50 protein-coding genes, 1 pseudogene and 1 riboswitch (1 of these 52 running past the window's edge) are annotated in these 50,755 nt (G+C 57.7%); of the genes and pseudogenes, 18 read left to right on the top strand and 33 right to left on the bottom strand.

All coding sequences use genetic code 11. The features are described from left to right. Window positions 1-167 precede the first annotated feature (167 nt). On the bottom strand, window positions 168-470 hold the full coding sequence (locus tag AC2FHW_RS14905) for an SH3 domain-containing protein (protein WP_142637291.1): 303 nt from the start codon (window positions 468-470) through the stop codon (window positions 168-170). Window positions 471-780: 310 nt separating this feature from the next. Here AC2FHW_RS14905 and AC2FHW_RS14900 point away from each other — a divergent pair, with 310 nt between their 5' ends. Beyond that, window positions 781-1,110, top strand: a complete 330-nt coding sequence (locus AC2FHW_RS14900) for an arsenate reductase family protein (RefSeq protein WP_271950531.1) — start codon at window positions 781-783, stop codon at window positions 1,108-1,110. A 137-nt stretch (window positions 1,111-1,247) separates the two neighbouring features. Here AC2FHW_RS14900 and AC2FHW_RS14895 read toward each other — a convergent pair whose 3' ends face one another. Next, window positions 1,248-2,162, bottom strand: coding sequence for an NAD(P)-dependent oxidoreductase (locus AC2FHW_RS14895; protein WP_271950532.1), 915 nt, complete (start codon window positions 2,160-2,162; stop codon window positions 1,248-1,250). 51 nt (window positions 2,163-2,213) lie between these two features. On the opposite strand from AC2FHW_RS14895, the gene AC2FHW_RS14890 reads away from it, so the two are divergent. After that, window positions 2,214-3,131, top strand: a complete 918-nt coding sequence (locus AC2FHW_RS14890) for a LysR substrate-binding domain-containing protein (RefSeq protein WP_271950534.1) — start codon at window positions 2,214-2,216, stop codon at window positions 3,129-3,131. A 141-nt stretch (window positions 3,132-3,272) separates the two neighbouring features. On the opposite strand, the pseudogene AC2FHW_RS14885 reads toward AC2FHW_RS14890, so the two are convergent. The 4 genes and pseudogenes from AC2FHW_RS14885 to AC2FHW_RS14870 form a co-directional block, all read right to left on the bottom strand. Beyond that, window positions 3,273-3,879: pseudogene (locus AC2FHW_RS14885) on the bottom strand (tyrosine-type recombinase/integrase); the annotation flags it as partial. Window positions 3,880-4,167: 288 nt separating this feature from the next. Next, window positions 4,168-4,566 (bottom strand): (deoxy)nucleoside triphosphate pyrophosphohydrolase, encoded by a 399-nt coding sequence (locus AC2FHW_RS14880; protein WP_142637315.1) that lies wholly within the window; start codon window positions 4,564-4,566, stop codon window positions 4,168-4,170. Beyond that, window positions 4,563-5,789 carry a bifunctional glutamate N-acetyltransferase/amino-acid acetyltransferase ArgJ gene (argJ, locus tag AC2FHW_RS14875; protein ID WP_271950536.1) on the bottom strand — a complete coding sequence of 409 codons (1,227 nt, stop codon included), beginning with the start codon at window positions 5,787-5,789 and terminating at the stop codon, window positions 4,563-4,565. The genes AC2FHW_RS14880 and argJ overlap by 4 nt, the downstream gene beginning before the upstream one ends. 4 nt (window positions 5,790-5,793) lie before the next feature. Beyond that, entirely contained in the window at window positions 5,794-6,642 is an 849-nt protein-coding gene (locus AC2FHW_RS14870) for a peptidylprolyl isomerase (RefSeq protein WP_142637319.1), read from the bottom strand. A 176-nt stretch (window positions 6,643-6,818) separates the two neighbouring features. Between AC2FHW_RS14870 and secA the strand changes: the two genes are divergently transcribed. The 3 genes from secA to AC2FHW_RS14855 all read left to right on the top strand — a co-directional run bounded on the left by secA (window position 6,819) and on the right by AC2FHW_RS14855 (window position 12,145). Beyond that, window positions 6,819-9,536, top strand: a complete 2,718-nt coding sequence (gene secA, locus AC2FHW_RS14865; protein ID WP_496750890.1) for a preprotein translocase subunit SecA — start codon at window positions 6,819-6,821, stop codon at window positions 9,534-9,536. Between the two features lie 100 nt (window positions 9,537-9,636). Next, entirely contained in the window at window positions 9,637-10,563 is a 927-nt protein-coding gene (locus AC2FHW_RS14860; protein ID WP_496822144.1) for a hypothetical protein, read from the top strand. A gap of 25 nt (window positions 10,564-10,588) precedes the next feature. Then, a complete protein-coding gene (locus AC2FHW_RS14855; protein WP_496822143.1) occupies window positions 10,589-12,145 on the top strand; it encodes a phosphate ABC transporter substrate-binding/OmpA family protein in 1,557 nt (518 codons plus the stop codon). 3 nt (window positions 12,146-12,148) lie between these two features. Here the strand turns inward: AC2FHW_RS14855 and radC are convergent, their stop codons facing one another. The 13 genes from radC to dnaK form a co-directional block, all read right to left on the bottom strand. Further along, window positions 12,149-12,904 (bottom strand): RadC family protein, encoded by a 756-nt coding sequence (gene radC / locus AC2FHW_RS14850; RefSeq protein ID WP_271950544.1) that lies wholly within the window; start codon window positions 12,902-12,904, stop codon window positions 12,149-12,151. Between the two features lie 35 nt (window positions 12,905-12,939). After that, complete coding sequence (locus AC2FHW_RS14845; protein WP_271950546.1) at window positions 12,940-13,674, bottom strand: ABC transporter permease; 735 nt, start codon at window positions 13,672-13,674, stop codon at window positions 12,940-12,942. After that, window positions 13,671-14,399, bottom strand: coding sequence for an ABC transporter ATP-binding protein (locus tag AC2FHW_RS14840; protein WP_496692625.1), 729 nt, complete (start codon window positions 14,397-14,399; stop codon window positions 13,671-13,673). Before AC2FHW_RS14840 ends, AC2FHW_RS14845 begins: the two co-directional genes overlap by 4 nt. Beyond that, complete coding sequence (gene tenA / locus AC2FHW_RS14835) at window positions 14,396-15,070, bottom strand: thiaminase II (RefSeq protein WP_281973410.1); 675 nt, start codon at window positions 15,068-15,070, stop codon at window positions 14,396-14,398. The genes AC2FHW_RS14840 and tenA overlap by 4 nt, the downstream gene beginning before the upstream one ends. Next, window positions 15,067-16,002, bottom strand: coding sequence for an ABC transporter substrate-binding protein (locus AC2FHW_RS14830; protein WP_142637333.1), 936 nt, complete (start codon window positions 16,000-16,002; stop codon window positions 15,067-15,069). The genes tenA and AC2FHW_RS14830 overlap by 4 nt, the downstream gene beginning before the upstream one ends. A 19-nt stretch (window positions 16,003-16,021) precedes the next feature. Then, window positions 16,022-16,987 carry a ThiF family adenylyltransferase gene (locus AC2FHW_RS14825; protein ID WP_271950553.1) on the bottom strand — a complete coding sequence of 322 codons (966 nt, stop codon included), beginning with the start codon at window positions 16,985-16,987 and terminating at the stop codon, window positions 16,022-16,024. Beyond that, complete coding sequence (locus tag AC2FHW_RS14820) at window positions 16,984-17,580, bottom strand: thiamine phosphate synthase (protein WP_281973407.1); 597 nt, start codon at window positions 17,578-17,580, stop codon at window positions 16,984-16,986. Before AC2FHW_RS14820 ends, AC2FHW_RS14825 begins: the two co-directional genes overlap by 4 nt. Further along, a complete protein-coding gene (locus AC2FHW_RS14815; RefSeq protein ID WP_271950558.1) occupies window positions 17,577-18,341 on the bottom strand; it encodes a thiazole synthase in 765 nt (254 codons plus the stop codon). The genes AC2FHW_RS14820 and AC2FHW_RS14815 overlap by 4 nt, the downstream gene beginning before the upstream one ends. A 2-nt stretch (window positions 18,342-18,343) precedes the next feature. After that, complete coding sequence (gene thiS / locus AC2FHW_RS14810) at window positions 18,344-18,538, bottom strand: sulfur carrier protein ThiS (RefSeq protein ID WP_142637341.1); 195 nt, start codon at window positions 18,536-18,538, stop codon at window positions 18,344-18,346. Then, window positions 18,522-19,499 carry an FAD-dependent oxidoreductase gene (locus tag AC2FHW_RS14805; RefSeq protein WP_271950703.1) on the bottom strand — a complete coding sequence of 326 codons (978 nt, stop codon included), beginning with the start codon at window positions 19,497-19,499 and terminating at the stop codon, window positions 18,522-18,524. The genes thiS and AC2FHW_RS14805 overlap by 17 nt, the downstream gene beginning before the upstream one ends. Then, window positions 19,496-20,299 carry a bifunctional hydroxymethylpyrimidine kinase/phosphomethylpyrimidine kinase gene (thiD, locus tag AC2FHW_RS14800; RefSeq protein ID WP_271950561.1) on the bottom strand — a complete coding sequence of 268 codons (804 nt, stop codon included), beginning with the start codon at window positions 20,297-20,299 and terminating at the stop codon, window positions 19,496-19,498. The genes AC2FHW_RS14805 and thiD overlap by 4 nt, the downstream gene beginning before the upstream one ends. 47 nt (window positions 20,300-20,346) lie before the next feature. Then, a riboswitch (TPP riboswitch) is annotated at window positions 20,347-20,453 on the bottom strand. Window positions 20,454-20,618: 165 nt separating this feature from the next. Then, on the bottom strand, window positions 20,619-21,767 hold the full coding sequence (gene dnaJ / locus AC2FHW_RS14795; protein ID WP_142637347.1) for a molecular chaperone DnaJ: 1,149 nt from the start codon (window positions 21,765-21,767) through the stop codon (window positions 20,619-20,621). 74 nt (window positions 21,768-21,841) lie between these two features. Beyond that, on the bottom strand, window positions 21,842-23,749 hold the full coding sequence (gene dnaK / locus AC2FHW_RS14790; RefSeq protein ID WP_271950564.1) for a molecular chaperone DnaK: 1,908 nt from the start codon (window positions 23,747-23,749) through the stop codon (window positions 21,842-21,844). Between the two features lie 211 nt (window positions 23,750-23,960). Between dnaK and AC2FHW_RS14785 the strand changes: the two genes are divergently transcribed. After that, window positions 23,961-24,563 carry an alpha-ketoglutarate-dependent dioxygenase AlkB family protein gene (locus tag AC2FHW_RS14785; RefSeq protein WP_142637351.1) on the top strand — a complete coding sequence of 201 codons (603 nt, stop codon included), beginning with the start codon at window positions 23,961-23,963 and terminating at the stop codon, window positions 24,561-24,563. Here the strand turns inward: AC2FHW_RS14785 and AC2FHW_RS14780 are convergent. Next, entirely contained in the window at window positions 24,560-25,381 is an 822-nt protein-coding gene (locus tag AC2FHW_RS14780; protein ID WP_496692621.1) for an ABC transporter permease, read from the bottom strand. The two genes, AC2FHW_RS14785 and AC2FHW_RS14780, sit on opposite strands and share 4 nt — an antisense overlap. 122 nt (window positions 25,382-25,503) lie before the next feature. On the opposite strand from AC2FHW_RS14780, the gene cysQ reads away from it, so the two are divergent. The 7 genes from cysQ to AC2FHW_RS14745 all read left to right on the top strand — a co-directional run bounded on the left by cysQ (window position 25,504) and on the right by AC2FHW_RS14745 (window position 33,469). Continuing rightward, window positions 25,504-26,301, top strand: a complete 798-nt coding sequence (cysQ, locus tag AC2FHW_RS14775; RefSeq protein WP_496822141.1) for a 3'(2'),5'-bisphosphate nucleotidase CysQ — start codon at window positions 25,504-25,506, stop codon at window positions 26,299-26,301. Further along, window positions 26,301-27,101 (top strand): 3-deoxy-manno-octulosonate cytidylyltransferase family protein, encoded by an 801-nt coding sequence (locus AC2FHW_RS14770; RefSeq protein WP_496822140.1) that lies wholly within the window; start codon window positions 26,301-26,303, stop codon window positions 27,099-27,101. Before cysQ ends, AC2FHW_RS14770 begins: the two co-directional genes overlap by 1 nt. A gap of 48 nt (window positions 27,102-27,149) precedes the next feature. After that, on the top strand, window positions 27,150-28,133 hold the full coding sequence (galE, locus tag AC2FHW_RS14765) for a UDP-glucose 4-epimerase GalE (RefSeq protein ID WP_496743392.1): 984 nt from the start codon (window positions 27,150-27,152) through the stop codon (window positions 28,131-28,133). A gap of 19 nt (window positions 28,134-28,152) precedes the next feature. Beyond that, window positions 28,153-29,187 (top strand): glycosyltransferase family 2 protein, encoded by a 1,035-nt coding sequence (locus AC2FHW_RS14760; RefSeq protein WP_496822148.1) that lies wholly within the window; start codon window positions 28,153-28,155, stop codon window positions 29,185-29,187. A 146-nt stretch (window positions 29,188-29,333) separates the two neighbouring features. Continuing rightward, window positions 29,334-30,320 carry a glycosyltransferase family 2 protein gene (locus tag AC2FHW_RS14755; RefSeq protein ID WP_496692617.1) on the top strand — a complete coding sequence of 329 codons (987 nt, stop codon included), beginning with the start codon at window positions 29,334-29,336 and terminating at the stop codon, window positions 30,318-30,320. Next, entirely contained in the window at window positions 30,317-32,017 is a 1,701-nt protein-coding gene (locus AC2FHW_RS14750; RefSeq protein ID WP_496822137.1) for a DUF5927 domain-containing protein, read from the top strand. The genes AC2FHW_RS14755 and AC2FHW_RS14750 overlap by 4 nt, the downstream gene beginning before the upstream one ends. A gap of 6 nt (window positions 32,018-32,023) precedes the next feature. Then, window positions 32,024-33,469, top strand: a complete 1,446-nt coding sequence (locus AC2FHW_RS14745; protein ID WP_282027497.1) for a nodulation protein NodH — start codon at window positions 32,024-32,026, stop codon at window positions 33,467-33,469. Here AC2FHW_RS14745 and AC2FHW_RS14740 read toward each other — a convergent pair. The 8 genes from AC2FHW_RS14740 to hslO form a co-directional block, all read right to left on the bottom strand. Continuing rightward, entirely contained in the window at window positions 33,453-33,971 is a 519-nt protein-coding gene (locus AC2FHW_RS14740) for a L,D-transpeptidase family protein (protein WP_142637369.1), read from the bottom strand. The two genes, AC2FHW_RS14745 and AC2FHW_RS14740, sit on opposite strands and share 17 nt — an antisense overlap. Before the next feature lie 58 nt (window positions 33,972-34,029). Continuing rightward, window positions 34,030-34,815, bottom strand: coding sequence for an ion transporter (locus AC2FHW_RS14735; RefSeq protein ID WP_271950705.1), 786 nt, complete (start codon window positions 34,813-34,815; stop codon window positions 34,030-34,032). Window positions 34,816-34,835: 20 nt separating this feature from the next. Further along, on the bottom strand, window positions 34,836-36,065 hold the full coding sequence (locus tag AC2FHW_RS14730; RefSeq protein ID WP_271950581.1) for a class I SAM-dependent RNA methyltransferase: 1,230 nt from the start codon (window positions 36,063-36,065) through the stop codon (window positions 34,836-34,838). Between the two features lie 38 nt (window positions 36,066-36,103). Continuing rightward, window positions 36,104-37,936 (bottom strand): ABC transporter ATP-binding protein, encoded by a 1,833-nt coding sequence (locus AC2FHW_RS14725; RefSeq protein WP_496822135.1) that lies wholly within the window; start codon window positions 37,934-37,936, stop codon window positions 36,104-36,106. Further along, on the bottom strand, window positions 37,933-39,771 hold the full coding sequence (locus AC2FHW_RS14720) for an ABC transporter ATP-binding protein (protein WP_496822133.1): 1,839 nt from the start codon (window positions 39,769-39,771) through the stop codon (window positions 37,933-37,935). The genes AC2FHW_RS14725 and AC2FHW_RS14720 overlap by 4 nt, the downstream gene beginning before the upstream one ends. A 190-nt stretch (window positions 39,772-39,961) precedes the next feature. Continuing rightward, entirely contained in the window at window positions 39,962-41,113 is a 1,152-nt protein-coding gene (locus AC2FHW_RS14715; protein ID WP_416383934.1) for a CCA tRNA nucleotidyltransferase, read from the bottom strand. After that, entirely contained in the window at window positions 41,113-41,718 is a 606-nt protein-coding gene (locus AC2FHW_RS14710; protein WP_496692611.1) for a CoA pyrophosphatase, read from the bottom strand. Before AC2FHW_RS14710 ends, AC2FHW_RS14715 begins: the two co-directional genes overlap by 1 nt. Continuing rightward, entirely contained in the window at window positions 41,702-42,679 is a 978-nt protein-coding gene (hslO, locus tag AC2FHW_RS14705) for an Hsp33 family molecular chaperone HslO (RefSeq protein WP_496822131.1), read from the bottom strand. Before hslO ends, AC2FHW_RS14710 begins: the two co-directional genes overlap by 17 nt. A 76-nt stretch (window positions 42,680-42,755) precedes the next feature. On the opposite strand from hslO, the gene AC2FHW_RS14700 reads away from it, so the two are divergent. Beyond that, entirely contained in the window at window positions 42,756-43,199 is a 444-nt protein-coding gene (locus tag AC2FHW_RS14700) for an NUDIX hydrolase (RefSeq protein ID WP_271950593.1), read from the top strand. Here AC2FHW_RS14700 and AC2FHW_RS14695 read toward each other — a convergent pair. Beyond that, window positions 43,196-44,467: a PP2C family protein-serine/threonine phosphatase gene (locus AC2FHW_RS14695; protein ID WP_496690215.1), complete on the bottom strand. Its 1,272-nt coding sequence runs from the start codon at window positions 44,465-44,467 to the stop codon at window positions 43,196-43,198. The two genes, AC2FHW_RS14700 and AC2FHW_RS14695, sit on opposite strands and share 4 nt — an antisense overlap. A gap of 156 nt (window positions 44,468-44,623) precedes the next feature. On the opposite strand from AC2FHW_RS14695, the gene AC2FHW_RS14690 reads away from it, so the two are divergent. Further along, a complete protein-coding gene (locus AC2FHW_RS14690; RefSeq protein WP_496702884.1) occupies window positions 44,624-44,947 on the top strand; it encodes an Hpt domain-containing protein in 324 nt (107 codons plus the stop codon). 125 nt (window positions 44,948-45,072) lie between these two features. On the opposite strand, the gene ilvA is transcribed toward AC2FHW_RS14690, so the two are convergent. Together ilvA and AC2FHW_RS14680 are read right to left on the bottom strand one after the other, a co-directional pair. Continuing rightward, on the bottom strand, window positions 45,073-46,299 hold the full coding sequence (gene ilvA, locus AC2FHW_RS14685; RefSeq protein WP_142637386.1) for a threonine ammonia-lyase IlvA: 1,227 nt from the start codon (window positions 46,297-46,299) through the stop codon (window positions 45,073-45,075). A gap of 57 nt (window positions 46,300-46,356) precedes the next feature. Next, window positions 46,357-47,082 carry a hypothetical protein gene (locus AC2FHW_RS14680; protein WP_281973390.1) on the bottom strand — a complete coding sequence of 242 codons (726 nt, stop codon included), beginning with the start codon at window positions 47,080-47,082 and terminating at the stop codon, window positions 46,357-46,359. A 177-nt stretch (window positions 47,083-47,259) separates the two neighbouring features. Between AC2FHW_RS14680 and AC2FHW_RS14675 the strand changes: the two genes are divergently transcribed. The 3 genes from AC2FHW_RS14675 to msrA all read left to right on the top strand — a co-directional run bounded on the left by AC2FHW_RS14675 (window position 47,260) and on the right by msrA (window position 49,683). After that, window positions 47,260-48,486 carry an argininosuccinate synthase gene (locus tag AC2FHW_RS14675; protein WP_142637390.1) on the top strand — a complete coding sequence of 409 codons (1,227 nt, stop codon included), beginning with the start codon at window positions 47,260-47,262 and terminating at the stop codon, window positions 48,484-48,486. Between the two features lie 147 nt (window positions 48,487-48,633). After that, window positions 48,634-48,915: an SCP2 sterol-binding domain-containing protein gene (locus AC2FHW_RS14670; RefSeq protein ID WP_271950602.1), complete on the top strand. Its 282-nt coding sequence runs from the start codon at window positions 48,634-48,636 to the stop codon at window positions 48,913-48,915. Between the two features lie 96 nt (window positions 48,916-49,011). Continuing rightward, complete coding sequence (gene msrA, locus AC2FHW_RS14665) at window positions 49,012-49,683, top strand: peptide-methionine (S)-S-oxide reductase MsrA (protein WP_496678658.1); 672 nt, start codon at window positions 49,012-49,014, stop codon at window positions 49,681-49,683. Here msrA and AC2FHW_RS14660 read toward each other — a convergent pair. After that, the gene (locus AC2FHW_RS14660) at window positions 49,680-50,549 is read right to left on the bottom strand and encodes a ribokinase (RefSeq protein ID WP_271950604.1); all 870 of its coding nucleotides are present in this window, start codon (window positions 50,547-50,549) and stop codon (window positions 49,680-49,682) included. The genes msrA and AC2FHW_RS14660 overlap by 4 nt on opposite strands. A 3-nt stretch (window positions 50,550-50,552) precedes the next feature. Then, window positions 50,553-50,755 carry the 3' end of an NADP-dependent malic enzyme gene (locus tag AC2FHW_RS14655; protein ID WP_142637398.1) on the bottom strand. 2,053 nt of this gene lie beyond the right edge of the window, so only the last 203 of its 2,256 coding nucleotides appear in the window; the start codon falls outside the window, past its right edge; its stop codon occupies window positions 50,553-50,555.

The following is a 50,755-nucleotide window of genomic DNA, read 5'->3' as shown; positions in this document are numbered from 1 at the left end:
ATACCCCTGAAACTCACGGGTATGAATCACGCAGGCGGGATGACGGCAACCAAATTAATAGGTCCAGAACCTAAGCCCATGTTGAACGATGCCAATTGAACAGAAAGGGCAATTTCCATCGACATTTCATGGTCGCTGTTAACATGGCAATGCTGATCTCCATTGTATCAAATTTTTCGCAAATATGCCCAGGAGACATACCCTTTGAGCCCACGCGCACGCACCAAAGAAACGCGGCACCAACGAGTGCCACCGGTTTGCTCGCAACTGTGAACACGTAAGGCGGTTCCATTTGGCAGACCAACAATCACATTGTAGCCTGTTCCGGGTCCACCACGCATTTTCAGCATGTCACCGTCTTCGACGCCAAAAACCTCGTATCGTCCGAGTGAGGCGGCCGTTGCTGGTGCAGCGTATATTGTGGCCCCCAGGAACATTGCCGCTACGGGTAAGAAGATTGCACTGCGCATCGCGTTATCCTGCTTGTTGCCTCATCTACAATCGTAGCGATTCAGCTCACCAAGAGGAATAACCCTAAGACAGGAATGCGCAAATTGGCCAAAGTCTGGTGGCTATGACTGCCACGCCCGGTTCGAAGGGCCGCAACGCAGTATCTCGATTGTCAGGCGATTTACTGGAATGGGTTGATCCAGAAACCTCAAGGAACGACGAACAATGTTCGTAGCGTGGGATACATGTGGGCAGCTATGCCAGATCAAATGGTTGCGTTGGAGGGGTTGATGCGTGAGGTTGCGAGATGGCTGCAAAAGAGACCGCGACATGATGATCTATGGATTGAACACCTGCGCGATTTGCCAGAAGGCCCGAAAGGCGTTGGAGGCAGAAGGCAAGGAAGTCACTTTCCGCGATGTCAGGGCGGAACCTCTGACCGAAGCGGAGCTGGCTGAGCTGATTGCAGAATTCGGGGACTTGCTGGTGGACCGAAAATCGAACGATTACCGAGCGCTTAATGACTGGCTAAAAAATTCGGAAGTAGAGGCACAGATTTCGGCCCAACCCAAGGTAATGGCGCGCCCGGTAATACGCGATCGGGATGTGTTGTATCTTGGCTGGGATGAGACGATTCAAGCCGCTTTGCTACAGAGCTGAGTTTTTAAAAAAATGCATAATTAGCTTAACGAAACCCGCTGAAATGCTGCACAGGGCCGAATGCCCGCTCTCGGAGTGCCGTTCGGTAGATCGTGGTAGCTGCAGAACGTCTGCAATGGGCGGAGAGCCTTTTTGCATCAGGCATCGGTCATATGCTGGACCAGTGAGGTCAGCTGTCTGTCGCCATGGCCATCGTCCCAAGCCGTCTTGGTTCGGTCATGCATCAACCGGATGAAATCAGCGGGAGCCTTAAGTGAGAGATAGGTCTTCAACGCATCCTCTTGCGCCATCGCGTAAACCTTCAGAGAGGCTTCTGCATTGTCGTAGTCCTCGGTCGGAACGGTTCTGGCAAAGAGATCATGGTAGTCCTTGACCAATTTGATCGTGGCAGGAAGTTGGTCGGCATAAACTTGCATCGGGATGCCCGCTTTCTGACAAACAAGTGCACCGTATATCATTCCGAACATAAACCCCTGCCGAACCGTGAAGAGGCCGGCGAAGAGCGCGGCAAGCGCCGCTGGCTTCTCTCCAACATGGGCGGACTTTCCACCCAAGTTTCCGATGACGCTGCCATAACGGTCCCAGGTACCGGCACTGCCGACCGTCAGGATTGTGGTTTCGTCACCGCCAATGCCAGAAGGGTAGGCATTGATCATGCCAAGCATGTAGCCAGCCCCCTGTTTCTCCAGGATGGCGACCAGTCTATCGGCATCCGAGGTATCGCCTGTGCTCATGTCGCAGATAGTCTTACCCTCTAGCGAAAGACTCAGCCCGTTGACTAGTTCAACTGTTTCCGTGTGGCTCTTGATACAAATGATGACAAAATCAGACGCCGCGATGGCATCATTCGGTGAGGAGCAGATGGTGGCGCCAACCTCAGCGAAAACCTCTGCCTTTTCCGGCGTGCGGTTCCAAACGCTGACATCGTGACCTGACTTGAGCAGGCAATGCGCCAGCGCTGACCCCATGTTGCCCAGTCCCAATACAGCAAGTTTCATGATCTTAGCCTCCTGTGTCCGCCAATGAGTTCCAGCACCAGCATGCGCCGGCATGGGGAGATGACATAGTTGTAAATTTTTCTATATTGTTAGATGGTCTAACTTATGGATTGGCGCACGCTTCCCTCGTTGACATCTCTCAGAGCTTTCGCCGCCGCCGCCGAGTTTCAAAATCTGACCCGGGCGGCAGAGGCACTGAACGTGACCCATTCCGCAGTCAGCCAGCAAATCCGCGGGCTAGAACAACAACTCGGCACCCGGCTTATCACTCGTACCCGGCACGGTATTTCTCTGACATCGCAAGGCGAATTCCTGTCGGCTGGTTTGCTTGAAGCCTTCGCTGAAATGGCCTCTGTGACCGAGAGGGTGACGAGTGCAGAGTCGGTTCGACCGTTGGTGGTCAGCGCGACTCCGATGTTTTCAAGCGCGTTCCTCATGGCGCGGCTGTCGACGTTCATTGATGAATTCCCCAATATCGAATTGAGGATCGATTCAACGATCCAGGCTGTCGATCTCAAGCCGGGCGGAATTGATATGGCCGTCCGATACGGAACAGGTCGCTGGTCAGGGCTTGTCTCGCAGATGCTGCTACCTGGTTGTCTGACGGTCGTCGCGTCCCGCGAACTGATCGGAAACAGGGTGCTCAAAAACCCTGTAGAATTGCTTGATTTCACACTTCTTCAGGAACAGGCGTCGGTCGAGTTTGATCTGTGGCTGGAAAAGGCTGGCATCCCGCCCGAAGCGGAACGGAAAGTGATCCGCATGCCGGGCAACATGCTGTTGGATGGCATCCGCCGAGGTGACGGTATCGGGGCGACAGTACCGGCCTTTGTCTCTGACGAGTTGAAGTCAGGACAACTCGTGGCGCTGTTTGATGATCCAATACCACGGATCGGCTATTACCTTGTCACGCTGTCTGGTCCGGTTCGGCCAGTGGCAAAACTGTTCATACAGTGGCTTTCAAAATCAATTACCGAATATGAGAAAAGCCTGTTCCGATGGCCGCCCGCTCACCTGTTGTAGACGATAAAGAGCACCGGTTAGAGTCAAATAGGGTCTGGCTTACAAGGTAACGACCCGACAATGCTGCGCTACGACTGAAGGTCCGCTCTGTGGATGCCGCACCGCTGCGTTAATGGCAGGGGCGAAGGTCCGGTGTGGCGTATGCCTAGATTTACCAAGAAGCGCTTTGGCTTTTTCGGTGGCTTGCAAATCTACGTCCAACCCTAGCGCCGCAGCGTGCCTTAGAGCGATGCTGAGGCGATTAATGGCTTTCCGGGCAGTTCTCCCCCTTTGGAGTGCCAAATGGGCCTCAGAGCGTCTCTTATGTCGATCTGATCGATATCTGAGCCGGGGATCTACCCAGTTTGGGTAAGACATGTAGTTCTAGAGGAGAAAACCAGCGCCCAGCTTTACCGTCGCCTTTGAGTTCGGCCTTCCGACTTTCGAACGCGTCCAATGCGACATCCGCCAAACAATGTAAATTGCGTTCAGCCTCACGCCGTTGTTTTTCGCGTTCTTTGATTGGATCAAGACCCTTCCGGGCAAAGGCGCGCCACTGTTCCGCGTGTTCTCTTGGTTCTTTGAGCGATACATCTGCAATGGACCCAAGGCCCATTTCACGCCTGCGACCGTGTACCGTGATCCTGAGGAACCATTGCCCGCCGTCATCTTGGCGCTTGTGTAACCACAATCCGGCACCATCGTTGTGCTTACCGGGGCCTGCTGCCTTCACCGCTGCGGCCGAAAGTTTACGGATAGGCCGCGCCATCCGTCCACCCTTCTATCCACCTTATTGTCTGCGGTATCCTGCTATATCCTGACACATAACGGAATAGCTAAAGTCTTAGGGTGTTGGTTTTTATAAGAAAGTAGAATGTCGTGGGGTATGGTGGTGTAAGGTCTAAATGCATCTCCTGGGCACCAAACTCCAAACATCTCCCTACTTTTCAAGCGATTGCGCTCGTGCGTTTTTCCGTTTCTTGCCTGCGCCTAAGCGCTGCAATAGGTTTAAATCGCGCGCTGAATTCCAGCGTCCGGACAAGATCGAACCGGGACCCTAAAGCCAATCCCGCAAAATCGGGATCAACGGCACATCTGCCGCAGGCATCGGGTAACTGCGCAGATCATTCGCACGCACCCATTTCAGCGCCTGTCCTTCCTTCGATTGTGGAATGCCCTCCCATTTGCGGCAGGCAAACAGCGGCATCAGCAGGTGAAAATCATCATAGCTGTGGCTGGCGAAGGTCAGCGGCGCAAGGCAGGAGGACCATGTGTTGATGCCCAGTTCTTCGTACAGTTCGCGGATCAGGGCGACCTCGGGCGTTTCGCCGGGTTCGATCTTGCCGCCGGGAAACTCCCAAAGTCCAGCCATGGATTTGCCTTCGGGGCGCTGCGCCAGCAGCACCCGGCCCTCAATGTCTATCAGGGCGACCGCAGAAACCAGAACTGTTTTCACGACCGGTAATCCGCGTTGATCTCGATATAGCCATGGGTCAGGTCGCAGGTCCAAACGGTGGATTTACCCGCGCCCAGCCCCAGATCGACGCCGATTACAAGGTCCTGAGCTTTCATGTATTCGGCGGCGTCTTCCTCGCGGTAATCGGGACTGACCCAGCCTTTTTCGGCCACAAGGATGTCTCCGAAAGAAATGCTCAGCAGGTCACGGTCGGCAGCTGCACCCGATTTTCCGATGGCCATGACGACGCGGCCCCAATTCGGGTCTTCGCCCGCAATGGCGGTTTTTATCAGTGGTGAATTGGCAATCGCCAATCCATGCACCTTGGCGTCGGCATCGGTGACGGCCCCGGTCACACGAATTTCTACGAATTTCGTGGCGCCCTCGCCATCGCGTACCACTTGTTGGGCAAGGTCCAGCATCACGGTTTCCAAAGCCTCGGCAAAGGCGGCATTGTCTGTCGCATCCACCCCCGAAGCCCCAGTAGCACACAGGAGCAGGCTGTCCGAGGTCGAAGTGTCGCTGTCGACAGTGATGCAGTTGAAAGTGCGGTCAGTCTGCGTACCCAGCATCTGCTGCAACGCGGATTGCTCGACCTGGGCGTCGGTGAAGATATAAACCAGCATCGTCGCCATATCAGGCGCGATCATGCCAGAACCCTTGGAAATCCCCGCAATAGAGACTGTTTTTCCATCAATCTCGACCTGCGCCGAAGCTCCTTTCGGAAAGGTATCCGTGGTCATGATGGCCCGCGCTGCATCTTCGATTACGTGGCGACTGAGGCCGGATTTCAGGGCCTCAAGCTGCGCCACGATGCGGCCATGCGGCAAGGGTTCACCGATCACACCAGTTGACGAGGTAAAAACCCGTTCGACCGGCACGCCTGTGGTCTTGGACACTGCTTGCGTCACCTCGGCAACCGAGCTTTGGCCATAATGCCCGGTAAATGCATTGGCATTGCCCGAATTCACAAGGATCGCCGCCGGCCCGTCACTTGGCCCGCCGATCTTTTCCTGACAATCCAGCACGGGTGCCGCGCGTGTGGCCGAGCGGGTAAAGACCCCAGCCACTGAAGTGCCTGGATCAAGGACCGCCAGCATCACATCGGTGCGGCCTTGATAGCGTACGCCGGCTTCGACGGTCGCAAAGCGCACACCGTCAATCGCGGGCAATTCGGGAAACGCCGCCGGGGCCAGCGGAGAGACTTTGGTGATCGAGGCCACGGGGTTACTCCTGAATCAGGTCCAACTGACGCACGATGCCCGGGGTCACATCTTCGAGCGCAGGACGTTCGATCTGTGCAGCCTGAGTCAATTCGCCGATACGGGCCTGAATAGCTTCACTTTGCAGATCCTGTGCCAGCTCGTCGCGTACCGCATCAAGTGCGGGCGCTTCGGATTTGCGCTTGTCATTCAGAATGATCACGTGCCAGCCAAACTGTGTCTGCACCGGGTCCGACACCTGATCCTTCTCAAGCGCGACAACGGCGGTTTCAAACTCGGGAACCATCTGCCCCTTGCCGAACCAACCCAGCACCCCGCCATTCGGGCCGGAAGGACCGGTTGATTTTTCTTTGGCCAGCTCGGCAAAGTCGGCGCCATCATCCAACTGAGCCTTAAGGTCTTTGGCCTCATCCTCGGTCTCGACCAGAATATGGCTGGCATTAAACTCATCTTCGCCTTCAAACTCGGCAAAGCGCGCATCATAGGCGGTCTGAATGGTTTCTGCCGTTACAACTTCGTCGATCAGGGCATTTACGGTCTGAACCGCCAGCAACGACCGCGTCTCGTTCTCGATGGCCAAGGCGTTCAGATTGCTCAGCCCTTCTTGCTCCTGGCCCAGCAACTGCTGCTGAATCAGCTGCTCGATGATGAAATCATACAGAACATCATCTTCGACCTGCTGGTAGTTGGGGGGCAGTGTCGCAACTGTTGCGATCACATGCGCCAGAGTGATTTCTTCGCCGTTTACGCGGGCGACCACCGTGCTGGCATCGGGCTTGGTTTCGGCGGCCAATGGCAGCGCCATCACCGTTGCAAGGGCCAGCGATGGCAGAAAAGTGAGGCCTTTGGGCATGGAATCATCCTATTTCTTTGCCACGGCAGGGCGCAGCGTTGACACTCTGGAACCTGCCGCTTACATCGCTTTGAAGCCTTGGACAGGGCCGCCTTTCACCCCCCGTATCTATGGGTTGCGCGCAAGGTGGGCAAGCCTGTCAAAACCAAGACAAGAACAGATCCGCTGGAGTGAACATGCTGGGACTCGGAACGCTCGCCAAAAAGGTGTTCGGAACACCGAACGACCGCAAGATCAAGGCGACCCGCCCCCTGATCGAACAGATCAACGCGCTGGAACCCGAGTTCGAGAATCTGTCGGATGACGGCCTGATCGCAAAGACCGCCGAGCTGCGCAAACGTGCGTTGGAAGGCGAAAGCCTGGATGATCTGCTGCCCGAGGCGTTTGCCAACGTACGCGAAGGGGCAAAACGCGCGCTGGGCCTGCGTGCCTTTGATGTGCAGTTGATGGGCGGCGCCTTCCTGCATCAGGGCAATATTTCCGAGATGAAAACGGGTGAAGGCAAGACATTGGTTGCGACCCTCCCCGCCTATCTGAACGCGCTGACCGGTAAAGGCGTGCATGTGGTCACAGTGAACGAATACCTGGCCAAGCGCGACTCGGAATGGATGGGCAAGGTGTTTGCCGCCGTGGGCATGACCACCGGTGTCATCTGGTCAGGGCAGCCCGATGCCGAGAAAAAGGCTGCTTATGCCTGTGACGTGACCTATGCCACCAACAATGAGCTGGGTTTTGATTATCTGCGCGATAATATGAAGGCGGAACTGGATCAAATTTACCAGAAACACCACAATTTCGCGATCGTGGATGAGGTCGACTCGATCCTGATTGACGAGGCGCGGACGCCGCTGGTCATTTCGGGGCCCTCCGAGGACCGGTCGGACCTGTATACCGCGATTGATGCGCTAATCCCATCATTGGGAGAAGATCACTTCACGCTGGACGAAAAGTCCCGGAACGTGACCTTCACGGATGAAGGTAACGAGTTTCTGGAGCAACAGTTGATTGCCAACGGCCTGATCCCAGAAGACCATTCGCTGTATGATCCTGAAAGCACCACAGTCGTTCACCACGTGAACCAGGGCTTGCGCGCGCATAAGCTGTTTACACGTGACAAAGATTACATCGTGCGGGACGGCAATGTCGTTCTGATTGATGAGTTCACCGGTCGCATGATGCCAGGTCGTCGCCTGTCGGAAGGTCTTCATCAGGCCATCGAAGCCAAGGAAAACGTGCAGATCCAGCCCGAAAACGTAACATTGGCCAGCGTGACGTTCCAAAACTACTTCCGCCTGTATGACAAGCTGGGCGGCATGACCGGCACCGCGCTGACCGAGGCTGAGGAATTTGCCGAAATCTACGGTCTGGGCGTTGTCGAAGTACCAACCAACAAACCGATCGCGCGTCTGGATGAGGACGATCAGGTCTTTCGTACCGCGGCCGAAAAATACGGCGCCATGATCGATGAGACAAAGGAAGCCCAGAAAAACGGACAACCGGTCCTTCTGGGCACCACGTCCATCGAAAAGTCCGAATTGCTCAGCCAGATGCTCACCAAAGAGGGTATCCAGCACAATGTTCTGAATGCCCGCCAACACGAGCAAGAGGCGCAGATCGTTGCCGATGCGGGCCGATATGGCGCAGTAACCATCGCCACCAACATGGCCGGTCGCGGTACTGATATTCAGCTGGGCGGCAATGTGGAAATGAAGGTTCTGCAGGCGCTGGCCGAAAACCCCGAGGCAGATCCGGCCGAGCTGCGTGCCGCGGAAGAAGCCCGCCATGCTGAAGAAAAAGAAAAGGTCCTGGCTGCCGGTGGGCTGTATGTCATGGCGTCCGAACGGCACGAGAGCCGCCGTATCGACAACCAGCTGCGGGGCCGGTCCGGCCGTCAGGGTGATCCGGGCCGCACCGTGTTTTACCTCAGCCTCGAAGACGACCTAATGCGCATCTTCGGCTCGGAACGGTTGGACAAGGTTCTGACCACGCTGGGCATGAAAGAAGGTGAGGCCATCGTCCACCCTTGGGTGAACAAATCGCTGGAGCGGGCGCAATCCAAGGTCGAAGGTCGCAACTTTGACATGCGCAAGAACGTCCTGAAATTCGACGATGTGATGAACGACCAGCGTAAGGTGGTATTCAGCCAACGGCGCGAAATCATGTCCGCCGACGATCTGTCCGAAATCGTATCAGACATGCGTGAACAGGTGATCGACGATCTGATCGACGAATATATGCCGCCGAAATCCTATGCTGATCAGTGGGATACCGAGGGTTTGCACGCAGCGGTCAAGGAAAAATTGACCATTGACGCCCCGGTTCAGGATTGGGCCGCTGAGGAAGGCGTGGATGACGAGCAGGTGCGCGAACGGCTGATCAACGCCGCTGACGAGATGATGGCGCAAAAAGTGGCCGCGTTCGGCCCCGAGAACATGCGCAACATCGAAAAGCAGGTCTTGCTGAACACGATCGACAGCAAATGGCGCGAACATCTGCTGACGCTGGAACATCTGCGCTCGGTCGTGGGCTTCCGCGGCTATGCCCAGCGCGACCCGCTGAACGAATACAAGAACGAAAGCTTCCAGCTGTTCGAATCCATGCTGGATTCGTTGCGCGAAACCGTGACCCAGCAGCTGTCCCGCGTGCGACCGCTGACCGAAGAGGAGCAGCGCGAAATGCTGACCCAGATGCAAGCGCAGCAGGCACGCGCGCAGCAGGCGGTAGATCAGGCCGCTGGTCACGCCGAAGCGGTGGCCGAGGCCGAAGCCTCGGGTGATGCGCGGCCTGGATTTGTCGAAGACGACCCGGCAACTTGGGGAAACCCGTCGCGCAACGACAAGTGCCCCTGCGGTTCAGGCAAGAAGTTTAAGCATTGCCATGGCCGGTTGACCTAACGTCACCACAATCGAGACACAATGAGTCCGCCTCACGGCCACATATTAGCCGTGATTCAACTGCAGGGTGCGAATCGCTCCTTCAACTGGGGAGGGTGTCTTGTTTGTAATTAAGAACTACGTAACCACTGGCGGCACCGTTGCTTGTGCATTGGCCATTGGCTACCTCATGCAGAACGCTCCCCCCGCGCAACCGCGAGGGGAGCGGGCTTCTGTTGATGTGGCATCAGTTACAGATCAGGCTTCAATCATCCCTGGGTTAAGCGAAGTCGTTCTGACCTCATCTGCGCCGGTTCACGGAACAAGCGAAGAGACCGGGTCCGACAACCGTTTTATCGAATCCAGTCGATCAGAACCTGTCAATCCCGTTGACTGCACCCTCAGTGCGCGGGCTACTGCCGTTCCCGGTGCTGCCGCCCGGCTGGTCGTCAACGCCCCCTGCCACAGTAATGAATCCGTGGAAATTCACCATAGCGGTATGACAGTCACACAGCGCACCGACGCAGTAGGGCGCATGGACATGACAATCCCGGCCCTGTCAGAATATGCGATCTTTCTGATCTCGTTTGAAGACCAGCATGGAACAGTCGCAACTACCCATATCGCTGACATTGCCAATTACGAACGCATTGCCCTGCAATGGCAGGGTGAAACTGACCTGCAAATTCATGCGCTGGAATTCGGGGCCAGCTATGGCGGCAATGGCCATGTCTCGGCCGAGACACCGACCGAAGGCGCCGGACAGGTAGTGCGTCTGGGCAATACCGGAACCGGGGACATGAAAAACATCGAAATCTATTCGTTCCCTGCCGGTCTTTCCAACCAAAACGGATCGATAGAAATCACAGTCGAAACCGAGGTGACTTCAGAAAATTGCGGGCGCGACCTGAACATCCAGTCGCTTGAATTGCGGGATGATCGGTTGAGATCAAAAGAAAGGACGCTGAGTTTTCCTGAATGCTCCCGCACCGGAGAGTTTCTGGTGTTGAATAATCTCTTCCAAGACCTGACAATCGCCGCAAACTAAATCCGCAGGCAGGCTCGGGCATCTTATGACATTCTTTCGTGTGGCAGCGGCTGCACTGGCTTCCGTTACAATCGCGTCGGGCGCACAGGCGCAAGACATCTCGCTTAGATCGCATGACGGCAAGGTCGAAGTCACCGGTGACCTGCTGGGATTTGACGGCGAGTTCTATCGTGTGGCAACACAATTCGGCACGCTGACAGTTGATGGGTCCGGTGTGACCTGTACCGGACCTGCCTGCCCAAGCCTGACCGATTTTGTGGCTGAAATCCGATTTGCCGGATCTTCGGTCATGGCGGAAAAGGTTCTACCAGCGCTGATTGTTGGCTTCGCACAGCAGCAAGGGTTGTCGGCGACCCCAAACAGGCTGACCGCCAACACATTTTCTTACGAACTGCACCAACCCGGGAGGGCAGCACCGCTGGGTCGGTTCTTCTTTGACGCAGGGAACACTGAGCGCGGATTTAGGGCGCAGGCAGAAAACCAGGCTGATATTGTTCTGGCGTTGCGCGAAATCCGACCCGAAGAGGAGCAAGCCGCACAAGCGGTAGGCCTTGGCGATTTGACCCGAACCCGCCGGGCCCGCGTCATCGCGCTTGACGCTTTGGTACCAATCGTTGCCAACTCGAACCCGTTACAGCAAATCTCGCTTGCGGAATTAACCCGGGTGTTTTCGGGCGAGATTACGAGTTGGGCCGAGTTGGGCGGACCCGATGCGCCAATTTCACTGCACCTTCCGGAAGCCGGTTCGGGTCTGGCCCAGAATGTCGAAGACAGGCTTCTGGGACCCTCCGGCACAGCCCTTTCCGAGGCGGCCATTCGGCATAACCGCAGTACTGATCTGGTGCGTTCCGTTGCCGCGGATCCCTTTTCAATAGGTGTCGCAAGCCAAGCCGAAGCCAGCACCGCGCGTGCCCTGCCTTTGACCGGCGGATGCGGTCATGCGCTGGCGGCAACTCGGCAGTCAATCAAGACCGAAGATTATCCGCTGACCTCGCCTATGTTTCTATACCTGCCGGACCGGCGATTGCCGCGTTTTGCACGCCAATTCCTGGCCTACACCCAGGGAGCCGAGGCGCAGATGGCAATACGCGAGGCTGGCTTTGTCGATCAAACCCCCGAGACTATGGGTCTTGGGGTGCAAGGGGATCGACTTGCCAATGCGATCGCGTCGGGCGGATCAGAAGTTGGTTTGGAGGAACTTCAGCGGCTGGTCGAGATTTTCAGACCCATGTCCCGCCTGTCACTGTCCTTCCGGTTCGAGCCCGGTTCCTCGCGCCCGGATGCGCAGTCACGGTCCAATATCCGACATCTTGCCCTTCTTTTGGAATCCGGGACCCTCGATGCCCGAAAGCTTAGGTTTGTCGGCTTCAGCGATGGCGAAGGGGCAGCGTCAACCAATGCGCGGATCGCATTGTTGCGGGCAAAAACCGTTCGCAATGCCGTATTGGCCGAGATTGAAACCGCTATCGGGGACAGCGTCGAAATCACGGTCGACGCCTTTGGCGAGGCCATGCCCATGGCCTGCGACGACACGGAATGGGGCCGCAAGGTCAACCGCCGGGTCGAGGTCTGGGTTCAATAGCAGCTACAGATAACCCTCGGACCTAAAGCTCAGCTCGTTCGACTTTCCAATGATCAGATGGTCATGCAGCGTCAGGCCCAGTGCCAGGCAGGCATCCTGAATTCGGTTGGTCATGTCGATATCCGATTGCGACGGGGTCGGGTCACCTGACGGATGGTTATGCACAAGTATCAACGCCGAGGCATTCAGCTCCAGCGCCCGTTTGGCAACCTCACGCGGATAGACAGGGACATGATCCACCGTGCCCTTGGCCTGTTCCTCATCAGCGATCAGCACGTTTTTGCGATCCAGATAGAACACACGGAATTGTTCGGTCTCACGATGGGCCATGGTGGTGTGGCAATAGTCCAGCAATGCGTCCCATCCGGAAATCACATGTCGCCTCATCACCCGTGCGCGGGCCATGCGATGGGCGCAGGCCTCAAGGATTTTCAGATCGGTGATCACGCTATCCCCGACGCCTTTGATTTGGCGCAGCCGTTCCTCGGGCGCGGTCAGCACCCGATTGAAATCGCCGAACGTTTCCATCAGCGCACGCGCCAGCGGTTTCACATCCTGCCGGGGGATTGAACGGAACAGGACCAGTTCCAACAGCTCATAATCCGGCATGGCGGCGGACCCGCCAGACAGGAACCGTTCGCGCAGCCGCTTGCGATGATCTTTGATGTAGGAGGGTAACCGACCCGTCGGCAGCGGCTGCGCGGGGGCTTCGTCTGTATCGAATAGCATTGGGGCTTCGGAAAAGGCGTCCTGTGTCATGCTCTCAGCCTGACGCAGAATCGGTTTCCAGATGGTTAACGCACCTCACCTGCCATGCGGGCAGTGGCGCGGCGGACAACCATATGCAACACGATGGAAAACACTCCCAAGGTCAGCATCGCGGCGAACATCAGATCGGTCTTTGCACGGCCATTGGCCAACAGCATCAAATATCCCAACCCTTGCGACGAGCCGACCCATTCACCAATCACCGCCCCGATCGGCGCATAGACGGCGGCCAGCCTCATCCCCGACGCCAGCGAGGGCATCGCCGCCGGAATGCGGATATACCACAGCACTGCACGCGGACTGGCCTGCATCGTGCGCGCAAGGTCCAGATAGCCCTGCGGCGTCCGCATCAGCCCATCGAAGAAAGACGAGGTGATCGGGAAATAGATGATCAGCACCGCCATCGCGACCTTGGACCAGAGGCCATAGCCCAGCCAAAGCGTCAGCAACGGGGCCAGCGCAAAAACCGGCAGAGCCTGCGTGAACACCAGCATCGGCTGTACCAGCACGCGCGCCGCCCGCGAATTGGCCAGTTGCAGCGCAGTGACCACACCCAGAACCGTCCCAAAGGCCAATCCAATCACCACTTCGACCGCAGTGATCCAAGTGTGTTCGGCGATCAGCCAACGGTTCTGCCACCAAGTCTCGGCCACCACGGCGGGGCTTGGCAGGATGAACTTAGGCAAGCCGGTCGTCCAGACAATCCCCTGCCAGATGGCAATCGCGAACACGGTGGCTGCAAGGGCTGAGAGATATTTCATGCGACCGCCTCGCGCAGCAAGCGCAACAGCGCACCTTGCGTCTCAAGCGTCTCAAGGTCGTCCACATGGCGCGGGGCAGGTGCATGCGGCGGCTCACAGGGGGTCAGGCCCTGCTGTGTCATCACCATGATGGACTGGCCCAGCCGGGCGGCCTCACCCGGGTCATGTGTCACCAGCAAAACGGTCCGGCCCTGCAACGCCTCGACCGCCAAGTCCTGCATATCGGCCCGAGTGCGGGCATCCAGCGCCGAGAACGGCTCATCCAGCAGAACAATCGGGCGATCCTCCATGAGCGTGCGGGCTAAAGCGACGCGTTGGCGTTGGCCGCCCGACAGTTCGGCGGGTTTCTTGGTCATATGATCCTGCAATCGCATGCGCTGAATCAGACGGTTGCGCCGCTCCAGATCGACCGACTTGCCCCGAAGCCGCGCACCTAACGAGACATTCTGTGCGACCGTTGCCCAGGGCAGCAGCAGATCATCCTGCGCCATATAGGCCACGCGGTCCTGCATCGGAGCACCATCGCCGGCGGTGATCTGCCCGGTGAACACGGCACCTGTATCAAGCCCGGCAATCAGACGTAGAATTGTGGTTTTACCGACGCCCGATCCGCCCAGCAGGCAAGTCCACTGCCCGGCCCCAAGGGTCAGGGTGAGCGGCGCGAACAGGGTCGTTCCGTCAATCGTGGCCGTACCTTTGATGCTCAGATCGGGCGCCGGGGTCATGGGGTCAGGCCCATTTGCCAGAAGTTGACTTCTAGCTCGGTTGCCGTGCGGAAGGTCTGGCACAGGCGATCCCAGCGCGGCGAGGCTGCAAAGTCCTCACCAATACGCCGTGTTAGAGCCTGATCGAACAGTTCTCCGACCGCTTCGCACGCGCCTTGGTAGTCGTCACTGGCATAGGTATTGATCCAGTCACGATAGACCTCGGAAGTTGCCTCGGAGGCCAACCGCGTCCCGATTTCGCCATAGCCCATCACACAGGGGGCCAGAGCCGCCAGCAGGTCCAGCAAATCACCGCTATACCCGGCCTCAAGCACAAAGCGTGTATAGGCCAGGTTTTCGGCGCGTTCAGGGGTTGCGAACAGCTCCTCATGGGAAATCCCAGCCGCCTCACAGATACCGATATGCAGCTGCATTTCCTCGGCGACTAACGCATTTACTGTGGCCACAGCCGTCAGCATTTCCGAATGAATCTCGGACTTAACAACCGCCAGTGCCCAGGCGCGGGAAAAATGGATCAGGAACACATAGTCCTGTCGCAGGTAATGCAGGAACGCCGTGCGCGGCAGCGTTCCGTCTTTCATCCCTTCCACAAAGGTGTGGCGAGTGTAATCCCGCCACGGCCCCTGCGCGGCATCCCGCATCAATGCGAAAGCTTTGCCGTAATTGCTCATTGCGCGGTCACATCGATGGCAATGTCGCTGACCGGGTTCAGGCTGTCGATCATGCCGCTGTTCTTCAGGAACTCCTCGAACCGCGCATAGCGACCCGCATCAAACGCCGCCGGACGCAGCGCGAACCGGGGAAGCGTGTCGACCCAGGCACGGGCATTCAGCTCATCCTTCAGCTCGGTCGAGGTGGCCGCGAAGATTTCCCAGCTTTTTTCCGGGTTGTTGACGATATACTGGGTCGCTTTCTCGGTCGCGGCCAAGAAACGGGCGATTTTGTCGGCATCCATCGTATCGGGATTGGCGACATAAATCAGCTCGTCATAGGGTGGGATGCCTTCCTCTTCGATATAGAAACAGCGACCCGCGACACCTTCGATATCCATCTGGTTCAGCTCAAAATTCCGGAACGCCCCGATAACTGCATCCACCTGACCGGTCATCAGCGACGGCGACAGCGAGAAGTTGACGTTGACCATCTCAATCTCATCCAGACCGATATCATGCTGACCCAGAAGGGTTGTCAGGATCGCCTCTTCGACACCGGCGACCGAGAAACCGATTTTCTTGCCCCGCAGATCGGCCAGCGACTTGATCGGGCCATCATCCAGCACCAGCAGGCAGTTCAGCGGGGTGGCAACCAGCGTGCCGACCCGTTTCAGCGGCAAGCCCTCATGGATTTGCAGATGCAGCTGAGGCTGGTAGGACACTGCCAGATCGGCCTGACCAGCGGCCACCAGACGCGGCGGCGCGGAGGGGTCCGCGGGCGGAATGATTTCAACCTCAAGCCCCTGGTCGGCGAAATAGCCGTTTTCCTGTGCGACGATAATTGGACCATGGTCAGGGTTCACAAACCAATCCAACAAGACGGTCATCTTATCCTCGGCCCAGGCCGGCGCGGCAGCCAGCAGGGCGATTGCAGCGATCAGTTTCTTCATGTTTCGCGGTTCCTTCTGTTCACGAGGTTGAAGCCGCGACAAGAACAATCTCGCCCGGCCAATTCGGTTGAATTCGTTCGGCAGCGCGCCAGGCGCGCAATCCGGTAGCACAGCACAATGCCAGTCTTTTGCCCTTATTAGGGTCGATATCGCTCAGATCATCCGGCGATATCCGTTGCGCGTCAGGATGTACCGGGCGCGGGGATTCCTCGGGGCTGCGCAGCTCGATGATATGGTCATCTGTCGTCAGCTGCCCGGCCGAGAGAAACCGGAAACAGCTGTTCGGTTCGGGCGCATCGTCAAAGCGGAAGGCCGTGCTGCGGAGTGTCCGACCATCATACTGAACCATCTGACCCAGCACCGAGGGCGTCAGCCCAAGGATCAGGTTCAGCGCCATCTGCGCCTGCATCGCGCCAATCGTTCCGACGACCGGGCCCAGAACACCAGCGGTGGCGCAGCTTGCCCCGCTGTCCGGCGCGTCGGGAAACAGCGCGCGCAATGACGGCGCGCCGCCGCAGAAACCGCCGACATAGCCCGACAGCCCAAGCACCGAGGCGCTGATCAGCGGCTTGCCCTGCGCCAAGCAAGTGTCCGAGAGGATATAGCTGGCCGCATAGCTGTCTGCGCAATCCAAGATCACATCCGCCTGAGCAACCAAGTTGCCAGCATTTTCGCTTGTTAGAGCCTGTTTTTTGCCGCTGACGTCTATGTCCCCATTGATCGCCTTGCACCGTGCCGCCGCACGCTCGGCCTTGGGGTGTCCGCAATCCGTCTCAGAAAACAAGGTCTGCCGATGCAGGTTGGACAGCTCAACCTGATCCCTATCCAGGATCGTGATCTGGCCGACCCCTGCCCCAGCCAGCAATGGCAGGACAGGGGCAGCCAACCCGCCTGCCCCTACCACCAAGACACGCGCCGAGGACAGTCGGCCCTGCCCTTTTGCCCCAACCTCTGGCAACAGCGTCTGACGGGCATATCGGCTCATCTGGTGACCTCGATCCACTGGCGCAAGCGCGCCTCGGGGTCGGTATTCAGGGTGATATCGGTCACAACCGAGACGATATCCGCACCCGCCTGCAAGACACCCGGCGCACGTTCGACGCTCATCCCGCCAATGCCAACCAGCGGCGTATCTCCAACACGCGCCTTCCATTCGGTCACGCGGGGCAGGCCCTGCTGATGCCATTTCATCTTTTTCAGGATCGTGGGATAGACCGGACCCAGCGCCACATAGTCGGGGTCCATGGCCAGCACGCGCTCTAACTCATCATCATCATGGGTGGACACGCCCAGTTTCAAACCCGCCTTGCGGATGGCAATCAAATCGGCCTCGTCCAGATCCTCTTGCCCCAAATGCACCCAGTCACAGCCGGCGTCGATGGCCGCCTGCCAATAGTCATTGACCACCAGAACTGTCCCATTTGCGCGGCACAGGTCACGCGACTTGGCAATCTGGTCACGCACCACATCCATGGGCTGGTCCTTGACCCTCAGCTGTACCAGCTTGATGCCCAGCGGTAGCATCCGGCGCAGCCAGTCCGAATGATCGAAGATCGGATAAAACCGGTCGAGTGTCATGACAGAAACGCCTTTCCGATAACCGGGGTCGATGGCTCGGCCATATCGCGCGCCTCAATCGGGTCGGCCTGATGGGCCAGTTGCCCGGCCTCGATCGCGCGGGCCATTGCGCGGGCCATCAAAACGGGGTCCCCGGCGCGGGCCACAGCAGTGTTCAGAAGAACGGCGTCATAACCCAGCTCCATCGCGTGGGCAGCGTGGCTGGGCAGGCCGATACCGGCGTCAATCACCAAAGGCACATCCGGGAATTCTGCCCGCATCGCACGCAGGGCATATTCATTGTTCAGCCCCCGCCCTGACCCGATCGGCGCGCCCCATGGCATCAGCACCTCACACCCGGCGGCAAGCAGCCGTTCGCCAACAATCAGATCGTCGGTCGTATAGGGAAAGACCTGCAACCCGTCGCTGGTCAGAATGCGCGCGGCTTCGACCAGCTGGAACACATCCGGCTGCAGGCTGTCGGTATGGCCGATCAGTTCCAGCTTGATCCACTTGGTATCAAAGACCTCACGCGCCATTTGGGCGGTGGTTACCGCCTCTTTGACCGTATGGCATCCGGCGGTGTTGGGCAGCACCAACACGCCCAGATCGCGGATCATCTGCCAGAATGTCTGCCCTGCACCGGATTCACGGCGAAGCGAGACCGTGGCAACACCCGCCCCGCTTTCGCGAAAGGCCTTCTCCAGAATAGCCGGGCTGGGATATTGCGCCGTGCCCAGCATCAGCGGGTTGGCCAATGTGGTTCCGTAAAAGGATTTCATCCTCAGCCCCCCTGCATCGGCGCGACGATTTCGATCCGATCCCCTTCAACCAAAGCATGGGCAACACGCAGCCCCGAGGGCACGAAATCTTCGTTCACCGCAGTGGCGACACGGCCCGAATAGCCGCATTCCATTAGCAATTCCGATAGGGTCTCGGCCCGCACCTCGCGCGGCTCGCCATTAAGCACGATCTTCATCAACCATCTCCGAATGTTTGTGTTCAAGTGCCAGATCGGCAACGCCTTGGGCCAGCGCCGGTGCCAGCAGGTACCCGTGGCGGTACAGCCCGTTGGCGTAAATCGTGCTGCCCCGACGCCGGATCCGAGGCAGATTGTCGGGAAAGGCCGGGCGCAGATCGACGCCGATCTCTAGCACCTCGGCTTCGCCAAAAGCGGGGTTCAACGCATAGGCCGCGCTGAGCAGTTCCAGCATCGAGCGCGCGGTGATGCGGGTTTTATCCTCGGATTCAATCATCGTCGCGCCCAGCATGTAGATGCCATCGCCACGCGGCACGATGTAAAGCGGCATCCGGGGATGCAACAGGCGCACGGGCCGGGTCAGCGTCACATCAGGGCAGCGGATCACCAGCATCTCACCCTTTACGCCCCGAAGATCAGACAAGGCGTCCCGCGCCTGAAGACCACGGCAGTCAATCGCGTTCTCCAACCCAGCAGGGGCGGGTTCGCGATGAAAGGCAACGCCCCGCGCGATAAGATTGTCGAAGACATCCTGCAGCGCCATGCGTGGGTCTATATGGGCTTCGTCCTTGAAATACAGACCGTTGCCGAAACCATGTAGATCAGGCTCTAATGCGGCTAATTCCTGCTGATCTACCTCATGATGCCCCTGCGTTCGACGACCAAATCGACGCAAATCCGGCAAGTCGCGCGCACCGCAAACGACCAAAGTACCGCGCAGATGAACCTTGGTCCGGGTCGCCCACCAGTCAAAAGCACCCTGCCCCAGGCGCAAGACCGGCTCTTCGGCATTTTCGAACTCGCACCACGGGGCCAGCATTCCCCCGGCCCACCAAGAACAGCCATGCGGACCCGGCAGGCCGGCGGGGTCAAAGACCTGCACCCGTGCGCCGCGATGGGCCAATTCGGACGCAACAGCCAAACCGGCCACGCCTGCCCCTATGACAGACCAGATCGTCACGCCGACCAGACCCGATGGAAATGATGCACCGGACCATGGCCCTGACCCACGCACAGCCCATCAGCCTGGGCGATAGCGCCTTGCAAATAAGCATGTGCCTCTGCCACGGAATCCCGCAAGCTCAGACCTTTGGCCAACCCGGCGGAAATTGACGAGGACAATGTACACCCAGTCCCGTGGGTGTTCTTTGTGTTCCGGCGCTGCGCTGTGAATTCATCCACCAATCCCGAACCGTCGACCAACAGATCATGACATATCTCGCCCTGACCATGCCCACCTTTCATCAAAACAGACGCGGTCCCCTTTGCGCAAAGGGCCTGTCCCTGAACCACCATTTCATCCGGAGACTGCGCTTCGGACTGTCCAAGCAGGCGCGCAGCCTCGGGCAAATTGGGCGTCAGAACAGTCGCGCGTGGTATCAGAAGGTCCATGAGGGTCTGGATTGCGTCACCCGCCAGCAATGCATCCCCGGATTTCGCTATCATGACAGGGTCCAAAACTATGGGCCCGGCATAGCCCGACAGGGCATCTGCAACGGTCTCGATAATCTCGGGGGTTGCCAGCATGCCGATCTTGATCGCCCCGACATCCAGATCGTTCAGCACGGCGTCGATTTGCGCGCGGATCACACTCAGAGGAATGCCATGAACGGCTGTCACGGCCAGGGTGTTTTGCGCAGTCACCGCCGAAATAACGCTGGCCCCATAAACGCCCAGCGCAGACATCGCCTTGAGGTCCGCCTGAATTCCGGCCCCGCCTCCGCTGTCGGACCCTGCAATGGTCAAGGCAATAGCTGCCATGTCGTTGCTCCATCTTCTAGGGGCAACAACGGAGGATGGAAAACGTCTGTATTCATAAGACCGTTCCCTCCGCCGGAATTGCCCGGATCAGGTTCGATGGGTTGATGCAGCTGCACCTCTCAGCCTTGCGAACAAGGCACCCCAACGGTTGCGCGGACCATCTCAGGAGCGGCGACAATAATCAAGCGGAGATTTGCGAGGCTCTGCCTCGCGCTCCGAGGTATTTTTAGCCCGATGAAGAGCGGATCACCTGCTTCATCTGGCCCTAAATACCTCGGGGGAGTCGCGGGGGCAGCGCCCCCTTTTTTGGGAAAAGACTTCAGCCCTTCATCCCGTCCCAGAAGGATTTGACGGAGGAGAAAAAGCTGTTGGATTCCGGGTGATTGTCTTCACCCAGGTCGTCGAACTCGCGCAGCAGCTCTTTCTGGCGGCTGGTGAGGTTTACCGGAGTTTCCACGGCCAGCTCAATGAACATATCTCCAACACCGCCGCCGCGCAGGGCTGGCATGCCCTTGCCGCGCAGGCGCATCTGGCGACCCGATTGGCTGCCCGCTGGAATCTGCACACGCCCGCGGCCACCGTCGATGGTCGGAACTTCGATCGAACCACCAAGCGCGGCTTTGGCCATGCTGACCGGCACGCGGCAATAGAGGTTCACGCTGTCACGCTCGAACAGCCTGTGATCTGAGACCTCTACAAAGATGTATAGATCACCCGGAGGGCCACCGCGCATTCCAGCCTCGCCTTCACCGGCCAGACGAATGCGCGTGCCGGTTTCGACACCGGCTGGAATGTTAACGGACAAAGCGCGTTCTTTTTCAACACGGCCCGCACCCTGACAGGATTTGCAGGGGTTCTTGACGATTTGACCCAGGCCCGAACAGGTCGGACAGCTGCGTTCTACTGTGAAAAAGCCTTGTTGCGCACGCACCTTGCCCATACCCGAACAGGTCGGACAGGTTGTGGGCTCAACACCGCCTTCAGCCCCAGATCCGTCGCAGGACGAACAGGCAACCGCTGCCGGGACATTGATGGTTTTCTGCTGACCTGAATACGCCTCTTCCAGCGAGACGCGCAGGTTATAGCGCAGATCCGAACCGCGTGCGGCACGACGTCCACCGCCCCCGCCCCGTTGGCCGCCCATGAAATCGCCGAACAGGTCGTCGAACACATCCGAAAATGCACTGGAAAAGTCGCCCTGACCAAAGCCAGCGCCAGGTCGGCCACCGCCGCCCATGCCATTTTCGAATGCAGCATGACCGAACCTGTCATAAGCCGCCTTGCGTTCAGCATCTTTCAGGACGTCATAGGCCTCGTTCGCTTCTTTGAACTGTGCCTCTGACTCCGGATTGTCCTTGTTGCGGTCGGGATGTAATTCTTTGGCCTTCTTGCGAAAGCCTTTCTTGATCTCGTCCGCTGATGCACCCTTGGATACGCCGAGCACATCGTAATAGTCGCGTTTTGACATCAGTATTTCCTTCTGCCTCAACGTAATCGGGCCGGCCCGGTGACCGGACCGGCCCGAATTGGCCCGGTTACCCGTTAGCTACGCTTGTCGTTGTCCAGATCTTCGAACTCGGCATCGACGATGTCATCCTCGCCCGGTGCAGCATCCGCAGCGGCAGGTTCATCTTCGCCGTCTTCAGCTTGCGCTTTGTAGATGGCTTCGCCCAGCTTCATGGCCGCTTCGGTAACGTTCTGGATGCCCGACTTGATCTTGTCGGCATTCTCGGTTTCCAGCTCGTCTTTCAGCGCGGCAATCGCCAGCTCGATGGCTTCGATGGTTGTTGGATCAACCTTGTCGGCATGTTCTTCCATCGACTTTTCTGTCGAGTGGATCAGGCTTTCCGCCTGGTTCTTTGCGTCGACCAGCTCGCGGCGTTCCTTGTCGGCCTCCGCGTTCTCTTCGGCGTCCTTGACCATCTTTTCGATGTCCTCGTCGGACAGGCCGCCCGATGCCTGGATGGTGATCTTCTGCTCTTTGCCAGTGCCTTTGTCCTTGGCCGAAACCGAGACGATGCCGTTGGCGTCAATGTCAAAAGTCACCTCGATCTGCGGCATGCCGCGCGGTGCTGGCGGGATATCTTCGAGGTTGAACTGACCCAGGATCTTGTTGTCCGCAGCCATTTCACGTTCCCCTTGGAAACAGCGAATGGTCACGGCGTTCTGGTTGTCTTCGGCGGTCGAGAAGACCTGAGACTTTTTCGTCGGGATCGTGGTGTTGCGGTCGATCAGTCGGGTGAACACGCCACCCAGCGTTTCGATACCCAGCGACAGCGGTGTCACGTCCAGCAGAACAACGTCTTTGACGTCACCCTGCAGAACACCGGCCTGAATGGCGGCGCCCATGGCAACCACTTCGTCCGGATTCACACCTTTGTGCGGCTCTTTACCGAAGAACTTAGTGACCTCTTCGATTACTTTCGGCATCCGGGTCATACCACCGACCAGAACAACCTCATCCACGTCGCCAGCCGACAGGCCTGCGTCTTTCAGAGCAGCCTGGCAGGGCTTCATCGACTTCTTGATCAGATCACCAACCAGCGATTCCAGCTTGGCACGGGTCAGCTTCATGACCATGTGCAGCGGCTGGCCGTTGGCGCCCATCGAGATGAACGGCTGGTTGATCTCGGTTTGTGAGGTCGAGGACAGTTCGATCTTGGCTTTTTCCGCAGCTTCTTTCAGACGCTGCAGCGCCATCTTGTCCTGGGACAGATCGACACCGTGTTCCTTTTTGAACTCATCCGCCAGGTAGTTGACGATGCGCATGTCAAAGTCTTCACCACCCAGGAAGGTGTCGCCATTGGTCGATTTAACCTCGAACAACCCGTCGTCGATTTCCAGAATGGTTACGTCGAAGGTACCGCCACCAAGGTCATAAACCGCGATGGTTTGGGTTTCTTCCTTGTCCAGACCATAGGCCAGAGCGGCAGCTGTCGGCTCGTTGATGATCCGCAACACTTCCAGGCCGGCGATTTTACCGGCATCTTTGGTCGCCTGACGCTGTGCGTCGTTGAAATAGGCCGGAACGGTGATAACGGCTTGTGTGACTTCCTCACCCAAGTAGCTTTCAGCGGTTTCCTTCATCTTGCCCAGAGTGAAGGCCGAAATCTGGCTTGGGGAGTACTTTTCACCGCGGGCTTCGACCCACGCGTCGCCATTGCCGCCATCAACGATGGCGTATGGTACCATTTTCTTGTCTTTTTCGACTTCGGCATCATCCACACGACGACCGATCAGGCGTTTGACGCCAAAAACCGTGTTGTCAGGGTTGGTGACCGCCTGGCGTTTCGCAGGCTGACCGACCAGTCGCTCATCTTCGGTGAAGGCGACGATCGAGGGCGTGGTCCGCGCCCCTTCGGCGTTTTCGATGACCTTCGGCTGCGAGCCGTCCATGATGGCAACGCACGAGTTGGTGGTGCCGAGGTCAATCCCGATTACTTTTCCCATATGTTCAATCCCTTTCTCTTCAAGGCGATGTCCCGAGGCCCGACCCGTTATGGCATCTGGCCCCGATCTGATTTGCGCAATGGTCCTACACCATCGCGCGTCCCGGCGTATATAAGGACGGGAACAGGGGCCTGCAAGCATTCACAAATGCAGGTTTTCAGGAATCTGCAGCCTTTTTAGCAAGGTTTTGGCAAGGATTGAGGAATCTGGAATGGCGCGGCTGCTTTTACGCGGTTTTGAAATCAGGAAAGCTTACCTTGACGGAGCTGCCCAGGCACAGCTGATCACGCTGTTGCGTCCGATTCTGAAATCAGCACCTTTGTTCCGCCCGACCACCCCTTCGGGCAAGGAAATGTCTGTTCGCATGACCTCGGCCGGGGCGCTGGGTTGGGTCACTGACAAGAACGGGTACAGGTACCAGCCGCACCATCCAAAGGGTATGGAATGGCCCGCCATTCCAGACTGCATTCTGGATATCTGGCGCGATCTTGCCAGCCCCGAACGTGACCCCGACTGTTGCTTGGTCAACTACTATGGCGAAGGGGCGCGAATGGGCCTGCATCAGGATAAGGACGAGGCCGATTTTTCCTGGCCGGTCCTTTCGATCTCATTAGGTGACGACGCGTTGTTCCGCATTGGCAACACGACCCGAGGGGGCAAAACGGAATCGATCTGGCTTGGCTCGGGCGATGTTGTTGTGATGGGCGGACCCGCGCGCCTAACCTATCACGGGGTAGATCGCATTCGTTTCGGGTCTTCAAAACTGTTGCCAAAGGGCGGGCGGATCAACCTGACCTTGCGCGTGGCGGGTTAACGGCGTGCGCTCCAGCTTTGCGACACATGCTGACGGGTAAAGAAAATTCCAAGCAAGCCGATCAACAACAGAGCCAACCCGACCCAGACAGGATATTCCCAGTTGGTATTGCGCGGATAGTAATTCCGAAAAACGAAACCCCGACACTGGTCGATAATGTGAAACAACGGATTCCAGGCGAACATGGTCAACATGAACCCGCCCAGCGCATTGCCGACGAACATTTTTCCGGAGAACACCATATTCAGGCGCCGGTAAATTGTGCTCATGATCGTGGCAGTGGTCGGAAACCAGGGCTTGATCGCCATGAACACCACGCCGACCGCACAGCCCGTGAACCAGGCCAGCATCAGCATGGCAAAGGCGCCACCGGGCTCCTGAATTTCCAGCGGAGCAACCGATACGCTGTAGACAAACAGGATGATAACGATTGTCAAAACCTGAGTATACAGCGACCCGAAAGCAGCAGCCATAAGCACGACCATCATGTTCATCGGCGAATGCAGCATCATCGGGTTATTACCCGTGTCCACTCCGGAAACCGAACCGACGGCTTTAATGTGCGTCAGAAACAGGAAAACCCCAGACAGCAGATACAGAATGAACTCACCCCGGATTTTGGCAACGCGCGCGCCAAGAAGGGACATGATTACGTAAAACACACTCACCAGCACCAGAACCTGGAAAATATTGATAAGCACCGAAAGCACAGCATTGCTGTGTTGAGATCGGACATTCCGGACCACGGCGTGAAACACCAGTTCCGCCGTCGTAAACGCACCGCCTATAAGCGACCGGTTTCGCTTGTAATAAAACACCCGAAGCGTCTTTCCTGTATTATTGCCTGCAATCTGGCACGAAATTCTTGCCGTTCCGTAACCAGCACAGCATAAGGCCGTCAGGTTATTCGATCAACAAATCACAGGAACGGAGCTTTTTTGTGACCTATGATGCCCTCATCCCCGTCATCCGACGTCTGGCCCTGGAAGCGGGCGATACGATCATGGACATCTATAACTCGGATGGGTTTGACGTGAAGGTCAAATCCGATGCCAGCCCCGTGACCGAAGCAGATGAGGCCGCCGATGCGCTGATCTCGGTCGGTCTGCGCGCGGCGTTCCCCAATATCCTGCTGGTGACTGAGGAACAGGCCGCCTCGCATTCTGAAAAAGGCGATACGTTCCTGATCGTTGATCCGCTGGATGGCACCAAAGAGTTCATCAACCGGCGCGGCGATTTCACCGTTAATATCGCGCTGGTCGAAAACGGCACCCCAACGCGTGGCGTGGTTTATGCGCCAGCCCGCGGCCGGATGTTCTATACTTTGGCCGACGGGCAATCGGTCGAGGAAACCGGCGCGTTGGACAAGGATCAACCCGGCGCCGTGACTCCGATTTCGGTCTCTGACCCAGACAATTCCGCGCTTTTGGTCGTGGCCTCGAAGTCACATCGTGACCAGGCGACCGACGATTACATCAACAAATATCAAGTGCAGGACAGCAAAAGCGCGGGCTCGTCGCTGAAATTCTGCCTGATTGCGACGGGCGAGGCAGATATCTATCCCCGCGTTGGCCGCACGATGGAATGGGATACCGCAGCAGGTCACGCCGTGCTGACAGGTGCGGGCGGCAAAGTTGTCCGGTTCGACAATCATGCGCCGCTGACCTATGGCAAGGACGGCTATGCAAACCCGTTCTTTATCGCCTACGCTCCGGGTGTAGACCTGAAGGAGGCCTGATGTCCGTTCTGATCGCCATTCCCGCCCGCTACGCCTCGACCCGCTATCCGGGCAAACCTCTGGTGCCGCTCACCGGGGCCAGTGGCAATGCAATGACTCTGATCGAGCGGTCATGGCGCGCGGCCAGTTCGGTCTCGGGCGTGGACCGCGTTGTGGTTGCCACCGATGACGACCGCATTCGCGAGGTGGCCGAAGGGTTCGGGGCCGAGGTTGTGATGACCTCGGAAACCTGTGGCAATGGCACCGAACGCTGCGCCGAAGCGCATGATGTGCTGGGGGCAAGCTATGACATCGTGGTGAACCTGCAGGGCGATGCACCGCTGACCCCGCATTGGTTCGTCGAAGATCTGATCACCGGACTGCGTGCCGCACCCAAGGCCAGGGTGGCCACTCCGGTTCTGCGCTGCGACGGAGATGCACTCAACAGCCTGCTGAATGACCGCAAACACGGGCGCGTCGGTGGAACAACCGCCGTTTTCGCCGCTGATCACGGCGCGATGTATTTCTCGAAAGAGGTCGTGCCCTTTACTTCACAGACTTATGCGGGTGGGGAGGAAACGCCGGTGTTTCACCATGTCGGCGTCTATGCCTACCGCCCTGACGCGCTGGCGGCTTATCCGTCCTGGCCTGTCGGTCCATTAGAGCAACTGGAAGGGCTGGAACAGCTGCGTTTCATGGAAAACGGGCGTAAGGTTCTGTGTGTTGAGGTCGAATCCAAAGGCCGCCAGTTCTGGGAACTAAACAATCCGCAGGACGTTCCCAAACTTGAAGAGATGATGGCCGCGATGGGGCTGGACTGAGTGCCGCAGGCTGTCGCACCCTGAAAAACCGGAATAACGGGATCTGATATGACACATATCCTTGTAACCGGCGGTGCCGGATATATCGGATCCCATGCCTGCAAGGCGCTGGCGCTGGCCGGGTACACACCTGTCACCTATGACAACCTGATCACCGGTTGGCAGGACGCGGTCAAATTTGGCCCGTTCGCACAGGGTGATCTGCTGGACCGGGCGCGGTTGGATGAGGTTTTTGCCAAGTATCAGCCCGCTGCCGTGATGCATTTCGCCGCGCTCAGCCAGGTGGGTGAGGCGATGTCCGAACCCGGAAGATATTGGGCGAACAATGTCACCGGTTCGCTGACCCTGATCGAGGCCGCCGTGGCGGCTGGATGTCTGGATTTCGTGTTTTCGTCGACCTGCGCCACCTATGGTGAACATGACAATGTGGTCCTCGACGAAAACACCCCGCAAAATCCACTGAACGCTTACGGCGCCTCCAAACGCGCGATCGAGGATATCCTGCGTGATTTCCAGGCCGCTCACGGGATGAACCACGTGATTTTTCGCTACTTCAACGTGGCTGGCGCCGATCCGGACGGAGAGGTAGGCGAATTCCACCGCCCCGAGACCCATCTGGTTCCGCTGATGTTGGATGCGATTGACGGCAAGCGCGACGGGCTGACTGTGTTCGGAACCGACTATGACACGGCTGATGGCACCTGTATCCGCGATTACGTGCATGTCTGCGATCTGGTTGACGCGCATGTTCTGGGGCTGCGCTGGCTGGAACAGGGCAAAGGCAGTCGCGTTTTCAATCTGGGCACCGGGTCCGGCTTTTCGGTGATGGAGGTGATCGAACAGTCGAAATCCGTCACCAATCGCGCGGTGCCCTATACAATCGGTCCACGCCGCGCCGGAGATTGCACCAAGCTGGTTTCGGGCTCGGACCGGGCCGGGCAAGAACTGGGCTGGTCCCCCAAAAGGTCCGTGTTAGAGACGATGATTGCCGATGCCTGGCGCTGGCATCAGAACGGGCATTACGACAGATGAGGGCCGCGTGAGCGATACCATGCCGCCAATCGGATGGGTGCAACGCTATCGCTTGCGCCTGAAACGCAGGCGGCTGTTGTGGCGATCCTTTCGCAGCCGCCATCAGTTAACCCAACTGGTCGACCGAACCGACCAGATACGCCCGGGTGCGATACTGGTCTTTACCACCCTGCGAAATGAAATCACGCGCCTGCCCTGGTATTTCCATCACTACCGGTCGCTGGGCGTTGATCATTTTCTGATCGTGGACAACGGCAGCGTTGATGGCTCGGTCGCATATCTGAAAGATCAACCGGATGTATCCCTGTGGCAAACCGATGCCAGCTATCGCGCCTCACGATACGGGCTGGATTGGCTGACCTGGCTACAGATGCGATTTGGTCACGGCCATTGGACTTTGATGGTGGATGCGGATGAGTTGCTTATCTATCCCGAATGGGACAGCCATCCGCTGCAGGATTTGACCCAACAGCTAGAGGCACAGGGGCGCGACGCTTTCGGAGCCTTGATGTTGGACCTGTACCCCAAAGAACAGCTCGGCACACAGCCCTATGACCCCGGGACCGACCCGACCGAAGTTTTGGGCTGGTTTGATCCAGGCCCGTTGCGCGCCAAACGGCAATCGCCGCTGGGCAATCTCTGGGTTCAGGGCGGTGCACGGGAGCGCGTGTTTTTTGCTGACCGGCCCGAGCGGTCACCAACTTTGAACAAAATACCGCTGGTACGCTGGTCGCGGCACTATGCTTACGTGAACTCCTGCCATTCCGCCCTGCCCCGAGGTTTGAACGCCACATATGACGGACCGGGGAGCCACGGCCCTTCAGGCGTGTTACTGCACACAAAGTTCCTGCCCGAGGTGGTCATCAAATCAAGAATCGAGAAAACCCGAGCGCAGCATTTTCACGACCCGGCGGAGTTCGACAGCTATTATGACGGCATAATTAACCGCCCGATCATGTGGGATCCACAATCGGTGGAATATATCGGATGGCGCCAACTGTGTGAGCTTGGCTTGATGGGCAAAACTGACTGGAAAAACAACGTTTCGGACTAACTACTTTTAAATGCGTTGCTTCATTAGATGGTAAAGTGGCATAAAATGGCATTCGCCCGGCTCCACTCTGGCTTGTTCAGGCCCCGGGTATGCTCGCGTATAAACAAAGGTTGGGCAGTCGCGTGAGCCTGTTGGATTCATACCGAATGAGATTGCGGCGCAAGCGCCGCCTGTTGCGTTGCGTTCGCAAACGGCGCGAATTAGAAGCGGTTTCCGACAAAACCAACGCCATTCAACCCGGTGACATCCTGTTGATGAGCGTGGTGCGAAACGAAAAAATCCGCCTGCCCTATTTTCTGGAATATTACCGAAAACTTGGCGTTGATCGCTTTTTGTTTGTGGACAACAACAGCGACGACGGCACCCGCAAGTTTCTGAGTAGTCAGCCGGACGTATCGGTCTGGCAGTCCAACGGCAGCTATAAGCGGGCCACATATGGCACTGATTGGTCGAACTATCTGCTGCGCAAATACGCCGATGGGCACTGGGTTCTGACGGTCGATCCGGATGAGTTCTTCATCTATCCGTTCTGCGACACGCGGCCCATTCGTGCCCTGACCGACTGGCTTGATGGCTGTGCCGTCCGCAGTTTCGGCACCATGCTGATCGACATGTACCCGCAGGGCCCGGTAGATGCCGAACCCTATCGTGAAGGGCAAGACCCCTTCGAAATTGCCCGTTGGTTCGATGCCGGGAATTATGTGATCAGCAAAAACCCTGAATACGGGAATCTCTGGATACAGGGTGGGCCGCGCGCCCGTGTCTTTTTCCGCCAGGCTCCGGAAAAGGCGCCTGCGTTGAACAAGATACCGCTGGTCAAGTGGGACCGTCGGTATGTCTATGTCAGTTCGACCCATTCGCTGCTGCCACGCGGGCTGAACCAAGTCTATGACGATTGGGGTGGCGAAAAAACCAGCGGGGCGTTGCTGCATGCCAAGCTGATCAACACCTTGGGCGACAAGGCACATGAAGAGATGGAGCGGCGTCAGCACTATCGCGGGTCCGGCGAATATCGCGCCTATGCCGAAGGGCTGAACGACCGTCCGGTGTTTTGGTGCGACTGGTCCGAGGCTTATATAAACTGGCGACAGCTTGAGATTCTTGGCCTCATGTCGAAAGGGAACTGGGCATGAGCAGCCTTGGCGTCATCATGCTGGTGCATGCCGCGCTTCCAAGGGCGCAACAGGTCGCGCGCCATTGGGCGGCATCCGGCTGCCCGGTGGTGATCCATGTCGACCGCAAGGTTGCGGACACTGTTTTTGATGACTTTGTAGCCTCCTGTGCGGACGAACCTCTGATCCGGTTCTCGGAGCGCCACACCTGCAACTGGGGCGGTTGGGGCATTGTTGCAGCCTCGCAATCAGCGGCTGAACTGATGCTGAAGGCCTTTCCCGATGTACACCATATCTTTCTGGCCTCGGGCGCCTGCCTGCCGCTACGGCCCGTCGATGAGCTGGTCACATATCTAGCGGAACGGCCCCGTGTCGACTTTATCGAAAGCGCGACAACAGCTGATGTAAGCTGGACGATTGGCGGACTGGATCAGGAACGATTTACGCTGAGATTTCCGTTCTCGTGGCGTAAACAGCGCAAATTGTTCGACGCTTACGTAAAGCTACAGCGGACCATCGGAATCCGACGGTCGATACCCGAAGGTCTGGTGCCACATATGGGCAGTCAATGGTGGTGCCTGACCCGTCAAACGCTGTCGGCCATTCTGCAAGATCCCAAACGCAAAACATATGACCGCTATTTCCGGCGCGTCTGGATTCCCGACGAAAGCTATTTTCAGACCCTAACCCGGCTTTATTCAACACATATCGAAAGTCGCTCCCTGACGCTGTCCAAATTTGATTATCAAGGTCGCCCGCATATCTTTTATGACGATCATCTTCAGCTATTGCGACGGTCGGACTGTTTTGTAGCACGCAAGATCTGGCCCCAGGCCAATCGGCTTTATCAGGCGTTTCTGACCAACCAGGCACAGGCGATGAAGCCTACAGAACCCAACCCGGGCAAGATCGACCGGTTATTCTCGAAAGCGGTCGAGCGCAGGACCCGAGGCCGGGATGGCCTGTATATGCAAAGCCGCTTTCCCCGCCACGGCAGCGAAAACGGACTGACGTCGTTCCCCTATTCGGTATTCCAGGGGTTTACCGAACTGTTCGCAGATTTCGAGCCCTGGCTATCGGAAGCCACCGGAACAAAGGTCCACGGTCACCTCTTCGGTCCCGAACGTGCGGAATTCGCCGGCGGAGCGCCTTTGGTCAACGGCGCACTAAGCGATTGTGCCAGCCTGCGGGACTATAATCCTACGGCGTTTTTGTCGAACTTGATCTGGAATACTCGGGGCGAGAAGCAGTGCTTTCAATTTGGCCCCACGGATACGCAGGACATCAACTGGTTTCTGGCGCGCGACAGAAATGCGCAGATTTCCGTTGTCACAGGCGCCTGGGCCATTCCACTGTTCCGTTCGAATGGAAATTTCGCGGATATCCGTAACGAAGCCGCCCGCCTGCAACAAATCGAGACCAAACAGCTTGAGGTTTTAACTTCGGTCTGGACCAAGGCCAAAGTGCGCACCTGGTCGCTGGCCGAGTTTGTGGAATCTCCGATGGAGCCTCTGCAATCAATTCTGGAAGAAACCGGATCCCAGAATCCCAGCCACCTGACCCAAGCCCCTACAATGGTCGACCTGTCCGGGTTCGGGAAGTTCCTGCAAAACCTGAAGAACCAGGGTATGCACCCTTATCTTATGGGAGATTTTCCAGCCGATGACATTTTTGGCCGGCAACTCAGGCCTTATCGAAAACCATATCTGGTGCAATAGCGTTTCATGTCATCCAAATTCGACTATTTCGTAATACTTGCCGCCATGCGGACCGGATCGAACCTGCTTGAGGCAAATCTGAACGCATTGGAAGGTGTCTCCAGCCATGGTGAGGCCTTCAATCCTCATTTCATTGGCAGGCTAAAGGGGGACAGCCTGCTGGGCGTCACTCTCGAAGAACGCGACAATGACCCTAAAACCCTGCTGAACGCCATCCGATCAGCTGACGGTGAAATGAACGGGTTTCGCTTTTTCCAGGGCCACGATCCGCGTGTGTTAGAGCCTGTTTTGGATGACCCGAGTTGCGCCAAGATCATTCTGACGCGCAACCCTCTGGACAGCTATATCTCATTGAAGATCGCGCGCGAGACCAAGCAATGGCAGCTGAAAAACGTCAAACGGCGGCGCACCGAGCAGATCGCCTTCAACCCTCGTGAGTTCGAAACCTATCTGGACCAGCAACAGGCCTTTCAACTGACTTTGCTGCATCATCTTCAGGCCAGCGGGCAAACCGCCTTTTTCATCGCTTACGACGATCTGAACCGGCTCGAAAGCCTGAACGGCCTGGCGGCCTGGCTTGGGGTATCGGGCCGGTTGACCACGATCGACGACACGCTCAAACCCCAGAACCCTGAGCCGGCCTTGTCCAAGGTGACAAACCCTGATGAGACCGAACAGGCCTTGTCGCGCATCGACAGCTTCAGCCTGCACAGAACTCCGAATTTTGAACCCCGGCGTGGCGCGGCCGTTGCGACCTATGTCGCCACGCCGAAAACCCCGTTAATGTATCTGCCCGTGCGGAGCGGCATCGAAGGGGTTGTGAAGCAATGGATGGCTGCGCTTGATTCAATCAGTGCGGATGACCTGATCACTGATCAAAACCGCAAAAAGACCCGCCAGTGGTTACAGGATCATCCGGGGCATCGCAAATTCACCGTGGTGCGGCACCCGCTGGTACGCGCACATTCGGCCTTTTGTTCCTATATCCTCAGCACCGAGCCCGGCGCCTATCTGAAAATCCGCAATATGCTGCGCAACCGGTTCAAGCTTCCGATCCCCGGACAGTTACGCGCTGAAAACTACCCCATCGAGCAGCATTATGAGGCATTCTCGGCTTTTCTGACCTTCCTGCGGCAAAACCTGGCGGGACAAACCCCTGTGCGCGTTGACGGCGTTTGGTGCAGTCAGGCGCAGGTGTTGGAGGGCGTAGTCGGTTTTGCCCTGCCGGATCTAATCCTGCGCGAGGAAGAAATTGCAACTGCCCTGCCGAATCTGGCGCGGCGGCTGGGTCATGACAGCCCGCCCGCGCCCGGCAATACCAGACCAGATATCCCGTTTTCACTGAGCGATATCTATGACACCAAACTTGAGGCGCTGGCGGCCGAAACCTACCAGCGCGACTATATGCAATTCGGGTTTGACGTCTGGAAGCCGGCTACGGGCGCAGCGTAATCACTGTGCCGCGATTCACCATCGCATAGATCTCTTCGATCTCTTCATTCTTGACAGCGATGCACCCTGCCGTCCAATCCGATTGCTTCTTGGCTCGCTTTTTCTCGGACCGGGTTTTCGGCTCGCCGTGGATGAAAATGTCACCGCCCGGATCAACGCCCGCAGCCTTGGCCTCTGCGATATCCTTCGAATCCGGATAGGAAATCCCCAGCGACAGGTGATAGCGGCTTTTGGGATTGCGCCGGTCGATCAGATAGGTGCCTTCTGGCGTGCGGCCGTCGCCGCGTTTTGTTTTGGTGCCATTGGGGGCAAAGCCAAGATCGACCTTATATTCCTTGAGGACATGTTCATTGTGCAGAAGATAAAGCTTCCGCGCGCTTTTGTTGATGACCATAGAGGTCACCTCGGGGCCATCATAGGCCAGAAATCTGGGGTTGGCCGAGGCGCAGGCCGAAAGACCCAGCGTAGCCACAGCACCCATTCCAAATGCTCGACGATCCATGTTTAATGCCTGCTTCTGCTTTTTTTTGTGATTATGCCAGAAATCCAGAAAACTGAAATCACTTTTTGCTGTTCGACTGCTCAAGCAAACGGCGTTCGATGGATTCCAGCCTTTCCAGCACCTCATCACGATAGGCATCGGTTTTCACCTCATCCTCGGCGTGATGGGCATCCTGCATTGAATTCACAATCAGACCAACCAACAGGTTCACCACTGCAAATGTCGTAACCATGATGAATGGCACAAAGAATATCCACGCATAGGGATAAACCTCCATCACCGGGCGCACGATGCCCATGGACCAGCTTTCCAGCGTCATGATCTGGAACAACGTATAGGCCGACAGGCCCAAATCGCCAAACCAGTCCGGGAATGTGCCCGAGAACAGCTTGGTCGAGATTACCGCGCCGATGTAAAACAGAATCGCCATCAGCAGGAAAACGCTGGCCATACCCGGCAAGGCCGAGATGAAACCCTCGACCACCCGGCGCAGCCGTGGTGCGACCGAGATCACCCGCAAGACCCGCAGGATCCGCAAGGCCCGCAGCACCGACAGACCGCCGGCGCTTGGGATCAGAGCGATGCCAACAACGATGAAGTCAAACAGGTTCCAACCATTGGTAAAGAACCGGCGCCCTGTGGCGACCAGTTTCATCGCAATCTCGGCCACGAAAATCGTTAGGCAAAGGCTGTCCAACACCACGATCAAGGGACCCGCGGCCTCCATCAGCGTCGGTGAGGTTTCCATGCCGAGCAGGATGGCGTTGAAGATGATGACACCTGTGATGAACCGACCGAAGGTCGGGTTTTCAGTGATATCATGCAGGCGCTGGGCAAGCCCCATTCTGAAACTCTCCTGTTTGGTCATGATGCGGGGTTCAGTGCAAACCGCGCGGCAAGTTCCGTGTGTGACGACCATCGAAATTGGTCCACCACCTGTACCCATTCAAGGGTATAGCCTGCGTTAATCAGGTTTTTTGCATCCCGCGCAAAGGTCACGGGGTTGCATGAGACATAGGCGATGACCGGGGGCAGCGCTTGCGCCAGCTCGGCCACCTGCGCCTCGGCCCCGGCGCGGGGCGGGTCCAGGACAACCGCGTCAAAGTTCTTCAGCTCATCAGGCATCAATGGGCGGCGGTACAGGTCGCGCGCCTCGGTCGTGACCCGTTTCAGACCTTGCGCGCGACGCCAGCCTTGATCCAGAGCGGTGGTCATCAGGGCCTCACCCTCAACCGCGTGTACTTCGGCGTCCTCGGCCAGTGGCAATGAGAATGTCCCGCAACCCGCAAACAGGTCCACAACCCGCTTGGCGCCCTTGGTTGCCTGCAGAACTGCCTGTAATAGAGCCTGTTCTCCGTCCTTCGTGGCCTGCAGGAATGCCCCTGGAGGCGGCACGACAGCCGCCACGCCAAATCGCTGAATCGGGGCGTGACGCGAGGCGATCACCTCGCCATCCCAGCTGAGCCGCGCAAGCCCATGTGCCTCGGTCGCCTGTGCCAGGGCCAGTTCCAATGGACCGTCCAGCGGTTTGCCGCCTTTGACGGCGACATCCAAACCGCCATCAGAAAGGGTCAGCGTGACCGCCAGCGCCCCTTTGCGGCTACCACCCAAAACGGCAAGCGCCTCGGCCACGGGGACGGCTGCAATCAGGGCCGGATCAAGCAGATGACAATCAGAGATTTCGGTAATCGTGTCTGAGGCACGGCCATGAAACCCGGCCATAGTGCCTTTTTTGGTCCGTCGAACCGCAATCGTAGCCCGTCGCCGTGATCGTTCCGGCGAGGTATGGATCGGCCGCATCGGGGCATCGAGCCCCTGCGCGGCCAGCGCGTTGCGCACGACCTCAACCTTCCAATCAGCAACGAAATCATCCGCGGCATGCTGTAGCTGACATCCGCCGCAGGCTTTGTAGTGCCGGCACGGTGCTTTGACCCGCTGGTCCGAGGGGGTCTCGACCCGAATGTCGCTCAGCACTTGACCAACCAATATCCCGCTGACCACCTCCCCCGGCAAGGTGCGGGGGGCGTAGATCGGTCCAGCGGCGATGCCGTCGCCCTGATGACCAAGGCGTAAAATGCTGTAATGCTGCGTCATGAGGGCCTGATAGCTGGGCTTTACCCACAACAAAACCCTTATTCGGCGGCGGCGGCCTGAATAAACCCGCCCGATTGGCGATCCCAGAACCGGGCATAAAGCCCGCCCTGCTCCAGCAAGTCGTCATGGCTTCCCATTTCAACGATCTGCCCTTGATCCAGAACGACAATCCGGTCCATCTCGCTTAGCGTCGACAGCCGATGTGCAATCGCCAATACCGTTTTGCCCTGCATCACCCGATGCAACGCGGTCTGGATCGAGGCTTCGACCTCGGAATCCAAGGCCGAGGTCGCCTCATCCAGCACCAGAATCGGCGCGTTTTTCAGGATGGCGCGTGCAAGCGCAATCCGCTGCCGCTGACCGCCGCTCAGTTTGACGCCGCGCTCGCCCAGATGCGCATCATAGCCCTTGCGACCATGGGCATCCCGCAGGCCAAGGATAAATTCATGCGCCTCGGCCTTTTGCGCCGCGGCGATCATATCGTCTTCCAAGGCATCAGGGCGGCCATATAGGATATTCTCGCGCGCCGAGCGGTTGAACATCGCAGTTTCCTGCGTGACCATTCCGATTTGACTGCGCAGACTGTCCTGCGTCACCTGTGACACATCCTGCCCATCAATCCGAATTGCGCCGTTTTCCCCTTCATAGAGCCTGAGTAGAAGCGAAACGAGCGTAGATTTCCCCGCACCCGATGCCCCGACGATACCCAGCTTTTCGCCAGGATGTACGGTCATGTGCACGTCGGTCACGCCGCCGATGTCACCGCCATAAGCAAAGCTGACATGGTTAAACTCGATCTGACCTTCTGGCACGCTCAGCCTAGCTGCCCCTGCCGCATCCTCGACCCGGTCACGCTTGGCAAGCGTCTTCATGCCATTCTCGATCTCACCAACATTGGCATAAAGCCCCATCAGCGTGAAACTGACCCAGCCTGTCATCTGCGAAATTCGCACGGACATCGCGCCCGCCGCAACGATATCACCAGCGCTGGCCATCCCGGACCGCCACAGCAGCAAGGTCACCCCCAGCAGCAGCACGGGCAACACCCCGGCCAGAACCATCAGTATGAACCTAAAACTGGCGGAGAGCTTGCCAAAGGCCAGCATCTTGTGGCGCAGATCGACCATCGAGTTTCGGGCCGCCTGATCCTCGAACTCGGAATGGGCGAACAGCTTGACGGTTTTGATATTGGTGATCGTGTCGACCACCTGCCCCGACACCATCGCCCGCGCCCCGGCCCGCGCCGCTGAGCGTGCCCGGATGCGTGGCAAATACCAGCGGATCAGCAGGAAATACACCGCCAACCAGGCGGCGAAGGGCAGCATGACCAGCAGATGAATAGACCCTAACAAAAGCAAAGTCCCTGCCAAAGACGCCAGCGCAAATACCATTGCGCTTATCGTCTCGGACACGACCGAGGCCATCGCGTTCGAAGTTTGCATCTGTTTCTGAGCGATCCGCCCGGCAAAATCGTCGTCGAAATAGGTCACAGACTGACCCAAAGTCCACCGGTTCAGCTTGGCCAGAACCAGGGGCGGGATATTGGGCATGACAATATAGTTGTTGGAAAAGGCCGAAAGACCAAACAGCGCCGGTCGCAGCAGCATGAAAAATGCGGCGACCCCTCCAATTATCCAAAGATTGTCCGCCGTCAGAACCCCATCCGGCCGGCTTTCATTTGCCATGTCGATCACCAGACCCAGCATCCAGGCGGTTCCGGCCTCCATCGCCCCGGCAGAGGCCGAAAACACGGAGGCGACAAGGATCATCGGCCAAGCTCCGGACAGGCACCAGCGAATGAACGCCCCCAGCCTTTGCGGCGGGGGCGTTTCGGTGGGTTTGAACGGATCTATGAGATCGGCAAGTTTCACTCAGCTGCCTCCGTGTTCAGGAAGCCCCCAGATTGCCGTGCCCAGAACTGGGCGTAAAGCCCGCCCTGTGACAGCAATTCGGAATGGGTGCCCTGCTCGACGATCCGGCCGCCATCCATCACTAGGATGCGATCCATTTGGGCAATGGTGCTGAGGCGGTGGGCAATCGCGATCACGGATTTGCCCTGCATCATGCCATAGAGCGTTTCCTGAATCGATGCTTCGACCTCGGAATCCAGCGCCGAGGTCGCCTCATCCAGCAACAGGATCGGCGCGTCCTTCAGGATCACCCGCGCCAGCGTCACCCGCTGCCGCTGACCACCTGACAACTTCACGCCCCGCTCGCCCACATGCGCATCATAGCCGGTACGCCCCTTCGGGTCCTGCAGGTCAAGGATGAACTCATGCGCCTCGGCCTGTTTGGCCGCGGCAATCATCTGCTCTTCGGAAGCCTCGGGGCGGCCATAGAGGATATTGTCGCGCACCGAGCGGTGCAGCAACGCGCTGTCCTGTTGCACCATACCGATATGGAAGCGCAAGCTGTCCTGAGTGACCCGGGCAATGTCCTGATCGTCGATCAAAATGGCCCCCTGCTCCACATCGTAGAACCGAAGTAGGAGCTTAACTAGGGTCGACTTACCAGCTCCCGACCGTCCGATCAGACCGATCTTTTCGCCCGGCTCGATGGTCAGGTTGATATGGTCCAGCCCGCCGGTCTTGCGACCGTAATGATGCGACAGATCACGAACCTCGATCTTGCCGTTGGACAGATGCAGGGGTTTGGCCTGCGGCGCATCCAACAGGTCGATCGGCTGAGCGATCGTCTCCATACCTTCGGCAACGACACCAAGCTGGCGGAAAAAACTGGTCAGCGCCCACATGATCCATCCGGTCATCGCGTTCAGGCGCAGGGTCAGGGCTGTGGCCGCCGCGACCACACCGACCGTAGCACTGCCCTGCATCCACAGAGCAATCGCCCAGCCAACCACACCAACGATCAGCAACCCATTCAATGCAACCAGAACCGCATCCATGATGGTGAAAATCCGCATCTCAGCCTGAAAGGTACGGCGGGTTTCCTCGATCGCTTCGCGCGCATAATCCAGTTCCTGTGCCCCATGGGCAAACATCTTTACGGAATGGATATTGGTATAGCTATCCACAACCCGGCCCGTTACGGCCGAGCGCGCGTCTGAGGCCGCCTTCGAAGCCGGCCCCACCCGCTGCACCGTCCAATGCACCAGAAACCCATACAGCACGAGCCAGATCAACAACGGCAACAGCAGCCGGGCATCAGCCGTCATCAACAAAATAGCTGCGCCGATCAGGTATGCCAGCGAGAAGGAAATCGCATCAAACACCTGAAACACGGCCTCACCCGCAGCGGGCGGCGTCTGCATGATCCGGTTGGCAATGCGGCCTGCAAAATCATTCTCGAACCAGCCCACCGATTGCCGCAACACGTGCTTATGCGCGCGCCAACGGATCAGAGTGCCAAAATTCGGCAGGATCGTGTTGTTCAGCAACAGCACGTCAACGACATGCAGCATGGGTCGCAGCAGCAGCACAAAAAGCGCCACCAGGATCAGTTCCGTACTATGGGTCTGCCAAACTTCGTCCGGCGGGGCGGACAGCAAGTCAACAACGCGACCCATATAATAGATCAGACCGACCTCAACCGCGGCCACCACGACCGAAATCAATCCGGCCCAGAAGAACACCCGCATAAAAGGGCGGGAATAGTTCAACATAAAGGGCCACAGCCGTGTCGGCGGCGTGTCGGTTTCTTCGTAGTCGACAAAAGGGTCGACTAGATTTTCGAAATAGCGAAACATAGAGAGTGCTCCGATTGAGCAGAAAACAAGTCATGCGAAAAAAGATGGCGCCAGAACACCACCCCTACGGGTCAAGTGTTATGGCTTTAGCCGAACCAGATCCCGTAATACATTCGCATCCCTCCATTCATGTAACAGGCGCAAGAAAACACAAACGATCCGGCTTGTCATCCCTTTTTGAGACTTCAATTTACTCGACCAGCAACTCGGTGCGCGTCAGGGTGAAACCCGAGGCGATCCAGCGCGCCTCAAGCTCGGCCAGTTTCTTGCCCAGCGCCGGGCCGGTAAAGTCAGGGATCAGGTCAGCGGCCCGCACGGGAAAATCCGCTGCCGCCCCGTCCCGGAGCGCTTGCCGCTTATCCTCGGACCAGGGCTGTTCCAACAAAGCACAACGCAGGAGAACTTCGTGCAGGCCGTCCTCTTCACCATAACGGAACCCAAGCTCGGCAGTGCCCGCGGTTCCCGCGGCCTCATCCCGCATCCGTGTCAGGCGTTGGATCTGGGCCTTGCTCAGACGCAGGGTCTGGGCAATCTCAGGCGTGGCGATGGAGGAAAGTCGCCGGACCGGCTCGGGCTTTGCCCCAGCCTGCTGTTCCAAGGCGATCAGCGGGGCAAGTGATCGATCCTCAACCCCCGGCAATATCTGTGCCAGAACGCCCGTGCTGCGCATGGCAGCGACCGAAGGCGCAGGGTCAGGCGCGGTCAGCAATTTCATAAACTCGGCCCCAACCCGTTCGCGCGACAGGCCTGCCAATCCGTCCAGATTGGTTGAAATGGCCGACAGAGCTTCGGGATCAAACCCGGCTTCGACATCCCCATACCAGGCGTGAAACCGAAAATAGCGCAGAGACCGCAGATAGTCTTCGCGGATGCGGTGCTGGGCGTTGCCTATGAACCGGACCTTTCGGGCCTTTAGATCGGGCAGTCCATTCAGCGGGTCCAAAAGCGTCCCATCCGGGCGGGCATACAGCGCGTTCATGGTGAAATCGCGCCGGCTGGCATCTTCATCAACATTGTCCGAGAACGCCACAACAGCCCGGCGGCCATCGGTTTCGACATCTCGCCGGAAGGTCGTGATCTCATGCGGGATGCTTTGGCTGACAACGGTTATCGTGCCATGCTCGATCCCAGTCGGAATGGCCTTCAACCCCGCCGCCCGCATCAAATCCAGCACCTGCTGGGGCGGAGCGTCCGTGGCAATATCCAGATCCGAGACCGGCGCCCCCAAAAGCGCGTTGCGGACGCAACCGCCGACGAAAAGCGCCTGAAAACCGGCATCGATCAAAACGGCGCAGACTGTCTGGGTTGCCGGATTTGTAACCCAGCTTTCTGATAGCTTCATCATTCACTCACCCGCGCAGCCAAGCCCCGCAACATCCGGGCCGTAGCCCCCCAGATGTAATAAGGGCCATAGGGCACGGTGAAATAATACCGCCGCTGACCCCGCCAGCGACGCGACTCAACGATATAATTCGCAGGGTTTAGAACATGCGCAAGTGGGACTGAAAAAACTTCGTCAACTTCACCCGGCTCAGGAATTGGGTCGAACCCGTCTCGTAGGATCGCGACAACCGGGGTTACGACAAAAGACGTCACGGTTTCATGGGTAGGCAAATGCCCGAGAATTTCAGGCAAATCCGAGGAAAGGCCAATCTCTTCCTGTGCTTCCCGCAGGGCGGTTGCGGTTACATCCGGATCGGTCTCATCCTGTTTTCCGCCAGGAAAGGCGATCTGGCCGGGATGGTGTTTCAGCGCCGATGAGCGCTTGGTCAAAAGCAGGCGCGGGGCCTCATCCGTTACAAGAATCGGAACCAGAACCCCGGCTGGACGCAGCTTGCGCCCCGCTGGCAAAACCGCATCAGGGTTCAGATCGAAATCACTGGACCCGTTGCCGGGGCGGCTCAGGGCCGCCCGCAGCTGTTCTGTTGGATCAGGCCTCACCGGCATCGAAGCCAACGGTGACGGGGTCCAATACGTAATGGGCACCACAGAACTGACAATCGGCGGTGACCTGGCCCTCGGGGGTTGTCATCTTTTCGATGTCGCGCGCCGAATAGATCGACAGGCTTTGGCGCACGCGCTCTTCCGAGCAGGTGCAGCCGAACTGAACCGATTGCGCATCATAAACCCGTGGCTGTTCCTCATGAAACAGCCGGATCAACAGGTCGGTTGGCGCAATCGAAGGGCCGATCAGCTCAAGGTCATCAACAGTATCCAGAAGGATGTTGACGCGCGCCCAATTTTCACCTTCCTCACCGTCAACCAGATCATCCGCCGACAGAATCTGACCGTCACCCTCTGCATTGGCTACAAATGGTGACGCTTTGGGCATGTGTTGCAGCATGATGCCGCCTGCGCGCCAGTGCTCACCGACGCCAGGTTCAGTTGATTTGCCGAAACTCAGTGAAAACCGCGTCGGCAATTGTTCGGACTGTGCGAAATACGCCTCTGCGCATGCGCTGAGAGAGCCGCCAGCCAGCGGTGTGATCCCCTGGTAAGGCTGCGTGCCCTCGCCCTGGTCAATCATGATGGCGAAATAGCCTTCACCCACCTGATCAAACGGTGTGGAATCGGTCAGGCGGTCCGGGTCAAAACTGGCATAGGCGCGGATGCGGGCCGGTTCGCCCTCGGCCTGCGGAGCGTAGTAATCGGTTGCGATCATCCGCACTGCGCCCTTGGACTGTACCTGCAGCGACAGCTTCCAGCGCAGCGAGACGGTCTGGCCGATCAGAGCAGTCAGCAAGGCCATCTCGGCCACCAAAGCCTCGACCTTTTCGGGATAGTCGTGCTGTTTCAGAATGCCATCCAACACTCCGTCCAGCCGCGCCACACGTCCGCGCATATCCGGTATATCAAGTTGAAAGGGCAGGACGGTGTCGTCCCACGCGATTTTTGTTCCAAGAGACATGGGGTTTCCTTAAACGCCACAGATTGGCATACCGCCAGCATATAGGTCGAAGATTTCGGGTTGTAAGGGGCCATACATGATCAGACGGTTCGGTGAAACCCCACAAGCGGGGCGCAAATACACACGACGTGTGGGTGTATACGCATTGTTGCCTCGAGGACGACATCTGTTGCTGACCTGCCAGACAGAGCCCGGCCCTGATCTACAGTTGCCGGGTGGCGGTATTGACCCAGGCGAATCGCCCATCACCGCCCTGCATCGCGAAGTCTTTGAAGAAACCGGCTGGTTGATTGCCAGCCCGCGGCGGGTCGGCGCCTTTCGCCGTTTCACATACATGCCCGAATATGACCTGTGGGCCGAAAAGGTCTGTTTGATATATCGAGCCCGCCCTGTGCGCCGCATAGGTCCACCTTCAGAGCCATTCCACGAAGCCCTTTGGCTGGACAGTGCGGATGCCGCGCAGATGCTGGGCAACAGCGGCGACCGACATTTCGCTTCGGGACACCTGATGGGGCTTTAAGGCCCGCTGTATTCAAAGAAAACCGCAGATACGTCATCATCCATACCCTGGTCCGGATCCATGGCCTGTGTCAGCCGCCAGAACATATCGTCCAGAAATTCGGGCCCGCTGAGATCGGTGGCACAATCCGTCACCATTCTGCACAGCCCCTCTTCTTCCAGCAGGGATCCATCCGCCATCCGGCATTCCGTGAACCCGTCTGAATATAGCAACAGCTTGTCACCGGGCTTCATGTAGGTATCGGTTCGCTGAAACGTGACATCCGGCAACAGTCCGATGGGCAAACCACCTTGCCCCAGATACTCGGTCCCACCATCCTGTCGCAACAACAGCGGGTGCGGATGCCCTGCCTGCACCATCTTGAGATGTCCGTTTCGCAGGTCAATAATGGCATAGACCATGGTAAAATACTCTTCGACGCCAGCATCGGCCATAAGGCGGGAATTGAGCATCTCTGCCACCTGATCAGGTGGTAGCAATGCGTAAAATTTATCGAACCGCTTTTCCATCGCCACGTTCTGATCGAAATGTTTGCTGGACAGATACCCGCCCAGCCGTGCTGTCATCATCGCCGAGGTGATGCCGTGGCCGGACACATCGATGCTGTAAAACCCCACACGGTTGACCCCCGGTGAAAACATTCCCACCAGATCGCCACCGATATGCCCACAAGGTTTCAGCAACATGCTGATACGCGACCTACCGAAATCACGCGTGAGTTCGGGGACCAGAGATTCCTGTATCTTACGCGCCTGAATCAGGTCCTTGTCGATCGCATCATGGACCACTTTCAGTTCTTCGAGCGCGGTCTCGATCATACGGTTCTTATCAGACAGCTCACGCTGCATATCCAATATCCGCGCGCCCGCAGATATGCGCGCCCGCAATTCATCGGCCTCAAGAGGTTTGATCAGAAAATCATCCGCCCCGGCATCCAGTCCGCGCGCAACCTCCTGCTTTTCGCTTTTTGAAGTCAGAAGGATGAAATAGCTGTATTCGTCATTCTCCAGCGCCCGAAATGCTTGACAGAATTCCAGCCCGCTCATCCCCGGCATGACCCAGTCGCTCAGGACCAGATCGGGGGACATGGCAGCACAGATTTCGATGGCGGCCTCTCCGCTATCGGCCTCGAGCACCTCAAAGCCCCATTTCTTCAGCGAGGCCACAAGGATGCGACGTTGCAGACGACTGTCATCAACGACCAGCACCTTGCGAATCGCACCAAAATCCAGCTCTGCCTTTGTTTCTGCCTGACTGACCTCTGCCACCTGACCCTCAGCTCTGCCACATAATGCGGAACGGGACGACCCTAGCGCACGGCTGTTTAACATCCTGTGAAGGTCGTAAATGCATCCATCTTAACCACGGATTTACCAACGGCCTGTAGTGATAATCGGGTCGTTATCTTTAGGGAAAGGATGGCCATGATCGACTGGTCCAGGGTCAGACAGCTGCGGGACGAGGTCGGCGCCGACGAGTTTGACGAGGTAGTGGAAATCTTTCTCGATGAGGTGCAACAAGGCCTGGAGCATTTGCAGGTCGATGATGATCGGTCTGACTTCGAACAGCATCTACACTCCTTGAAGGGCAGCGCGCTTAGTCTGGGATTCAGGACATTGGCCAGGCTCTGCCAGGATGGTGAGCGCCATTCGGCACAGGGTCAGGCCGCAACCGTCGATATCGCCGAAATAGTCGGCACATTTCGGACCTCAGCAACGGAGTTTCAGGCAGGATTGAACGAGCTCTGAGCGGCGCCGTACAGGCAGCAAACAGGTACACTGGCGATGGGTGACAACCCGGCCCTGTATATTGTCTGTTTCAAACGCAGCTGATCCATCGCCGCGACAGACAACTTTGCAGTCTGGTCATTTTCTCAGATCACAAACTGGGCGAGGGTCTCGTCCTCGGTGATATCCGTAAAAGTGAACCCGGCTTCATCCAGATGCGCGAACAGACGGGCAAAGTTTTCGGGCTTGCGGGTTTCGATACCAATCAGAACCGAGCCGAAGTTACGTGCCGATTTCTTCATGTATTCAAACCGCGCAATGTCATCCTCGGGGCCAAGGATGTTCAGGAACTCTTTCAATGCGCCAGGGCGCTGTGGCAAGCGCAGGATGAAGTATTTCTTCACCCCCAGATAGCGCTGCGCGCGTTCCTTGACCTCGGGCAGACGTTCGAAATCGAAGTTGCCACCAGAGGTTACGCAGACAACGGTTTTCCCTCGGATAAAACTCTGAATATCGCTCAGCGCCTCAATCGCGAGGGCCCCGGCGGGTTCCAGAACGATGCCTTCGACATTCAGCATCTCAATCATGGTTGTGCAGATGCGGTCTTCGGACAGGACCAGAGCGTCCGACAGATGACGGGATTTCAGCAATTCGAACGGTTTTTCACCGATCCGACCAACCGCAGCACCGTCAACGAAATTGTCCACCTGATCCAATGCCACCGGATGTCCTGCTGCCATTGCCGCGTGCAGACAGGCACCGCCTTTGGGTTCCACAAACAGGCAATGGGTCCGATCGCCAAACCACGTAGCCACGCCCGCAGACATGCCGCCACCGCCTACTGGCAAAAGGATGTGGTCCGGCAACCCACCCAACTGCGCTTCGATCTCAACCGCAAGCGAGGCTTGCCCCTCGATCACATCAACATCGTCAAAGGGCGACAGAAAATGGCCGCCCTGTTCGGTGCACCACGCCTGAGCGGCGGCCAACGTGTCATCGAAATAGTCGCCGGTCAGATGAATCTCGATATTGTCGCCGCCGAAGATACGAGTTTTCTGGATTTTCTGCTGCGGCGTCGTCACGGGCATGAAGATCACACCCTTCACATCCATGTGCTTGCACATAAAGGCCACGCCCTGCGCATGATTTCCCGCGCTGGCGCAGACAAACAGGTTCTGCCCCTGCTGTTTGCGCATGGCGTTGAACGCACCGCGGATCTTGTAGGACCGCACCGGGCTGAGGTCCTCACGTTTCAGCCAGATATCGGCCCCGAAACGATCAGACAGATGGGCATTGCGCTGCAGAGGCGTCACCGGAAACACAGAGCGCATCGCCTGTTCGGCAGCGCGGGCGCGGGTCATGAAATCACTCATGCCGGTTTCCCTGCCCCATCATCGCTGAAAGAGCAAGGAATACATATGTGTACGAGTTCAGGTCAGCTGGCGCTTTTCAACGAACACGCCGTACATGGTGGTCAAGATACTGACATTGATCAGCGGCAAAACCAGAACCCCAAAGAACAGTGAGAGTAAAACACCCAGAACCGGGATGAAAGCGAGCGCTGTAAAGACCAACTGGACCACGACCTGGAACACAAAGCTTACAAGCAAAAGAACGATGATCGCACCACCCGCACCGGCGGTGTTGTTCCAAGCTTGCCCAAGTGTCAACGGTTGCCCAATCGCTGCTGCGGGCAGGATTATGGACAAACGGTAGAAGCCGATGATGAGGAAGACGACAAGGACAATGACAAACACAACTGACAATGCTCCACCGCCCAGCGCTGAAAGTACCGCGCCTGCCGGCAGGAACGCGATGGCCATCAGGATACCCAACAGAAGAACCCGCCCGAAATAGGCCAGAATTCTATCGAACCGGAAGGTTGGGAATATACCTCTTGGATATTCCTCAAGCAGGACAAAGCGGTGCCACGACACCACAATCCAGAACATCGTCACAAATATCACGACCATAAAGCCCACCAGGAAGCCAATCGCCGATCCGCTCGAAACGCCTGCAGGCAACTCTCCGGTGGTTGTATTGAGTTGATCCAGCGGAACGTCCAATACAAAAAACAGGGCGACAATCACCGCTGTCGCAACCAAAGATGGCCCGAACGTAATCTGCAAAACCTGTTTGAGATTCCCAATAACCATCCGCACCGAATGTGCAAAAATCTGCCAACCCAACATCTGAAATCTATCCCTTCAACCAATCCTTGTTTTCTTTCCTTCTGTTTCACCCCAAATCCCGACCTGCGTCAACGCAGATAACTTGCCCCCGCGTTCAAAACCCGCTAGGGGCCAGTCGTTCTACGCATAAAGGGAAGTCAGATGTCCGCGCCCAAGAAAGTTGTTCTGGCCTATTCCGGTGGCCTTGATACCTCGATCATCCTGAAATGGTTGCAGACCGAGTATGGTTGTGAGGTCGTAACCTTCACCGCCGATCTGGGTCAGGGCGAGGAGTTGGAGCCCGCCCGCAAGAAGGCCGAGCTGCTGGGGATCAAGCCCGAAAACATCTATATTGAGGACATCCGCGAGGAATTCGTCCGCGATTTCGTCTTTCCGATGTTCCGCGCGAATGCGCAGTATGAGGGCCTGTACCTGCTGGGCACCTCGATTGCGCGCCCGTTGATCTCGAAACGTCTGGTCGAGATTGCCGAGGCGACCGGAGCGGATGCCGTATCGCATGGCGCGACCGGCAAGGGCAACGATCAGGTACGGTTCGAACTGGCGGCTTACGCGCTGAATCCCGATATCAAGGTCATCGCCCCCTGGCGCGAGTGGGACTTGTCCAGCCGCACCAAACTGCTGGAATTTGCCGAGGCGAACCAGATTCCGATCGCCAAGGACAAGCGGGGCGAGGCGCCGTTCTCGGTTGATGCCAACCTGCTGCACACCTCATCCGAGGGCAAGGTTCTGGAAGACCCCGCCGATATGGCGCCCGATTACGTCTATCAGCGCACGGTCCACCCCGAGGACGCGCCGAATAAACCAGAATTCATCGAGATCGGGTTCGAAAAAGGTGACGCGGTCAGCATCAATGGCGAGGCGATGAGCCCCGCGACCATCCTGACCAAGCTGAACGAATATGGCGGCAAGCACGGCATTGGCCGTCTGGACCTGGTTGAAGGCCGGTTCGTGGGCATGAAATCCCGCGGTATCTATGAAACACCGGGCGGCACAATCCTGTTGGAAGCGCACCGTGGCATCGAATCCATCACCATGGATCGGGGCGCGATGCATCTGAAGGACCAGCTGATGCCTCAATATGCAGAGCTGATCTATAACGGCTTCTGGTACTCGCCCGAGCGCGAGATGCTGCAGGCCGCGATCGACAAATCTCAGGATCATGTCACCGGCACCGTGCGCGTGAAGCTGTACAAAGGTCTGGCATCGACCGTGGGCCGCTGGTCGGAACACTCGCTGTATTCCGAGGCGCACGTGACCTTCGAAGAGGATGCTGGTGCCTACGATCAGAAAGACGCTGCGGGATTCATCCAACTGAACGCCCTGCGCTTGAAACTTCTGGCAGCACGCGACAAGCGCCTGTCGAAGTAAGACAGCTGAGATATTGAACTGAAGACCCGGCAGCCCCTCAGGATGCCGGGTTTTTTATGCGCCCATTTTTGCCACCTCCCGTCAGGTCACTCTTGCTCCACCGCAGGATATGTCTTTACCCAAGTCACAACACTGAAAGGATGGGGCATGTTGCAGGATATCGCAGAAGGTATTCAGAGCGGTCTGAATGGCAAAAACTTCGATGGGTCGTTGAAATTCGATTGCGGTGATGCCGGTGTGATTGTTCTGGCCGACAATCAGGCGACGACGCAGGATCAGGACACGGATTGCACCATTCGTATCTCACAAGAGAACCTAAGCAAGCTGCTGACCGGCAAGCTGAACCCGATGACCGGTATTGCTATGGGCAAGCTCAAGATCTCGGGCAATATGGGTGTGGCGATGAAACTGGGGCAGTTGCTGGGCTAAGGCGATAAACTCGTCTCACCAGCGCGTGAGAACAGATGTCAGCGCGTTGCGCCCGGGGGTTTCCCAAGGCAGTCTGATCATGGAAGGAGACCCACCATGATCCGAACCACATACATTGACGCTGTCAAACCTTGGCTTCTGTTTGCGCTGATCCTCATCGTCGCAATGCTGCGCGCCGCGCCTGCACCGGCTGCCGGAACCGAGACGCTGACCGTGGCCGGGGGGTGTTTCTGGTGCGTTGAATCCGATTTCGAATCCGTGCCGGGCGTGGTTCAGGCGGTCTCGGGCTATACCGGGGGCGCAACGGCGGACCCGACCTATGGCGAGGTAACCAAAGGCGGCACCGGCCATTATGAGGCTGTTCAGATCACCTTTGATCCGGACCGTGTTTCCCGTGAAACCTTGCTGAGCCTGTTTTTCCGCTCGGTCGATCCCACGGATGCGGGCGGCCAGTTCTGCGACCGGGGCGAGAGTTACCGGACCGCGGTATTTGTCTCTAACACAGGCGAAAAGGCGTTAGCCGAGGCTGCAAAATCCAAAGCACAGAACGTCCTGCGTCAAACGATTGTCACCCCGATCCTGCAACAGGACCGGTTTTACCCGGCCGAAGCCTATCATCAGGATTACTATAAGGGCGAAAAACTGGTCTTTACGCGGTTCGGTCCCAAACGCCAGCGCAACGCCTATAAGGCCTATCGCAAAGCATGCGGTCGCGACGCCCGCGTCAAACAGCTGTGGGGCAGTGACGCGCCCTTTGCCGGGTCTTAATCAAAGCGCGCTTCGCGCACTTCTTTCAGATCAGGAATGACATCCGCCGTACCGTGCCGTGTCACCATCAACGCGGCAGCCCGGTTTGCCTGCAATATTGCCTGCTCCATCGGCATGCCACGATCCATTCCTGCCAGAACGTAACCTGTGAACGTATCGCCCGCACCAGTTGTGTCCACCGCCTGAACCTTGTGAGCCAAAAAATCCGAGGTCGTCCCCTTATGATGATATCGCGCGCCCTTTGATCCGAGGGTCACAATGACATGCTCTATCCCCAACTCGGACAGGCCCTGCCCGGTTGCCTGCCGCAGCTGCTCGGCCTCGACCTCATTTAGGATCAGGAAATCCAGATACGGAAGAACCGCCCGCACTGCATCGGCTTGAAAAGGGGCCGCCGCGTAACAGACAGTCAGCCCCATTTCGCGGCCCATTTTTGCGGCTTCGACCTGCAAGTTGGTTTCGTTTTGCGTCACAATCAGATCACCCTGATCCGCCGATGACAGCGCCTGGCCCAGTTGATCTGACGTAATTGCATGATTTGCGCCTTGAAACAGGATGATATTGTTTTCACCCTCGGCGTCTACGGCGATAATGGCGTGCCCGGTAGGATCTGAAACCTCGGCAATCCACCGGGTATCGACGCCATATTCGGTCAGCCTGTCACGCGCCCAGCGCCCGTCGGGCCCTATGGCCCCAATATGCGCCACCCGCGCGCCGGCCCGCGCGCCGGCGACGGACATATTCGCGCCCTTGCCGCCCAGAAACCGATCCAAACGGTTGGCCGAAAGCGTCTCACCCGCGCACGGCAGGTGTGGCACATCATAAATCATGTCTGCGTTGATCGAGCCTAGATTCCAGATTGTCATGGCTTAACCAATATCGCAGGAGGCCAGAATGGCCATGTTCAGAATGTCATTGGCCGTCGATATGGTCGAACAGATCTGAATCGGCTTGTCGATGCCCGATAAGATCGGGCCGATCACCGTGGCCCCACCCATTTCCTGCATCAACTTGGTCGAGATCGAGGCCGAATGCCGTGCTGGGACAATCAGGATATTCGCCGGCCCGGTCA

It is taken from the genome of Ruegeria sp. YTSA108 (genome assembly GCF_059610185.1).
This window is presented reverse-complemented; position numbering and strand designations above follow the sequence as displayed.

Coding starts and splice junctions, on each gene's coding strand:
- AC2FHW_RS14745 (WP_282027497.1), top strand. CDS start 32,024: ATGTCATCCAAATTCGACTATTTCGTAATACTTGCCGCCATGCGGACC.
- thiD (WP_271950561.1), bottom strand. CDS start 20,299: ATGGCAGCTATTGCCTTGACCATTGCAGGGTCCGACAGCGGAGGCGGG.
- AC2FHW_RS14905 (WP_142637291.1), bottom strand. CDS start 470: ATGCGCAGTGCAATCTTCTTACCCGTAGCGGCAATGTTCCTGGGGGCC.
- AC2FHW_RS14740 (WP_142637369.1), bottom strand. CDS start 33,971: ATGGATCGTCGAGCATTTGGAATGGGTGCTGTGGCTACGCTGGGTCTT.
- AC2FHW_RS14670 (WP_271950602.1), top strand. CDS start 48,634: ATGTTGCAGGATATCGCAGAAGGTATTCAGAGCGGTCTGAATGGCAAA.
- AC2FHW_RS14815 (WP_271950558.1), bottom strand. CDS start 18,341: ATGAAATCCTTTTACGGAACCACATTGGCCAACCCGCTGATGCTGGGC.
- radC (WP_271950544.1), bottom strand. CDS start 12,904: ATGACACAGGACGCCTTTTCCGAAGCCCCAATGCTATTCGATACAGAC.
- AC2FHW_RS14895 (WP_271950532.1), bottom strand. CDS start 2,162: ATGCCGGCGCATGCTGGTGCTGGAACTCATTGGCGGACACAGGAGGCT.
- AC2FHW_RS14755 (WP_496692617.1), top strand. CDS start 29,334: ATGAGATTGCGGCGCAAGCGCCGCCTGTTGCGTTGCGTTCGCAAACGG.
- AC2FHW_RS14825 (WP_271950553.1), bottom strand. CDS start 16,987: ATGAGCCGATATGCCCGTCAGACGCTGTTGCCAGAGGTTGGGGCAAAA.
- dnaJ (WP_142637347.1), bottom strand. CDS start 21,767: ATGTCAAAACGCGACTATTACGATGTGCTCGGCGTATCCAAGGGTGCA.
- AC2FHW_RS14730 (WP_271950581.1), bottom strand. CDS start 36,065: ATGACGCAGCATTACAGCATTTTACGCCTTGGTCATCAGGGCGACGGC.
- AC2FHW_RS14785 (WP_142637351.1), top strand. CDS start 23,961: ATGGCGCGGCTGCTTTTACGCGGTTTTGAAATCAGGAAAGCTTACCTT.
- AC2FHW_RS14680 (WP_281973390.1), bottom strand. CDS start 47,082: ATGGTTATTGGGAATCTCAAACAGGTTTTGCAGATTACGTTCGGGCCA.
- AC2FHW_RS14760 (WP_496822148.1), top strand. CDS start 28,153: ATGCCGCCAATCGGATGGGTGCAACGCTATCGCTTGCGCCTGAAACGC.
- AC2FHW_RS14715 (WP_416383934.1), bottom strand. CDS start 41,113: ATGAAGCTATCAGAAAGCTGGGTTACAAATCCGGCAACCCAGACAGTC.
- AC2FHW_RS14660 (WP_271950604.1), bottom strand. CDS start 50,549: ATGACAATCTGGAATCTAGGCTCGATCAACGCAGACATGATTTATGAT.
- dnaK (WP_271950564.1), bottom strand. CDS start 23,749: ATGGGAAAAGTAATCGGGATTGACCTCGGCACCACCAACTCGTGCGTT.
- AC2FHW_RS14770 (WP_496822140.1), top strand. CDS start 26,301: ATGTCCGTTCTGATCGCCATTCCCGCCCGCTACGCCTCGACCCGCTAT.
- msrA (WP_496678658.1), top strand. CDS start 49,012: ATGATCCGAACCACATACATTGACGCTGTCAAACCTTGGCTTCTGTTT.
- thiS (WP_142637341.1), bottom strand. CDS start 18,538: ATGAAGATCGTGCTTAATGGCGAGCCGCGCGAGGTGCGGGCCGAGACC.
- AC2FHW_RS14690 (WP_496702884.1), top strand. CDS start 44,624: ATGATCGACTGGTCCAGGGTCAGACAGCTGCGGGACGAGGTCGGCGCC.
- ilvA (WP_142637386.1), bottom strand. CDS start 46,299: ATGAGTGATTTCATGACCCGCGCCCGCGCTGCCGAACAGGCGATGCGC.
- AC2FHW_RS14750 (WP_496822137.1), top strand. CDS start 30,317: ATGAGCAGCCTTGGCGTCATCATGCTGGTGCATGCCGCGCTTCCAAGG.
- AC2FHW_RS14675 (WP_142637390.1), top strand. CDS start 47,260: ATGTCCGCGCCCAAGAAAGTTGTTCTGGCCTATTCCGGTGGCCTTGAT.
- AC2FHW_RS14900 (WP_271950531.1), top strand. CDS start 781: ATGATGATCTATGGATTGAACACCTGCGCGATTTGCCAGAAGGCCCGA.
- AC2FHW_RS14870 (WP_142637319.1), bottom strand. CDS start 6,642: ATGCCCAAAGGCCTCACTTTTCTGCCATCGCTGGCCCTTGCAACGGTG.
- AC2FHW_RS14845 (WP_271950546.1), bottom strand. CDS start 13,674: ATGAAATATCTCTCAGCCCTTGCAGCCACCGTGTTCGCGATTGCCATC.
- galE (WP_496743392.1), top strand. CDS start 27,150: ATGACACATATCCTTGTAACCGGCGGTGCCGGATATATCGGATCCCAT.
- secA (WP_496750890.1), top strand. CDS start 6,819: ATGCTGGGACTCGGAACGCTCGCCAAAAAGGTGTTCGGAACACCGAAC.
- hslO (WP_496822131.1), bottom strand. CDS start 42,679: ATGTCTCTTGGAACAAAAATCGCGTGGGACGACACCGTCCTGCCCTTT.
- tenA (WP_281973410.1), bottom strand. CDS start 15,070: ATGAGCAATTACGGCAAAGCTTTCGCATTGATGCGGGATGCCGCGCAG.
- AC2FHW_RS14840 (WP_496692625.1), bottom strand. CDS start 14,399: ATGACCCCGGCGCCCGATCTGAGCATCAAAGGTACGGCCACGATTGAC.
- AC2FHW_RS14710 (WP_496692611.1), bottom strand. CDS start 41,718: ATGCCGGTGAGGCCTGATCCAACAGAACAGCTGCGGGCGGCCCTGAGC.
- AC2FHW_RS14735 (WP_271950705.1), bottom strand. CDS start 34,815: ATGGGGCTTGCCCAGCGCCTGCATGATATCACTGAAAACCCGACCTTC.
- AC2FHW_RS14830 (WP_142637333.1), bottom strand. CDS start 16,002: ATGAAGAAACTGATCGCTGCAATCGCCCTGCTGGCTGCCGCGCCGGCC.
- AC2FHW_RS14890 (WP_271950534.1), top strand. CDS start 2,214: ATGGATTGGCGCACGCTTCCCTCGTTGACATCTCTCAGAGCTTTCGCC.
- AC2FHW_RS14720 (WP_496822133.1), bottom strand. CDS start 39,771: ATGTTTCGCTATTTCGAAAATCTAGTCGACCCTTTTGTCGACTACGAA.
- AC2FHW_RS14700 (WP_271950593.1), top strand. CDS start 42,756: ATGATCAGACGGTTCGGTGAAACCCCACAAGCGGGGCGCAAATACACA.
- AC2FHW_RS14855 (WP_496822143.1), top strand. CDS start 10,589: ATGACATTCTTTCGTGTGGCAGCGGCTGCACTGGCTTCCGTTACAATC.
- AC2FHW_RS14820 (WP_281973407.1), bottom strand. CDS start 17,580: ATGACACTCGACCGGTTTTATCCGATCTTCGATCATTCGGACTGGCTG.